Genomic DNA, 57671 nt, shown 5'->3' with positions numbered 1-57671 from the left:
CGCTGTAGGCGCCGGCTTCGGCATCGTGGCACAAGTCGCCCAGCACGGCGCCCGCTTCCACCGACGCCAGCTGGTCCTTGTCGCCCAGCAGGATCAATGTGGCCGTGGGCGGCAAGGCGTCCAGCAGTGCCGCCATCATCTCGAGGTGCACCATCGACGCTTCATCGACAATCAGCACATCCACATCGAGCGGGTTGCCCTTGTGGTGGGCGAAGCTGCGCGTGTCGGGACGCGCGCCCAATAAACTGTGCAAGGTGCGCGCGGCGCCGATGCGCTTGGTCAGTTCGCGCAGCGGCAGCTCGCCGGCTACCCGGTCGGCCAGGTCGCCCAGCGCCTTGTCGATCGACTGTTTCAGGCGCGCCGCCGCCTTGCCGGTGGGCGCGGCCAGGGCGATGCGCAGCTGCGCTGCATCCGGCGCGGTGGCGAACAGCAGCGCCAGCAGGCGCGCCACGGTATAGGTCTTGCCGGTGCCCGGGCCGCCCGTGATGATGGCGACGGCGCCGCGCAGGGCGACCGCGCAGGCGACTTTCTGCCAGTCCGGTGGCACACCCTGCGGCGCGCCGAACAGTTTGTTCAGCCAGCCGTGCACGGCGGCCACGTCGAGTTCGCGCACGCCCTGCGCGCGCGTGCGGATGGCCTGCGCCACGAGCGTCTCGTCGCGCCAGTAGCGGCGCAGGTACAGGCGCTCGCCGTCAAGTACCAGCGGCTGATCGAAATCGAGTTCGCCCACCTGCCACACCTGCTCGCACGACGCCAGCAACGTGTGCCACGCGCGCGCGGTTTTCGGCAGCGGCGTGGCGGCATGGGCGAGGTCGCGCCACTGCTGCTCGGTCCAGCCGAGCAGCGTCGCCGGGTCGCGCGCCAGGTCGGGCAACAGCAGGCAACTGTGGCCGCGCCCTTCCAGTTCGGACAGCAGCACGCACGCGAGCAGCGCGGGCAACGGTGCATGGCCCAGCGTGGCAATGAAGCGCGCGAAGACGGACGACAGGCGGCGCAACTGGCCATCCTCGGTCAGGCGCGTGGTTTCGTCCCACAGATCCTGTTCGGTCATGCCGCCTCCCCGTCCAGCAGGCCGTCGAGGCCATCGAGCAGGGCCCGATCCGGCGCCAGGTAATAGCAGCCATGCGTGGCGGGATTGGCGACGCCGCGCAGGAAGAAGAACACGGCGCCGCCCAGTTGCGCGGCCGGGTCGTAGTCGGCGCCGAGGCGACTGCGCAGCAAGCGATGCAGCGCAAGCATGTAGATCGCGCCCTGGATGTCGTAGCGGTGCGCCGCCATCGCCGCGCCCATCGCGCCGTGCGTGTAGGCGCCGTCGCCGGCACCGAGCGCATTCGATTTGTAGTCCAGCACCCAGTACTTCCCTTCATGTTCGAACACAAGATCGGCGAAACCTTTCAGCATGCCGTGCAGGCTGCGCGGCGGGAGTACGGGGCGCGGTATGCCGCCCAGCAGGTGCGCGCAGCACAGGCGGTCCAGCGCACCGACGTCGAGCCGCTCGGTGGGAAACCAGAATTCCATTTCCGGCAGCAGCTGGTCGATGTCCGTCAGCGCGGCGTCGATGTGCGCCAGCCGGGTGGTGGCCAGCGCGCGCAGCCATGCCAGCGCATCGTCCAGGCGATGGCCCCAGCCGGCGCGCACGATGCGCTGGGCCAGCCGCGTTTCGGTGGCGGGGTCGAGGATGCAATCAAAGCCCTCACCCGCCAGCCACTCGAGCTGGTCGTGCAGGAAGTTGCCGGGCACGGAGCCGCGCGGGAAGCGGTGCCACGGCGCGTCCTCGGTCTTGCCGGACAGCTGTTGCGGGTCTTCTTCGCGCGTGGTCTCTTCCTGCGCGCGCATCGGCGGCGCGCTGGCATGGCGGGCAATCGAGGTGAACGAGCCCACCGACCAGTCGCGTTCAAACTGGCCCTCGAAGCGCGCCGCGTCGTTCAGGTCGGCGCGCTGCTCAACGCGGCTGAGCATGGTGCAGCCGTCCGGCGCCGGCAAATCGTGCAGCGCAATCGCGTCGAGTCCGTCGCGCAGGCGCTCCCAGTGTGCGCGCATGTCGGCCGCTGCGATTGCCGTGCCGCCGGTGAGCAGGTAGCCCAGGGCGGAATGGTGCAAACGGTTTTCACCCTTTTTGCCGCTGGCCACGGCCGCCACGCCCAGCCACAGAAAATGGGCCGCGCGCGTGAGCGCCACGTACAGCAGGCGCAGGTCTTCCTCGATGCGGGCCTGGTCGACAGCGTCGCGCGCCACGTCCGTCAGGGCCAGGTCGATGTGGCGCTCGCCGTCGTCGTCGAGGTAGTCGAAAAAGATTTTTCCGCGTTTATCGGTCTTGCGCGCGGTGACGGCAAACGGCAGATACACCAGCGGGTATTCCAGCCCTTTCGATTTGTGCACGGTGACCACTTTCACCAGTTCGGCGTCGCTCTCCAGGCGCAGCACACGCTCGTCACCGCCCTCGCCGACACCCGCCACCTGCTCGGCAAACCAGCGGATCAGCGCCTGCTCGCCATCGAGTTCGCGGCTGGCCGTTTGCAGCAGTTCGGCCAGGTGCAGCAAATTGGTCAGGCGCCGCTCGCCACCCGCTTCGAGCAGCAGGCGGGCCGGCAATTTCAGTTCGTGGATCAGGCGGCGCAGCATGGCCAGCACGCCCTGGCGCTGCCACGTCAGGTGCAAGGCTTTCAGTTGTTCGACGATGGTTTCCCAGACCATTTCGTCGGACGACAGGCGCGCCAGTTCGGCCAGCGCCAGGCCGGCCGTGCGGGTGGCAAAGGCGGCCCGCGCGAGCGCGCCGTCGAGCGGGTTAGCCACCGCGTGCAGCCAGCGCAGCACGTCGGCCGCCTCATCGCTGTCGACCACCGAATCCTGGTCCGACAGGTACACGCTCGGCACCCGGCGCACTGCCAGGGCGGAGCGGATGGCCGCGGCCTCGCGCCGGTCGCGCACCAGGATGGCGATATCGGCCGGCACCAGGCGCTTGAATGTTGTACCGTCGGAGAAACCGACCCGCTCATCGTTGAGCAGCCCGACGATGTGCTCGGCGCAGTGGTGCGCGAAGAAGCTGCGGTAGTCGTCCGCTTTCATGTCGTCGCGGTCGGTCGCGGCGATTGCCAGCGCCTGGTAGGGACCGTCGACGCCGACCAGCTGCGCCGACTTGCCCTGCGCCGCCACTTCGGTGAACGGCAGCGGATTGAGGTCGCCTTTCTTGAAGCGGAAGGCAGCGCTGGCGTAACCGTTTTCCGCATGCATGAACAGGCGATTCACGGCCTGCACCAGCGCGGTCGTGGAACGGTAATTGGTGCCGAGCTGATAGTGGCGTCCGGTGGTGGCCGTGCGCGCGGCCAGGTAGCTGTTGATGTCGGCGCCGCGAAAGCCGTAGATCGATTGCTTCGGGTCGCCGATCAAAAACAGGCCGTGGCCCGGATCGTTGGCGCCGACCTCGTACAGCAGGTTGAAGATCTGGTACTGATCGGGCGAGGTGTCCTGGAATTCGTCGACCATCGCAATCGGATACTGGGTGGCGATGCGCGCGCGCAGGGCGGCGCCGTTGGCGCCTAACAAGGCAAATTTCAAGCGATTGAGCATATCGGCAAACCCGAACTGGTGCTTGCCGGCCTTGAGTGCCGCGATGCGCGCGCTGATCTGCACCGTGGCGTGGCGCACCAGTGCGTGCGCCAGCGGCTCGATTTGCGCCAGCGCCGCCTGCAAGCCGTCGGTATGTTCGAAGTATGCGGGAACGACGGCCGTAAAACCTTTTGCAAATGTGTCTTCCAGGCCGTCGGGTGTGAGTCTTTTCCAGGCGTTTTCAGGCAGGTCCGGCATGTGCAGCGCCGGGTCAAGCGCCCAGGCGCGCAGCGCGTCGAACCATTTGACGAGCGAATAAGCGCGCAGCTTGTTCCCGTTGAAGCACTTTGGATTGATGCCACGCTGGCCGGCGATCCACTGCTCCATGGCGTTGGCGCGTTCGAGCCAGCCGTCTTTCAGGCGGGTCAGCTCGGCGAGCTGGCTGCGCTGGACCCGGTAGATCAGCGCGGCCAGCGATTCGTCCGGCGCGACATCGAACCGTTCGACATGGCGCAACAGTGTGCGCACGCCGTCTTTCAGGACCTCGACATCGTTCCAGCACGCGAGCAACACGTCGAGCGCCGCGCGGTTCAGTGGATAGACTTGCTGGCGCCAGTAATCGTGGGCCGCGTCTTCGAACAGGCTGCGTTCGTCGCTGACCAGTTCTTCGTCGAACAGGCTGCCGGAATCGAAGGCGTGCTCGCGCAGCATGCGCTGGCACCAGGCGTCGATGGTGAAAATGGCCGCCTCGTCCATCGTTTCCGCCGCCAGTTGCAAACGGTGCGCGGCAGCGCTGCGGGCCTGCGGGTCGGTGTAACTGTCGGCCAGGTCCTGCAGGTAGGGGTCGTTGGACCCGCTCTCGGCGCGGAAGAAGGCAGCGGCCTGCACCAGCCGTTCGCGCACGCGGTTCGACAGCTCGCGCGTGGCCGCGCGCGTGAACGTCATGACCAGGATTTCGGACGGCAGCAACGGGCGCGCAAAGGCGTTCTCGGCGCCGTGGCCGAGCACCAGGCGCAGGTACAGCGCGGCGATGGTCCAGGTTTTGCCGGTACCGGCCGACGCTTCGATCAGGCGCGAGCCGAACAGAGGGAAAGTGCGGGCGTCGAGGTGCTGGCTCATGCTGCTTCCTCCAGCGGCGTCGCAACCACGAAATGTGCCATCCACTGCGCCAGAGGACCATAGCTTGCCTCGACCGTGGCGTCCCAGTTGCCTGCGCCCACCAGCGCCGCAAAGGTTGGCCACAGGCGCGCCAGGCACGGATCGGCCACTTCGCCGTCGATCTCATAGCCGCCGTCGTAGACTGTGCGCGGATCGCCCTGTGCAAGTTGGGCAAGTGCGGTTTTACAGGCGACGGCGAGGGGGGCGTCGAGGTTGGCGCGCCAGGCGCCGACCACCTGCTCCAGCGCCGCCTTCGCCATGGCCGGTTCGAGCGGGGCCATCGTCACGATCGCGTCGCGCGCCACCAGGAAGCCCTGTATGGGCGATCCGGCAGCCGCGGCGGCCAGTTGGCGCAGGAACGGCGCGATCAGCTTGTCGCCGCGCGGATTGCCCTCGCGGTCGAGTACTTTCGACGAGATCTGCGCCAGGCAGGCCACGCCGCCCGGCCCCTGGCGCACGTGGTCGATCCAGTCGTCCAGCTGCAGCGGCCCCACGGACAGGCTCAGCGCCAGCTTCGGCGCCGCCTGCGGAAAGCGCGCCACCAGCGTCAGCCAGGCTTGGCGCACCGGCACCAGCGCTTCGACCAGCTGGTGCTGCCACTGCTGGCCGATCAGGCCAATCGGCAGCGCGCCTTCGCGGCCCAGTTTTTCCGCGCGTGCGTGCAGCGTCGCGCGCACGTCATCGAGCGCCTCGGGCGTACCGGCATCGTCGAGCAGCGCGTCTTCCAGCTGGTAGCGCTCGAGCGCATTGATGGAAAATTTTTCCTCGTCGTCGCCGAGCGTATCCGGTTCTTCGAACGCGACACCCAGGCGGCGCCGGAAAAAGTAGCGCGCTGGCTGGCGCAGGAAACTGGCCAGCTCGTTCAGTTTCAGGCGGAAGTCCGGCTCCAGTTCGTAGGGCGGCAACACCTCGGCCACCGCTTGCGTCGCGCCGGCGTGGGCGGCACGCCATTCACCGGCGTAGGTCAGCAGGCCGCCCGCTTCGAAATAAATCCGGCTGAACGGCTGCAGCGCGTGTTCGGTCGTGCGTTGTGCGAGATCGAGGTCCCAGCCGGCGGCGAGATAGTCGCGCAGCTGCGAGACCAGCACCGACGCCGGCTGCTCGCTGTTGTCGCGCACATTGCGCCCGGTCCAGCTGACATACAGCCTGGCGCGCGCGGCCAGCAAGGCCTCGAGCATCAGGTAGCGGTCGTCGTCGCGGCGCGAACGGTCGCCCGGACGCGCCATGCCGGGCAGCGCCAGCAAATCAAAATCGGCTTTCGGCGCGCGGCGCGGGAAGTCGCCATCGTTCATGCCCAGCAGGCAGACCACCTTGAACGGCACCGCGCGCATCGGCATCAGGGTGCAGAAGGTCACGCCGCCGGAGACAAACTGGTGGTTCAGGGTCGGCTCGTCCAAGCCGCCCAGCCACGCTTCGCGCAGCACCGCCAGCGGCACCTTTTCGGTAAAATCGGCCGCCTCGCAAATCTCCAGCCAGGATTGAAGCGCCTCGGTCAACTGCGCCAGCGTGATGCGGTCTTCTTCCTCGTCAGCTTTGAACATTGCCGCCAGCAGCAGCCGCGCCTGCTCTCCCCATTCGGCCGGCGTGCGCTCGACGGCCAGCGCGGCGCGCCAGTGCAGCAGCGCCTCGACCAGCTGCGCCAGCGACCCCGCCAGCGCGGCATCGAGCCCGCCTACTTCAGCGTAGGGCTCGATGTCGCGGAAGTTCGCCCCCAGGCCGCTCGCGTAACCGAGCAGCATCCGGCGCACCCCGAAGATCCAGGCATTCTGTTCGCCGGCCGACCCGAGGCCCAGGCCGGCGCGGTGCGATTGATCGAGACCCCAGCGCACGCCGGCGCCGTCGATCCAGCGGCCCAGCGTGGGCAGGTCGTCCAGCGCAAGGCCGAAGCGCGCGGCCACGGCCGGCACGTCGAGCAGGTCGCGCACTTCGCTCTGGCGGCAGCGCTGCTGCGGCAGGCGCAACAGCCACTCCAGGGCCACCAGCAGCGGGTTGACGCTGCGGTCCTTGACGTCGCCGATCTCGAACGGAATGAAGCGGGCGTCATGCCGGCGGTGCTGGTCGAACACGGCGTGGATGGCGGCCGAAAAGGTATCGATGTCCGGCACCATAACAACGATGTCGCGCGGGCGCAGGTCCGGATCCTGGCCGAACCACGACAGCAGCTGGTCATGCAGCACCTCGACTTCGCGCTGGGTGCTGTGGGCGACGTGGAATTCGATGGAGCGGTCAAGCGGATCGGGCGCCACGTGCGGGTGATCGGCCAGCGGCAGCAGATCGCGTACGGCCGCCTGCACCTGCGACAGCAGCGTGTCACCTTCTTCGCTGGAAAACAAATCGATGCGCAGGCTGGTGACACCATCGGCCTCGGTATGGCTGGCGGCGGCCGCGTCGAATTCGTCGAGCATGCGGATGAAGTCGCGCCCTTGCCGGCCCCAGCTGGCCAGCAGCGGATGGCTGTGCGCGTGCAGGTCTTCGATCGGCATCTCGGAGAGGCTGGCGCCGTTCCTCGGCTGCTGGCGCCGGTGCACGGCTTTTAACAGCTCGCGGCCCTCGATGATGTCGCCCCAATAAAACTGGCAGGGATTCGGCACGGCCATCACCACCTGCGTGTAGCGCGCCAGCGCGGCCACCGCCTGCAAGGTCTGGTAGGGCAAGGCGGACATCCCGAACAGCACCACGCGGCGCGGCAAGCGGGCCTTGGGCGCGTCGCCACGCGCGACGGCGTCGAGGAACAGCTGGTGGATGCCAGCCCGGCTGGAAAAGCGTTTTTCGTCGGGCAGGCTGGCGTTCACCTCGCGCCAGAGCTGGGCCTGCCAGCACTGGTCCAGCGCCAGTTTCACCGGCTCGCCGCCGGGCCGGCGCAGGATGTTCTGGCCCGCCGCCCAGTCGAGCAGCCAGTCGGCGCGGTACACCTGGTACTGATCGAACAGGTCGGCCAGCCGCTCGGCCAGTTGCAGCCGGCGCTCCGGGCAGCCATCGCCCAGAAAATGGCGCAGCGGCGCGAACGTGTCCTGCGCCAGCAAGGCGGGCAGCATGCGCATCAGGCGCCACGTCAGTGGTCCCTTGTCGAACGGGGAGCGGGGCGGCACATGCTCGCGCCCCAGCATGCTGCGATAGGCTTGCCACAGGAAACGCGCGGGCAGCGCGACCTGGGTGGCGGCGCACACTGTCAACTCTTCGGCCAGCGCGATTTTCAGCCACTCGGCCACGCCATTCGATTGCACCAGGATGGTTTCCTGCTCCAGGGCCCCAAGCGGATGGCGGCCGAGCCAGTCGAACACGGCGGCGCGCAACAGTTCCATCTGGTTACCATGCAAAATCAGCAGGCCGGGCGTGACGGGAGATGGCATCGAAAGGGACAGTGGTGTGGGCGCCACAGCATACTATTTTTACCGCCAAAACGGTAGGGCCAACCCTTGTAGCCCGGGAAACCGAATGTTACATTTAACTAGCCAAAAAGTTACCGCTTGCCTTTTACCATCAATGTATGAAAATATGCAGAATGGGCGATTAAACAAGCTCGTATAGTTGACAGGTGCGCCGGCCACAGGCCGGTGGAATACTGTCTTTTCCACTAGTTCTTCAGGGAATAAATAATGCCAAACGATCTCAGCAGTGACATGTATGTCCAGGGCGCGAGTACCTCCAGTCACAGTATGCTTCATTCAGTCGCGCCATCTTTTGACTTGAAGGCTTTTCGCGTCCGCAAGCGCGAGAGCCAGGAAAAATTCTGGAGCCGGTTTGGTGTAACCCAGTCGAGCGGGAGCCGCTTCGAAACCGGCATGCTGATCCCGACGCCGGTGGCGATCCTGGTCAAGCTCTACGTCAAGGGAACGCTCAGCGACAGCGACCTGCTCGAATAATCCCGCGATCAAGGGGCGCAGCCTGCTGCGCCCCCTTCTTTTTTCCACTCTCCCCGCCTCCCGCCACCGCACCGAATCGTGCGTCTCAGCAAGATCTTTTCAGTTAATCTTCCGGTCTGATCGCGCCCGCGCTTCACGCCGCCGACTTGACTTGATTGTGGACAAGTGTATCGTTTCACACGACCCCGTTTTACCTTGGCTGTGACCGCGTGTCAGCGCCGGCGCACGCCCCTGCCCCCCAAAGGACCGATGCCATGAATACGATGACCGATATGCCCGACCAGCTCGACGCCAAGCTGCTGCTGGCGACGCTGATGGCGCTGAAAAAAGGCGACTTTTCGGCGCGCATGCCGTCCGACTGGACCGGCGTACCCGGCAAAATCGCCGATACCCTCAACGAGATCATCGAGACCAAGGAAAAAATGGTCACCGCGATCACCGACGTGTCGCGCGTGGTTGGCCGTGAAGGCCGCCTGACCCAGCGCGCGTCGGTGCCGGGCGTGGTGGGCGGCTGGGCCACCATCTTCAGCGCGGTGAACACCCTGATCGACGACCTGGTGCGCCCGACCACGGAGATGGCGCGCGTCATCGGCGCGGTGGCGAAGGGCGACCTGTCGCAAACCATGGCGCTCGAAGTCGACGGCCATCCTTTGAAAGGCCAGTACCTGCGCGCGGCCACCACCGCCAACACCATGGTCGAACAGCTGTCCTCGTTTTCGTCGGAAGTCACGCGCGTGGCGCGCGAGGTCGGCACCGAGGGCAAACTGGGCGGCCAGGCGCAGGTGAAAGGCGTGGCCGGCACCTGGAAGGATTTGACCGACTCGGTCAACTCGATGGCGGGCAACCTGACCTCGCAGGTGCGTAACATCGCCGAAGTGACCACTGCCGTGGCGAATGGCGACCTGTCCAAGAAAATCACGGTCGACGTGCGCGGCGAGATCCTCCAGTTGAAGGACACCATCAACGTGATGGTCGATCAGCTGCGCTCCTTCGCCTCCGAGGTGACGCGCGTGGCGCGCGAAGTGGGCACCGAAGGCAAGCTCGGTGGCCAGGCATACGTACCAGGCGTGGGCGGCACGTGGAAGGATTTGACTGATAACGTGAACTTCATGGCGTCGAACCTGACCGGCCAGGTGCGCAACATCGCCACCGTGACCACCGCGGTGGCCAACGGCGACCTGTCGAAAAAGATCACGGTGGACGTGAAGGGCGAGATTCTCGAATTGAAAAACACCATCAACGTGATGGTCGACCAGTTGTCGTCGTTTTCGTCGGAAGTGACGCGCGTGGCGCGCGAGGTCGGCACCGAGGGCAAACTGGGCGGCCAGGCCCAGGTGAAAGGCGTGGCCGGCACCTGGAAAGATTTGACCGACTCGGTCAACTCGATGGCGGGCAACCTGACCGGCCAGGTGCGCAACATCGCCGACGTCACCACCGCGGTGGCGAACGGCGACCTGTCCAAGAAAATCACGGTCGACGTGAAGGGCGAGATCCTGGAACTGAAAAACACCATCAACGTGATGGTCGACCAATTGAACTCGTTTGCCTCGGAAGTGACGCGCGTGGCGCGCGAGGTGGGCACCGAAGGCAAGCTCGGTGGTCAGGCCAACGTGCCCGGCGTCGCAGGTACCTGGAAAGATTTAACGGACGGCGTGAACTCGATGGCCGGCAACCTCACCGGCCAGGTGCGCAACATCGCCGACGTCACCACGGCGGTGGCCAACGGCGACCTGTCGAAAAAGATCACGGTCGACGTGAAGGGCGAGATTCTCGAGCTGAAAAACACCATCAACGTGATGGTCGACCAGTTGTCGTCGTTCGCGTCGGAAGTGACGCGGGTGGCGCGCGAGGTTGGCACCGAGGGCAAGCTCGGTGGCCAGGCCTACGTGCCGGGCGTGGGCGGCACCTGGAAGGATTTGACGGATAACGTCAACTTCATGGCGTCGAATTTGACGGGCCAGGTGCGTAACATCGCGGCGGTGACCACCGCCGTGGCGCGCGGCGACCTGTCGAAAAAGATCACGGTCGACGTCAAGGGCGAGATCCTGGAACTGAAGGACACCATCAACGTGATGGTCGACCAGCTGTCGTCGTTCGCGTCGGAAGTGACGCGGGTGGCGCGCGAGGTCGGCACCGAGGGCAAGCTCGGTGGCCAGGCCAACGTGTCCGGCGTGGCCGGCACCTGGAAGGATTTGACGGAGAACGTGAATCAGCTGGCCGCCAATCTTACCAACCAGATGCGCGCGATCGGTGAAGTGGCCACCGCCGTGACGCGCGGCGACTTGTCGCGGTCCATCCAGGTGGAGGCGCGCGGCGAAGTGTCCTACCTGAAGGACAACATCAACGAGATGATCCGCAACCTGAAGGAAACAACGCAGAAGAATGCGCAGCAGGACTGGCTGAAAACCAACCTCGCGCGCTTCACCCGCCTGCTGCAGGGCCAGCGCGACTTGCAGGCGGTAACCCGGCTGATTCTCTCCGAACTGGCGCCGCTGGTGTCAGCCCACCATGGCGTGTTCTACATGATGGACTCGCAGGACGACGAAGCGCGCCTGCGCATGATCGCCAGCTACGGCTACCGTTCCAGCCGCAAGCTGCCTACCTCGTTCCTGCCCGGCGAAGGCCTGGTGGGCCAGTGCGCGCTCGAAAAAAACCGCATCTGGCTGACCGACGTGCCGCGCGATTACATCGCCGTCTCGTCCGGCCTCGGTTCGGCACCGCCGACCAATATCGTGGTGCTGCCGATCCTGTTCGAGCAGCAAGTGAAAGCCGTGATTGAAATCGCCTCGCTCGATCGCTTCACCGAAACCCACCTCTCCTTCCTCGACCAGCTGATGGAATCGATCGGCGTCGTGCTCAACACCATCGAGGCGAACAGCCGCACCGAGTCGCTCCTGACGCAATCGCAATCGCTGGCGCAGGAACTGCAGCAAACCAACCAGGAGCTGGCCGAAAAAGCGCGCCTGCTGTCCGAGCAGAACATCGAGGTGGAACGCAAGAACCGCGAAGTGGAGCAGGCAAAATTAGCGCTGGAAGAAAAGGCGACCCAGCTGGCCCTGTCGTCCAAATACAAGTCCGAGTTTTTGGCGAACATGTCGCACGAACTGCGCACGCCCTTGAATTCGCTGCTGATCCTGGCGCAGCAGCTTTCCGATAACCCGGAAGGCAATTTGTCCGGCAAGCAGGTGGAGTTTGCAAAGACCATCCACGGCTCCGGCTCCGACCTGCTCACGCTGATCAACGATATTCTCGACCTGTCCAAAATCGAGTCCGGCACCGTCACGCTGGACGTGTCGGAATACCGCTTCTCGAACCTGCGCAACTACGTCGACCGCACCTTCCGCCACATGGCCGAAGCCAAGCACCTGGGCTTCACGGTGGATCTGTCGGAGAACCTGCCGACCGCCGTCATGACCGACACCACGCGCCTGCAGCAGGTGCTGAAAAACCTGCTGTCGAACGCGTTCAAATTCACCAGCCATGGCCAGGTGGCCCTGACGATCAGCCTGGTCACCAGCGGCTGGTCGAGCGACCACCCGAATCTGCTGCATGCGGACGCGGTGCTGGCCTTCTCTGTCAACGATACCGGCGTCGGCATCCCGGGCGACAAGCTGCAACTGATTTTCGAAGCATTCCAGCAGGCCGACGGCTCAACCGCGCGCAAGTACGGCGGCACCGGCCTGGGCCTGTCGATTTCGCGCGAACTGGCGCGTTTGCTGGGCGGCGAAATCCGCGTCGAGTCGGTCGTCAACAGCGGCTCCACCTTCACCCTGTTCCTGCCCTACAACCGGGCCGGTTTCGTGAACTATGAACAGGCGCGCCAGCCGCAGCCGGCGCGCCTGGCGCCGCCCATGCCGGTGCAGGTGCAATATGCGCAGGCGCCCTCTGCGCCGGAATCGTTCGATGCGGGCGGCCCCGGCATGGTTGAATACGGATCGATGTTGGACGACCGCAGCCTGGCCACACCAGGCGACCCGTCGGTGCTGATCGTCGAGGACGACGAGCGGTTTGCGCAAGTGCTGCTCGAATTCGCGCGCGAGAAAAACTTCAAGGCGATCGTCACTCACCGCGGCGACTCGGCCTTGTCGCTGGCGCGCGATTACCTGCCGTCGGCGATTTTGCTCGATATCGACCTGCCCGACATCGACGGTTTCACGGTACTCGATCGCCTGAAACGCGACCCGAGCACGCGCCATATCCCGGTGCACGTCATGTCCAGCCTGCGCGAGCGCGAACGCGCGCTGCGCCAGGGTGCGATTTCCTACATCAACAAGCCGGTCGACCAGGAAGCGCTGGAAGAAAACTTCACCCGCATCCAGAAATTCCTGTTGAAAGGCAAACGCAGCCTGCTGATCGTGGACGATGAAGCGGCCCAGCGCGACGCCATCGTGGCCCTGATCGGCGACGCCGACCTGCGCATCGTCGCGGTCGAAGACGGCAAATCGGCCCTGGCCGCGTTGCAGCAGGGCCATTTCGATTGCATGGTGCTGGACCTGACCCTGCCCGACATTTCCGGTTTCGACCTGCTCGACCAGATCGGCAAGGAGCCAGCCTTGCGCGACCTGCCGATCGTGATCTACACGGCGCAGGAACTGAGCAAGAAAGAAGTCACCAAACTCAAACGCTACGCGAAAACCATCGTCATCAAGGATGCCCGTTCGCCCGAGCGCCTGCTCGACGAGACAGCCCTGTTCCTGCACCGCTCACATGCATCGCTGCCGGAACTGCAGCGCAAGATGCTCGAGGAGATCCACGTCCTCGACGGCGGCCTGGCGGGCCGCAAAGTGCTGATCGTCGACGACGATTTGCGCAACATCTTCGCGCTGTCGTCGCTGCTCGAGCGCCAGCAGATGCAGGTGTCATTCGCCGAAAACGGCCGCGACGGCATCGAGGTACTTGAAAAGGATCCCGGCATCGAGATCGTCCTGATGGACATCATGATGCCGGAGATGGATGGCTACGACACCATGCGCGCGATCCGGCGCATCCCCAAATTCAAGTCGCTGCCGATCATCACCCTGACCGCAAAGGCGATGAAGGGCGACCGCGACAAGTGCATCGCCGCCGGCGCGTCGGACTACATCACCAAACCGGTCGACGTGGCGCAGTTGTTGTCGCTGATGCGGGTTTGGCTGAACTGATGGCGGCATTGATGCACGCACCCGCGGAGCAGGCCAATATCGCCGCGCTGGAAACGGCGTTGTTGCTGGAAGCCGTGTTCCAGCGCTTCGGGCACGACTACCGCGCCCACGACCAGGCGACGATCGCGCGCAAGCTGCGCGTGCTGATGGAAGCGCGCGCGCTGGGCACCGTGTCGGCGCTGCAGGAACAGGTGCTGCACAGCGACGGGGTAGCGCAGCAGCTGCTGCGCGCGCTCGCGGTCGAACCCGAGGGGCCGTTCGACGACCCCGCCTTCGTGCGCGAACTGCGCAGCGTGCTGGCGGCCAGCCTGCATGCCTCGCCCCTTCCCAAAATCTGGCTGGCCGAATGCGGGGCTGCCACGGAAGCGTGGGCGCTGGCCATCGTGCTGGCCGAGCAGCAGCTCGATGCGCGCGCCGAGATCTATGCCACCGTCGCCGACGAAGCACGGCTGCTGGAAATGCGCGAGGCGACCGTGCCGGAGCACGCGGTGGTGCAGTGGCACCACCTGTACCGGCAAGGTGGCGGCAGCGGCAACCTGGCGGAATTTTTCGAGTTCGCCGATGGCCGCGCGCGCCTGCGCGCCCAGCTGCGCGCCCAGCTGCGCGCGCGCATCGTCTGGTTTCACTACAGCCTGGTGACGGATGCGTCGTTCAATGAATTCCAGGCCATCGTCTGCAGCAGCATCCTGCCCACCCTCGGCCCTGCCATGCGCCAGCGCGCACTGGGCCTGTTCCACGACAGCCTGGCGCGCTTCGGCGTGCTGGCGATCGACGGCCAGCTGCTGCCTGGCGACGCGCATGCCCACTGCTACCAGGCCATCGGGGCCCAGCGGAACTGGTACAAGCGGGTGGCGTGACGACTTCACTCCGCCGCGCCTTGAACGCTTCGAGCGCGAAGCCAACGACGTGGAACAGGCACACCGCTTTGCGTTCATCCCACGTTTCCAGGCCGGCCCGGAGCATCCCAAACTGGATCGCCAGCGCGGCGACGAGCAGCAGGTCGTAGCGTGGCACGCCAAGGATACTAGGTTGAGCTGGTTGCTGGCCGCGATGCTGGCACAGAAGCGCTGAGCAATCAATGCGTTTCGCGCGGCGTGCCATTCAAGAGAGGATGACTTCCAGCAAAGTGAAATGCAGGGCGATGAATTCGACATCGTCATGCAGGTCCAGGTGCGGCAGGCAGTCGATGTGGCAGCGCTGGAACGCTGCGGCACTGGCGAACGTTTCACCCCGCCAGACCGCCTCCGGAATAGCGCCGAACCGGATGCGTTCGACTATCGTCGCCTTGATGATGCAGCGCAGGCGCTGCTGCAAATCGTAGACGGCGATTTGGTCGCCCGCGGCGTAGCTGCCGTCGCCGTACTGGCCGTATGGCTGGTAGTATGCGTCGACCGTGTCGGCCGTCACCGTCTTGTGCCCGGCGATGACGCTGCGCACCAGGCTGTCGTCGTGTTCGTCGGCGCCCCAGAACGTCAGGCGTTTGCGCAGATCGGCGCTCACGTCCTGCCGGCAGTCGGACGCTCGGCGATCCGGTCGCGCCAGGCCTGCAAATGCGGCATGCCTTCCGCACCCGGACGAAACTTCATCAGCCCGCGCCCGAACTCGAGGCCGCAGTAGGCCGTGATGTCAGCCACCGTGAAACGCTCGCCGGCAATGAACGGCTGCTGCGCCAGTTGCGCGTCGAGCCAGCGCGCGGTCTCGCGCATCTTGTCTGCCTGCGCTGCGCCATACTCGGGAAACTGCGGCTGCTCCAGCGCGGCCAGGCCCGGGTGGGTGTGACGCACCCAGTTGGCAACGCCGAGCAGCAGGTGCAACTCGATGCGGCGGTCGGCCATTTCGATGAAGGCGCGCTCCTCGAAATCGACGCCCATCAGATTCGGTTCCGGATACAGCCCCTCCAGGTAGGTGCAGATGGCGCGCGTTTCGGACAGCACGCGACCGTCGTCGAGTTCGAGCGCCGGCACGCGCCCCATCGGGTTCTTGGCCAGGTAGGCTGCACTGCGGTGCTCGCCAGTGTTCAGGTCGATCATGACCGGCTCGATGCCGGTGATGCCTTTTTCGGCGATGAACATGGTGACACGGCGTGGATTCGGTGCAAAGGTGCTGATGTAGAGCTTCATGGTGTCTCCTCCCGGCCTGGTTTTATTGGTAAACATGATATCCCGTTTCGCCGCTTGGACCGGCATTTGACACGCACGCGCGCAGCCCGTAGATTGGGCGGGTTTGCCTCACTCGAAAGATCGCCATGCAACGCCGCCTGATCGCCACCGCCGTCCTCGCCCTCGCCGCTGCCTGCGCCCTGCCCGTCCACGCGGCGCCCCGGCCAGTCGCGCCCATGGTCACCACCCAGCTGCCGCGCAGCGCCGTGCCGCGCCATTACGAGGTCGTGATCGCCCCCGATGCCGTCGCCGGCACCTTCGCCGGCAAGGTGACGATCACGCTCGATATCATTGCGCCGACCGACGCGATCACGCTCAATGCCGCCGACCTGGCGTTCACGCGCGCGACGCTGGCAGCGGCCGGCGGCAAGGCGCAGGACGCCCGCACCAGCGTCGACGCCGCGGCGCAAACCGCAAGCTTCACGTTCGCCCGCAGACTGGCGCCAGGCCGCTACAAGCTGGCTCTCGACTACACCGGCGTGATCGGCACGCAGGCCGCCGGCCTGTTCTCGCTCGACTACGCGACCAAGGACGGCAAAAAGCGGGCGCTGTACACGCAGTTCGAAAACTCCGACGCGCGCCGCATGATTCCGTCCTGGGACGAGCCGTTCTACAAGGCCACGTTCGCGTTGTCGGCCGACGTGCCCGCAAGCGATGCGGCGGTCAGCAACATGCCGATCGTGCGCCGGACGCTGCTGTCGGACGGGCGCACGCGCGTGGTGTTCGCGCAATCGCCGAAGATGTCGACCTACCTGCTGTTTTTTGGCCTGGGCGATTTCGAGCGCGTCACAAAAATGGCGGAAGGGACGGAGCTGGGCGTGGTCACGCGCCGCGGCGGCACCGGCCAGGCCGCGTTTGTGCTGAACGAATCGGCCGCCATCCTGAAGGAATACAACGATTACTTTGGCGTGCGCTACCCGCTGCCGAAACTGGACAACGTCGCCGCGCCCGGACGCAGCCAGTTCTTCGGCGCGATGGAAAACTGGGGTGCGATTTTCACGTTCGAATACGCGATGCTGCTCGACCCCGCCATCTCGACCCAGCAAGACCGCCAGGAAGCCTTTGCCACCGTGGCGCACGAAATGGCGCACCAGTGGTTCGGCGACCTGGTCACCATGGCGTGGTGGGACGACCTGTGGCTCAACGAGGGTTTCGCGTCGTGGATGGAAAACCGCATGATGACGCGCCTGCACCCGGAATGGAATACCGCCCTGAACGTGGTCTCGGTGCACGACCGCGCCATGCTGCGCGACGCGATGGTCACCACCCATCCGGTGGTTCAGCGTATCGATACGGTCGAACAGGCCAGCCAGGCCTTCGACGATATCACTTACCAGAAGGGCGAGTCGGTGATCCGCATGCTCGAAAACTACGTCGGTGAAACCGCCTGGCGCGACGGCGTGCGCGCCTACATGCGCAAGCATAAATACGGCAATACCGTCTCCGATGACCTGTGGGCGAGCATCGAAAAGGCCGCCGGCAAACCGGTCAAGGGCATCGCCCACGACTTTACGCTGCAACCGGGGGTGCCGCTGGTGCGCGTAGGTGCGCCCGTCTGCACCAACGGCGAGAGCGTGGTGTTGCTGACGCAGGGCGAATACAGCCGCGACCAGCCAAGCCGCAAACCCTTGACCTGGCAGGTGCCGGTGGTGGCGCAGACGCTGGGCAGCGCCAAACAGGCCCGCACCGTCGTCACCAAAGGCCAGGCCACGCTCAGCGTGCCCGGTTGTGGCGCGCTGGTGGTCAACGCCGGCCAGAACGGCTACTACCGCACGCTGTATTCACCGCAGGCCTTCGATGCGCTGTCGGTGCAATTCGGCGCCCTCGCGCCGGTCGATCAACTCGGTCTGCTGTCGGACAGCTGGGCGCTCGGCCTGGCCGGCCTGGCGCCGATCGACAACCTGCTCGACCTGGCCGCCGGCACGCCGGAGCGCGCCGACCCGCAAGTGCTGGCCAAACTGACCGACGTCTTCATGCAAATTCACGCGCTGTATGGCACGGACAGCCCGCGCCGCCAGCGCTTCGACAACTACGCCATCGCGCGCCTGGCGCCGGTGCTGGCGCGCATCGGCTGGGATGCCGACAGTGGCGAAGCGCAAACCGTGGCCTCGCTGCGCGCCGACCTGATCGAAGCGCTCGGCGCCTTCCAGCATGCGCCCACCCTGGGTGAAGCGCAGCGCCGTTACCTCGCGCTGCAGCGCGAACCGGGCTCGGTGCCGGCCGCCTTGCGCCAGCCGGTACTGGCGGTGGTCGCACGCAATAACGATGTCGCCGGCTGGGCCGCCCTGCGCGCCGCCGCCAAAGCCGAAAAAACGCCGATGGTGAAGGATCAGCTGTACATGCTGCTGGCATCGGTCGAGGACAAGGGCTTGTCGGAGCGTGCGCTGGAACTGGCGCTGACCGACGAGCCGGGCGCCACCAACAGCGCCGCGATGGTGCGGCAGGTAGCGCAACATGCGCCGGAACTGGCCTTCGATTTCGCGCTGGCCAATATCGCCAAGATGAACACGCGCATCGACGAAAGTTCGCGCTCGCGCTTTTTCCCGTCGCTGGCGACGTCGTCGGGCGATCCGGCCATGGTAGCGAAGGTGCAGCAGTACGCAGCAGCCAACCTGACCGAAGGTTCGCGCGGCGATGCGCAGACGGCGGTGGCGGAGATCAAGGACCGGATCAAGGTACGCCAGGAGCGCTTGCCGGAGATCGACGGGTGGCTGGCGCGGCACGCGCGGTAAGGACACGCTGGCCCCCGCTCGGCCAGGCGCGAATCAATCAACCGCTTGGAAAGGCCGGCGCTGTGTAAAATTGCCACATGACCCACATCGATTCCCCCGCATGAGCCAGGACGTCCGCGCCTGGGTCCGCATGCCTTCAGGCAAGCGCCTCGACTTGCTCAACCCGACCCCGTTCGACTGGGACGATGCCGACCTGGCGCTGGGCCTGGCGCGCACCTACCGCTGGGGCGGCCACTCCGCCTGGCCGCTGCCGTTGTCGGTCGCGCAGCATTCGATCAGCGTCATGTTGCTGCGCCGCGCCGCGGCCAAAGCGCCGCTGGCGCCGCTGGTGGAATTGCGCGAACTGCTGCACGACGCCGAAGAAGGCTTGCTCGGCTTCGATGCGCTGTCCGTCATCAAACCTTTCCTCGGCGACGGCTTCCGCGACCTGACCGCACGCCTGGAACAAGCCGTGTTCCTGCGCTATGCCCTGCCATCGTGGACCACGCGCGAACATGCGCTGCACAAGAAGGCCGACCGCCAGGCTGCCGCCAGCGAAGCGGTGCACGTGGCCGGCTGGTCGCGCGAGGAAGTGCGCAGAACCCTGAAAATCACGGCCCCCATCGTCGCCGAGGACCCGCTGGTGCCATTGTATGGCGGTACTGCGTGGGAACCGTGGACGCCGGGCGTGGCCGCCGAGCGCTTTCTGGCACAGCTGAATCGCCTCAGCAAAGCCGCCTGAACAGCAATATAGTGATCGTAAGTATCTGATTTCACGGACATTCCTAGTCTATCCACAGCATTTGTGGATAACTATGTGGATAAACCCCTCTTGACAAGCCGCCAAGGCAGACAGAATGCGGGTTTCAACACATTGCCCGTTCCAGAGGCAAATATTTACCTCAATAAAATCAATGACTTGGCGAGCACATGTTTGAACTTCCATCAGCGGTGAGGAAAATTCCTACAATTTCGTGACATGGGGGATAAGTCGGCAAAAAGCATCCATCTGCCGACATGTTACTTGTCGCCCCCGATCAACTTATTTCCAGGCATTGCGGGCCCGGTCGCGCACCAGCATGCGAACGCTGTCGGGCATCGGCTTGCGGCTGTGCGCCGTCTCGGCGTTGACCCAAACACATTCCTCGAAATGCTTCAGCATGGCCGGCGTGACGAAACGCGTTCGGGCTGCGTACACGTGGCGGTCGCCCATCTGGGCCTGCTGTTTGATGAAAAACCGGTTCGGCACGACCAGGTGCAAGTGTTCTTTGGCGCGCGTCATGGCCACATATAACAGGCGCCGCTCTTCTTCGATGTCGTCGGCGTGGCCGGTGGCCATATCGGAGGGAATGCAGCCGTCGACGACATTGAGCACGTGCACCGACTTCCACTCCTGCCCCTTGGACGAGTGAATGGTCGACAGGATCAGATAATCTTCGTCCAGCAACGGCGGGCCGGCCCGGTCGCTGGTCGCCTCGGGCGGGTCGAGCGTGATTTCAGCGAGGAAGGTTTCGCGCGAGCCATGGCCGCCAGCCAGTTGTACCAATTGTTCGATGTCGGCGATGCGCACCTGCGCGTCGTCGTGCATGCGTTCCAGGTGCGGCACATACCAGCTTTTGACCAGTTCGATATCGGCCGGCCAGCGCAGGCCCGGCGCCCGCAAGGCGCGGTACAGCGCCACGAAGGCCTGCCAGTCGGCCAGGCTTTTGGTGGGTGCGGTGAAGGCGGCCAGCGCCGCCACCGGCTCGGCACTCTGCCCGACCGCGTCCAGCAGGCGGCTTGCCGTGGCCGGACCGATGCCGGGAATCAGCTGTGCAACGCGAAAGCCAGCCAGGCGGCCGGCCGGATTCTGGGCGAAGCGCAGCACCGCCAGCACATCCTTGATATGCGATGCCTCGAGGAATTTCAGTCCGCCGAATTTGACGAACGGGATATTTCGGCGCATCAGCTCCAGCTCCAGCGCGGCACTGTGGCTGGCTGCCCGGAACAGCACCGCCTGCGACTTCAGGGTCATGCCGGCTTCGCGGTGTTCGAGGATGCGATTGCAGACCCAGCGCGCCTGTTCGGCTTCGTCGGGAATCAACACCAGCTGGGGCAAGGCATTCGATACCTTGTCGGTCCACAGGGTTTTGGCATGACGTTCGCGCGCGCCGGCAATCACCGCATTCGAGGCGTCCAGTATCGGTTGCGTAGAGCGGTAATTGCGGTCCAGCGTGATCTGGCACGCCGGCTGGCTGAACTGCCTGGGAAAATCGAGGATGTTGCGCACCGTGGCGCCGCGGAACGAGTAAATCGACTGGGCATCGTCGCCGACCACCATCACGCCCTGCCCGGTCGGCTTCATACCAATCAGGATGGCGGCCTGCAATTTATTCGTGTCCTGGTATTCGTCGACCAGCACATGGTCGAACAGATTGCCGAGCTCGGGCCCCAGTTCGGGATCGGATGCCATGTCAGACCAGAACAGCAGCAGGTCGTCGTAGTCGAGCACGTTCTGTTCCGCCTTGGCATCGACATACGCGCCAAACAGGGTTTTGAGTTGCGCCTCCCACTCGCTGCACCATGGGAAGGTACTCTGCAACACCAGGTCCAGGGGCTGCTGGCTGTTGACGACGCGTGAATAGATCGCGAGGCAGGTGCCTTTCAATGGAAACCGTTTTTCGGTCTGCGTCAGGCCAATGTCGTGGCGCACCATGCCCATCAAATCTTCCGAGTCGCCGCGGTCGTGGATGGTGAAGGCTTCGTCGAGCCCGATGCGCCCGGCGTACTCGCGCAACAGGCGCGCACCGATGCTATGGAAGGTGCCGGCCCACGGCAGGGTAATGGGCGCCTGCGCGCTGGAGCGGCCGAGGATGCGGTGCAACACATTCCCGGCACGTTGCGTCATTTCATTGGCAGCGCGGCGCGAAAAGGTCAGCAGCAACATGCGCTGGGGATCGGCGCCGTGCGTGATCAGGCGCGCCACGCGGTGTGCCAGCGTGTTGGTCTTGCCGGAACCGGCGCCGGCAATGACCAGCAGCGGTCGCGCCGCGCCGGGTGCGCAGTCAATATCGTGCTCGACGGCAGCGCGCTGCTCGGCGTTCAGGCCGGCGAACGGATCATCGCTGGTGGAAGGAAGGGCAATATCGGGCACAACGGCAGGCATGGCACACTTTGGACGGTGGAGACGAACAACTGTACATTTATCCAGTTGCGAACCGCAAGCTTAATTTGTATCGCCGGCGAAAGGACCACGGCAAGACGCCGGCGCGCCATCACATTCATGGCGAACTCGACTTGATATTGCTCAAGCTAAGTGCCGGTATTTAAAGGACTTTTTGAAATATCCACAGACCGTGTGGATAACTTTGTGGATAAAACCACCCTTGACAGCCCCAAACGCTGGCCTCAGGCGGGTTTCAACAAGATGCCCGTTGTGCAGGCAAAACACGAATCCTTTAAAATCAATGACTTGCAATCTGCCGAACCAAACCGAAAGAATTCTTTTTAAACTTTCCAAGTTAAAATTTCTGTGCATAACAAGACCTTCTGAACGCCGGGAAGTTCCTGAAATGATGTATTTTTTACACTGATATACAGGACCGTGTGGCAACGAACCGTCGAGCACTTCGCAGCGCGACGCCGTGACGCTGCCAGGGGCTGCGCGGCCGCCAGCAGACTCACATATCGTTGCTGCGGCGCCGCTCCGGCTCGAGCAAAACGCGCGCGATCACCTTGGCACCAACGTCACGCGACTTCAGGAATTCGACCGCACTCATGGTATTGCTCGATTGTTGCATCGAAATCCCGCGTTCGACGATGCTGCGCTGGGTTTCGTCATGGCGTGCTTCGGCATGGCCACTCCCGACGAAAACATGGGGATGCAGTTGTGGTTCGATCATTGCAGTTCCTCTCAGTAAAACACTGGGGTGCGTACGCGATGTTCAGGGAGTATCGATCAAGTCGGCGGGAAGTCAATGGCAAGATTCCATCGAAACGTGCAGTTGGCACGATTCACCCAACCCACTGTAACGCAAGCGGCGCGCCATGAGGCGCGCGCCTGACATAAAATTCTTTCCTTACCCACTCTCAAAAATACACAATTACCATGAGTAATTTTCCTGACCCCAAATTGAATCCCGGCGACGAAGCCGAACCCGGTACGCCAGGTGCTGCCGAAGACATCTGCGATGGCTGTTCCGGCAGCGGCAAACTGGCCGACGGCAGCGACTGCCCGGAATGCGGCGGCAGCGGGCGCGTGATGCGCGGCATCGGCGGGGGCTGAGCGCGCTGCTGCATGGACAAGGGCGAACCCGGCGCACATAATGCGAGCATGAGCTCATTGCCGTTCGCACACCTCGCCCCGACGCCTGCCCCCTGCCGTCCCGCTTCGCTGCGCGACCTGTTTTTCGCTTTTACCTGGCTGGCGCTGCAGGGGTTTGGCGGCGTGCTGGTGGTCGTGCAGCGCGAGCTGGTCGAACGCAAACGCTGGCTGAGCCAAGAAGAATTTGTCGAAGACTGGGCCGTTGCACAGGTGCTGCCGGGGCCGAACGTGGTGAACCTGGCGCTGATGTTCGGCGGGCGCATGTTTGGTTTGCCCGGCGCCTTGACGGCGCTGGCTGGCTTGCTGGCCGCGCCGCTGGTCATCGTGCTCCTGCTGGCCATGCTGCATACGCGCTTCGCTGGCTACCCGGCAGTGGAAGGTGCGCTGCGTGGCATGGCGGCGGTATCGGCCGGCCTGATCGGCGCGGTGGGCCTGAAATTGGCGGTGGCGCTGGCCAATAATCCGGTGCCGCTGGCCTGGTCCGTGGCGATCGCCCTGACCGGCTTCATCCTGGTGGCCCTGCTCCATGTACCACTCTGGTATGTCATGGCTGGCCTGGGTGGCCTCGGCTGCGTACTGGCCTGGCGCCGGCTACGCGCATGACGGCGCCCCTGATCGTGCTGGCGTGGGACGACTGGCTCACGCTGTTTTCGCATTTCCTGTTGCTGTCGCTGATGTCGATTGGCGGCGCAATTTCGACGACATCGGAAATGCACCGTTTCCTGGTCGAGCAGCATCATTGGCTCACGCAGGCGCAATTTAACGATTCCATCGCCATCGCCCAGGCCGCACCGGGGCCGAACGTGCTGTTCGTGGCCCTGATGGGCTGGAACGTGGGCATGAACGCCGGCAGCCCGGCCGCCGCCGCGTTGGGGGTGGCCGTGACGATGTGCGGCATCCTGCTCCCTTCCACTTTTCTCACCTATTTCGCCTCGCAGTGGGGCCATCGCAACCGCCACCTGCGCGCCGTGCGTGCATTCAAGCAAGGCATGGCGCCGGTGGTGATCGCGCTGTTGATGGCCACCGCCTGGATCCTCGCCAGTGCGGGTGGCCACGGTCTGGCCGACTGGCGCTTGTGGCTGCTCTCGCTGGTCAGCGGCCTCGTCATCTGGCGCACCAGGCTGCACCTGTTATGGGTGCTGGGCGCCGGCGCGCTGCTGGGCGCCTTGCAACTACTTTAATTTTCCAGGACTTACTATGCCCGAACTGTTGAACGAACACCGCTGCTTCGGCGGCACCCAGCGTTTTTATCGTCACGATGCGCGCGCGATCGGTTTGCCGATGCGCTATTCGGTCTTCATCCCGCCCGTCAAAGCCGGCGTGACCTTGCCGGTGGTCTTTTTCCTGGCCGGCTTGACGTGCACCGAAGAAACCTTCATGGCCAAGGCCGGCGCGCAGCGCATCGCAGCCGAGGAAGGCATCATCCTGGTCACGCCCGACACCAGCCCGCGTGGCGCCAATGTGCCCGGTGAAGACGACGACTGGGATTTTGGTAGTGGCGCCGGCTTTTATGTGGACGCGACCGAGGCGCCGTGGGCCGAGCATTACCGCATGTACAGCTACATCCTCGAATTGCGCGAACTGGTGCTGGCGACGCTGCCGGCCGACCCGGCCCGCTGCGGCATCTTCGGCCACTCGATGGGCGGCCACGGTGCACTGGTGCTGGCACTGCGCAATCCGACGCTGTTCCGCTCGGTCTCAGCACTGGCGCCGATTGCCGCACCAATCCTGAGTCCATGGGGCAAAAAAGCCTTCAGCGGCTACCTTGGCGTCGACCAGGACCGCTGGCGCGCCTATGACGCCAGCGTGCTGATGGCGGCGTCGCAGCAGCCGTTTTCAGAGATCCTGATCGACCAAGGCGAGGCCGACAAATTCCTGGCCGAGCAGCTTTTCCCCGATGTGTTTGCGGCAGCCTGTGAGCGGGTCGGACAGCCGCTGGACTTGCGCCGACATGAAGGTTATGACCACGGCTACTATTTTATTTCGACCTTCGTGGCCGATCACCTGCGGTTTCATCGGCGGCAACTGGGTTAAGTGCCTATCCCGGTAGGTAGGAGGAAGCGGATGCCGATGCATGGCGAGTGTGGGCAAGGCGAGAGGAGGACGCATGGCTAGCCATGCTACGACGAGCAACGCAGTCCGCGCTCGTCAGGCGCGGCAGCAGCGACTCCGCACTACTGGGATAGGCACTAAGTGCTGGAATGGATCGTTCAACGGCCCAGAAGTTGATGTCGATTTATGACTGCCTGAGAGCCAGGCAAGACCTGGCCCGTACTGATGAGGTACGGGCTTAACCCCTGGCGCACCAGCCCGGTTTAGTTGTTCCTACATTTTTACACTGCCTGGGCCGGACGCGGTACGCTGCAAGAGCGCCTCCTCCAGGCGCGGCATTGTCTCTGGCGCTGTCATGCGCGCACCTTTTGCGCCAACCAACAGGCAGGCTGCGGCGCCGAGGTACCAAACTCCCTGCAGCAGCAAGACGCCAACGACCAGGGCCTGCGTCAGGTTCGCTCCGGCGACGACGATCGCCACGCCAGGAAGCGCCCCGGTCACCGCCCCGACCATCCCGATTCTGCGCGCCAGCCCCGGATCGCGCAGCAGCGCCAGTGACCACGCGACCGCAGCCAGCGACTGGCAAACCCACGCCACCAGCGCGATATCCGTCAGGGCGACGCCCGCCAGCGCCTGGATCAGCCAGTAACCGGTACGCACGGCCTCGGGCGACTTCGTGACGAACAGTGCCGCCGTATCGGTGCTGATGAAACCATCGATGATCGTGGCCACGAACATCAGCATGCTGCCGGCGCTGTAGGCAATCAGGCCAACGAGGACGGGCGCACGGCGCAGGCCCAGGCGTTGCGACAGCACGGTGAAGCCGAACGTCAGAGCGCCGATGCAAGCCATCGCCACGACATGATTGATCCGGTGTGACGCCCGTATGTTCACCATGCTCTGCAGGATCGACAGCGGGTCGCGTCCTTGTGCTGCGGTGTCGAGCGCCACGGCGGCAATCGACGCCAGCGCGCTGATGATGATGACAGAGGCGGCGCTACGGGCGGAGGTACCGGCAGCATTGTCGTGATGGGCGTTCATGCACACATCCTTTCAGTTGGTGGGCGCACGGCGGTTTGCGTGCAGCACCCAGCATGCGGCCCGGGCTTGTCGCTTCCATGAACGCGCGGTAAAGATCTGTAAAGTTCAGCGCGCGCGCGGCAGCGTCACGCGCAGGCAGCAGCCCGCCTCACCTGGCATGCATTGCACGTCGCCGCCGTGGTGGCACGCGATCTGGCGCACCAGACCAAGGCCGAGGCCGACGCCGCCGGCCGCTTCGCTTGCGCCGGTGATCCGGTAGAACGGCTCGAAAATGCGTTCTCGTTCGGCGTCGGCAATCCCGGGGCCGCCGTCGCACACGTCGAGCTGTAATCTGGCCTCCCCTGCCTCGGCGAGCCGCACGGCGACCGGTGAGCCGGCACCGTAACGGATGGCGTTTTCGAGCAGGTTGCGCACCATGCGGCGCAGGAGCTTGGCCTCGCCCCTGACCATGTGCATGCCCGCGTCGAGCGAGGCGCCTGCGCGCGCGCATTCCTCGGCGAGGATGCCGGTAAGGTCGACCTCGTCAAGGCATGGCATCGCGGCGCCGACCGCGTCAAGGCGACTGGCAAGGAGTATCTCGTCGATCAGCTGGTCGAGTTCGGCGACATTGCGGCGCAGTTCGGCGCGCATCGATGGCGTGGCCGATCCTTCCATTAACTCGGCCGCCATGCGGATGCGCGCGAGCGGCGAACGCAATTCATGGGAAGCGTTCGCCAGCAGCGATTTCTGCGCGGTGATCAGCGCTTCGATGCGTGCGGCCGAATGGTTGAAGCTGGCCGCCAGGCGCGCCACTTCGTCCTCGCCTTCGACGGCCACGCGCAGCGCGAGCTGTCCATCCCCCCATGCGTCGACGCTGCGTTGAAGCCGTTCGAGGCGGCCGGTCAGCCGCCGCACGACAGGATAGGCACCGGCTGCGACGACCAGCGCGATCACGACCAGCAGCACGGTGAATCGCATCGCATGCATGTGTGCGCCGGTGATCGCCACGCGCGTACCCGACGGATCGAAGCGCAGGTGCGCAATACCGAACAGGACTGCGGCCGACAGCAAACTGGCCAGCAAGGCCAGGTAAAAGCGCAGGTACAAGCGCTTCCCAAGCATGCCTGACCAGCGCGCGCCATCACGCATCGTGTACCTTGGCGAAGACGTAGCCGGCCCCGCGCACGGTGATGATGCGGCGCGGCTGCTTCACGTCGTCCTCGATGGCGACGCGCAGGCGGCCAATGTGGACGTCGATCGAGCGGTCGAACGGATCGAAGGTGTCGCCCTTGACCGCATCGAGGAGCTGCTCGCGCGACAGCACGCGCCCGGCACGCTCGGCCAGCGTGACCAGCAAATCGAACTGGTAGGCGGTCAGCGCGCGTGGTTCACCGTCCAGGCACACGCTGCGCGCCCCCAAGTCGATGTCGAGGCGGCCGAACCGCAGCACTGTGGACGCCGGTTCTGGCGCCAGCGACGGGCGCCGCAACACGGCGCGCAGCCGCGCCAACAGTTCGCGCGGCTCGAACGGTTTGGGAAGGTAATCGTCTGCCCCGATCTCAAGGCCGACGACGCGCTCGAACGGGTCGCCTTTGGCGGTCAGCATGACGATCGGGATCGCGCACAGCGGCGCGGCGAGCGTGCGGATGCGACGGCAGACGTCAAGGCCATCCATGTCCGGCAACATCAGGTCCAGCAGGACCAGCTTGAAGACGTCCCGCTCCCGCTGCAGCATGGCGATCCCCGCGTGCGCCGTTGCGGCGTGCGCCACCTCGAAGCCCTGCGGCGCGAGGTAAGTCGCGACCATGCTTGCCAAGCGCTCGTCGTCTTCAATCATCAGGACATGCTGGACCATAAGACATCCTACCTCACTGCCTCGGCTCAGTGCATTCGATGTTTCAGATGTTCGGCGAAGGCTACCCTCTGCTCCGGCGTGAGCACCTCGGCGACATCCTCCAGCGCCGCCAACAGGCGGCGGCTGATGACATCCGCCTGCTGCATCTGCGTGGCGCGCAGCTGTTCCAGTGCGGCGCGGTCGATCACCGGCGCCATCAGCAAGGTATGCCCCTGGGCGTGCGCGCGGCGCAATTGCGCATGCGCCGGACGCAAGTCGGCCATGGCCGCCTTCGCAATCTCGGCCACCCGCGCTTTCTGGTCAGGGCTGGCGCCGGCGGGGAGGTGCTCAACCATCTTGTCGATATGCGACGCCATCGCCGCCGGGTCCATCGCCATGTGCCCTGCGTGGCCTGCATGGCTGAGCAGGCCTGCGCCGACGCCGGCGAAACTGGCGCCCGCGGCACTGACCGCCAAGGCGAGCGCAGCAGCGATGAGCCAGCGCCGTCCGGAACCAGGCGCGGGCGAAGCAGCGTGGCCGGTTTGCTTGTCGTTGTGAACGTTCATCTTTAACCTCATGTAAGTGGAATAGGTCCACAGTAAGGCGCCCGTGTGGCCGGAATATGTGTGGCAAGTAAAGATTTGTAAAGCAGATTCGTAAAGCATGGTCGTGTCGCTCGATACCAGGAATTCGTGACACTCGGTGAGATTTTTCGCCTTGGCAAGATGCTATGCTGGCCCGACCTGTTGAAATTGGGCCACAACAGGTCGTTCGATTGACGACACACGAGGGAGAAATGGGAGCAAAAACTTGGATGCTGGTGTACAGCAAAGGGGACATAAAGAAGATATTAGCCGGCGTTCCCGAGCTTGACCGGGACGCCACCACTGCCATGGTCAGGCAGCTTTTCCCGTCCGAGAAGCTGCAGCTCCTGGAAGACGGCGACTTGTCTTTGACGTGTCCGCCTGATGATGAGATCGTAGTCGGCTGTTATCCAGACCTTGTCATCGTGGCAGCGAAAGAATTCGGAATTGACTACCCATCAAAGCTCCCGTCCAATTTCATCAACGCTTTCTCTGATGGCGTTCTGTATCTTCACGCAATGCACAGCGTCGTGGATTGGTTCGGGTTTGGTGTGTGGACAAACGGGACACTTCAAAGGTCTCTGAGTCTTTCGCCCGACAGCGGAGTTTTGGAAGACATCGGTACCAGGCATGCCTTCGAGTCACCCTATTGGGCAGGCAGCCATCCGGCAATCGATCCAGGCGACGACGACATCGAATATCCGTTTGCTTTTCATCCCTTGGAGCTGGGCGAAGCCGCTCTGCAAGCGTTTTTCGGATACCAGCTGGAAGGAGCGTTCGATCCCTCGCAAATCGAACTTGAGCGTATACACCTCATGCTTTTCAAGCGAAAAAAGGTCTGGTGGAAATTTAGCTAGGCAAAAAATCTAAGAAAACACCGCCGAGGCCCACTTAGGGGGGATAATTTAACATTAAACTATCTTGCAATGCTCAATGCCCTTGACGTTCTTTGTGAGTATGTTTTGAAGGTCAATACGTGGATAGATTCGGACGCCAGAAGTCAAAATGCGGAGAAACTTGTCGTTACGATAATCAAAGCGCCGATTTTTAATATTGAAGAAATAATGAAAAAAATTTCAGAAACGGGGTACACAGCACAAAGCCGTTTCTCAACAAGGTTCAATGCTCATTTTTCCGGTTTGTATTTTTTGGATGCTTCTACGGAAATTGAGCAAGTGACCTTGGATAAATATTATGAGCTACAGAGAAATTTCTTAAACGAGCAAAAATAAGACGAATACCTAGCTGGAAATATCTATTCTGACGCTGTCTGGATATGGCTCATACACTCCGCCACTTCAGTTGCGCAGTAGGCTTTTCGTATTTTCTTTCAACTATTCGCAACCCTTTAAAAACGTAAATTATTTGCTCGATGGAACGCTTATTGTTTGGCAGCTCATTCTCGAAGTTTTTGGCCTTTTTCGGGCAGCGGAATCAGGTTCGCTTGCGAGCGATAAACAATGAAGTTCTGCACTTTGACAATTCGGCTTCGGCCTCTTCAACGTCTGCTTCGGTTCCACTCCGGCCCGTCGCGCCTGTATGCAAGTTTTCGTGTTATCAGCATGCTATGCTGGCCTGAACTGCCGAATTCGGCGAGAAGTGAACCTGACGGAATCGATAAAATGACAAATAGCTCGGCAAGCCGACGTCACCACGCGACACGTATTGCGATCAGTGCTCTTGCGGCTCTTACTGTTGTGCTGTGGGGCGCGGCTGTCGCATTTCCTCTGAGCGGGATCCCCTTAGTCTCCGCCGGGGGACTCGCTGCTTCGGCTGCGCTCATGTGCGCTGTCATTGTCAGCTATCGTGAAGAGGACGTGGTTTTTATAAGGGGCATAGGGGGTGGATTTGTTTACAAAAAAAATTCAAAGATCAGGTTTTTGGTTCAGTACTTTCTTGTTGGGGTAATCGTTTTTGGATTTTTTCTAATGTGCGCATTCCGAGTCTTTTCCGAACTAGTAAAGTGAATCGTGGGAGTATGTTGGATCTCGAAATTAGGTTCTCTAAAGTCATCAATAGGCCCATAGACATGTCCGCTTCGGGTCGAGAATTTCCGTACACTGAACGGCCGAGATCGGCCAAAACCGGCCAGTTAAAGTCAAACCAATCAAATATAAACCGGGGTCAGCTCTGCGGTTCCCCCTGCGCCGCATGTCGATTGACGCAGCAGCAGCAGCACCGGCGCTTCTCTCAGGCCGCCCCGCCCGTCACCGGCGCACCGGGGTCGCTGACCCCATAGCGCGCCATCAGCGCAATCGCGTACTGCGAATGCGTCGGCGAACCCGGCGCAATCATCAGCATGCAGTTGCCACGGTGAGCGACCGTGCCGAAGGTGGACGCATAATCGCTGCCCGGCGTGGCGTGGCAGGCATCGCCGACCGTGAAATTGCCCTGGACCGGGCCAGCTTCATCGTCGCTGACGCGCAGCTCGACCGCGTCGGTGCCGAAGCCGTACTGGATCAGTTCGCCACGGGCTTTCTGGGCCATGTCGAAGTCGTCAAATACATAAATCAGTGCTGGTTCCATCGCGTGCTTTCTAGCGTTTCCGTTAATTTAAAGGTAACAGAAAGCGCGCAATCACGGCGTTCAATCGGGGATCATGGCCGTCGCTTCGATCTCGACCCGCGCGCGCGCCTCCATCAAGCCCGCCACCTGCAGCGCGCTCATGGCCGGGTAATGGCGACCCATCACGGCCCGATACGCCACGCCCAGCGCTTTGCCCGCGGCCAGGTATTCGGCACGGTCGACCACGTACCAGGTCAGGCGCACGATGTGTTCCGGTCCGGCGCCTCCCTCGGCCAGCACGGCCACGATATTGAGCAGCGCCTGGTGCGCCTGGTCGGTGAAATCGTCGCTGTAGAACTGGCAGTCGGCATCCCAGCCCACCATGCCGCTGATGTGCAGGGTGCGCCCGCGCGCGGCCACGCCGTTCGAGTAGCCCTTGGCGCGCGGCCAGCCGGCCGGATGCAAAAAATCCATGAAGTTTCCAGGTAAGTTTAAGGGTTGTCCGCGCGCGCCGCGGCCAGCAGCGCGCGCGCGATGATCAGTTGCTGCACTTCGCTGGCGCCCTCGTAAATGCGCAGCGCCCGGATCTCGCGGTAAAGTTTTTCCAGCGGCGCCCCGCTGACCACGCCCTGCGCGCCGAACAACTGCAGCGCCGCGTCGATCACCTGCTGGGCGGTTTCGGTCGCGTGCAGCTTGGCCATCGCCGCTTCGCGCGTGGTGCGCGGCCCAGACGTGTCGCGCTGCCACGCGGCGCGGTACGTCAACAGCGCCGCCGCATCGATCCCGGTCGCCATCTGCGCCAATGCTGCCTGGGTCAGCTGGAAGTCGGCGAGCTGCTGCCCGAACAGCGTCCGTTGCAAGGCATGCTGCACGGCGCATTCCAGCGCCCGCCGTGCAAAGCCGAGCGCAGCCGCGGCGACCGAGGTACGAAACACATCCAGCGTCGCCATCGCTATTTTAAAGCCTTCACCCGCTGCGCCGATGCGCGCGCTGGCCGGGATGCGGCAACGGTCAAAAACCAGGCGCGCCATCGGGTGCGGCGCCATCAGCAGAATGCGCTCGGCGATGACTAGGCCGGGCGTGTCGGCGTCGACGATGAATGCGGAGATACCGCGGCTGCCGGGGGCCTCGCCGGTGCGCGCGAAAACCACATAGAAGTCGGCGATGCCGCCGTTCGAAATCCAGGTTTTTTCGCCATCAAGTACGTAGGTTTCGCCCGCCAAGGTGGCGGCGCACTGCAGCGCCGCCACGTCGGAACCAGCGCCTGGCTCGGACAGGGCGAAGGCCGCGATCGCACTGCCCTGCGCCACCGCCGGCAGATATCGCTCCCGCTGCGCCGCAGTGCCGAATAGCGCGATGGCGCCGCTGCCGAGGCCCTGCATGGCAAACGCGAAATCGGCCAGCCCCGCATGGCGCGCCAGCGTTTCGCGCACCAGGCAAATGGCGCGCGTGTCGATGACGTCGAACGCGCCGCCATACGCGCTGCCGCCGACGGCGTAGCGCAGCCAGCCCGCGGCGCCCAGTTGCGCGACCAGTGCGCGGCAGGCGAGATCGACGTCCGGGCCATGCTCGTCGTGCAGGTTCGCGCGCGCCCAGGTATCGAGCGCGCGCACCAGTTCGCCGTGGCGGCCATCGAAAAACGGCCAGTCGAGATGGTCGGCCATCTAGTTTCCTTCGAAATGCGGCTGTTCGCGCGCCATGAAGGCGCGGTAGGCGCGCTGGAAATCGTTGGTCGTCATGCAGATGGCCTGCGCCTGCGCTTCGGCGTCGATGGCTTCATCGACACCCATATTCCATTCCTGCTGCAGCATTTTTTTGGTCATGCCATGCGCGAACGTGGGGCCGGCCGCCAGTGTCGCGGCCAGCAGCAGCGCGTCGTCCAGCACCGTCTCGGGTTCGCACAGGCGATTCACAAACCCCCAGCGCTCGGCTTCCACGCCGTGCATGCTGCGGCCGGTGTACAGCAGCTCGGCCGCGCGGCCCTGGCCAATCACGCGCGGCAGCAGCGCGCATGCGCCCATGTCGCAACCGGCCAGACCCACGCGCGTGAACAGGAAGGCGGTCTTGCTGCGCGCGGTGGCGTAGCGGATGTCGGACGCCAGCGCCAGCATCGCGCCGGCGCCGGCGCACACGCCGTCAATCGCCGCGATGATCGGCTGCGGGCAGGCGCGCATGGCTTTCACGACGTCGCCCGTCATGCGCGTAAAGGCCAGCAGGCCCGGCATGTCGCGCTCGGTGAGCGGGCCAATGATGTCGACGACGTCGCCGCCGGAACAAAAATTGGCGCCGGCGCCGGTGATGACCACCACCTTCACATCCTGGGCCAGGGCAAGCGCGCGAAACAGGTCGCGCAGCTCGGCGTAGGAATCGAAGGTCAGCGGATTTTTACGCTCCGGCCGCATCAACGTCAGCGTCGCCACAAAGCCGTCGACATGGAAGCCGACATGCTGCGCGCGGTAGTGTGCCATCAAGTGCTCCATCGGTTCTCCTCCAGTCAGGTGCGCTCGCGCGCGAACTTGCGTTCGAGCTGCAGTTTGGCCGGCAAGTACTGCACCGGCCAGGGCTGCGCGTGATAGCCCAATTTTGCCGCTTCCATCAGCGTCCATGCCGGATTGGCCAGGTGTGGGCGCGCGACCGCGCACAGGTCGGCGCGCCCGGCGGCGATGATGCTGCTGGCCTGGTCGCCATCTTCGATCGCGCCCACCGCAATGGTGGCAATGCCCGCTTCATTGCGGATACGGTCGGCAAACGGCGCCTGGTACATGCGCCCGTACACCGGTTGCTCGCGTTTACTGACCTGGCCGGACGAACAATCAATCATGTCCGCACCTGCGTCCCGGAACAGGCGCGCGACCTGCACCGCGTCATCGGGCGTGATGCCGCCCTCGACCCAGTCATGCGCGGACAGGCGCACACTGATCGGTTTATCGGCCGGCCAGGCTGCGCGCACCGCCGCGAACACGGCCAGCGGATAGCGGCAGCGCGCCGCTAGGCTGCCGCCGTAGTCATCGTCGCGCTGGTTGGTCAGCGGCGAAATAAAACTCGACAGCAGGTAGCCATGCGCGCAATGCAGTTCCAGCCAGTCGAAGCCGGCGGCGTGCGCGGCCCGGGTGGCGGCGACGAAATCGGCCAGGATGCGCGCAAGGTCGGCGTGGCTGGCCGCGCGCGCGATCTGCGAAGTGCCGGCCAGGTATTGCTGGTTTGACGCAGACACCAGCGCCCAGTTCCCGTCGGCCAGCGGCTGGTCGATGCCTTCCCAGCCGCGCCGGGTCGATCCCTTGGCCCCGGCGTGGCCGAGCTGCACGCCGATCAGCGCATCGGTCGACCCGTGCACGAAGTCGACCACGCGGCGCCACGCCGCCGTCTGTTCGGTGCTGTACAGCCCCGGGCAGCCGGGTGTGATGCGGGCGTCGGCCGACACGCACGTCATCTCGGCCATCACCAGCGCCGCGCCGCCCATCGCGCGCGCGCCCAGGTGGACCAGGTGGTAGTCGCCAACGACGCCGTCCACGGCGCTGTATTGGGCCATGGGCGAGACCACGATGCGGTTTTTCAGCAGCGCCCCACGCACGCGCAGTGGCAGGAACATCGGTGCCACCGGCGCGCCGGGCAGCGCCAGGCCGGCGTCGGCAAACGCGCGTGCGGCCAACCAGCGTTCGTAGGCCGCGACATACGCCGGGTCGCGCAGGCGCAGGTTTTCGTGCGACAGGCGCTGGCTGCGCGTGAGCAGGGAATAGGCAAACTGCTCGGCTTCCATTGCGCTGTAGCGCTGCACGTTCTCGAACCACTCCATCGAATTTCTGGCCGCGCTTTGCAGGCGCGCCACCTCGACCGCCCGCTCGCCCTGCCATGCGTCCAGCGCCGCGCTGAGCGGCTGGCGGCCCGCCTCGCCGCCCAGCGCATGCGCCAGGTCGATGGCGTCTTCCAGCGCCAGCTTGGTGCCCGAGCCGATCGAAAAATGCGCGCTGTGCGCCGCGTCGCCGATCAGCACCACCGGGACGGCCTTGGCGCCGTCGGTGTCCCAGTGCACCCAGTTGCGGCACGCGACGCGGGGAAAGCCCGTCCACAAGGGCGCGCCGGCCTGGTGCAGCAACCTGTGGCCGTCCAGATGACGCGCAAAGAGCCGCTCGCAAAACGCCAGGGTTTCCAGCGCGTCCATGCGGTCCAGGCCTGCGGCCAGCCAGACCGCCTGCGCCACCTCGACAATGAAGGTCGACATGGCGCCGTCATATTGATAGGCGTGGGCCTGGAACCAGCCGTATGGCGTCTCCTCGAACAAAAAGGTAAATGCGGCGAACGGGCGCGTGGTGCCGAGCCACACGAAACGGCAATCGCGCTCCTCGGTAGTCGGCATGAAGGTTGCGGCGTAGCGCGACCGGATGCGGCTGTGGATGCCATCGGCGGCAATTACCAGGTCGGCCGGCTGGTCGGGGGCCTCGCTCGCGTCGACGCCGAAGCGCAGCTGCACCCCCACCTCGATGGCGCGCTGCTGCAGGATATGCAGCAGGCGCTGGCGCCCGATGCCGCTGAAACCATGGCCACCGGAGCGCACGCGCTGCCCCTTGAAGTGAATATCAATCGCGTCCCAGTGCTTGAAAGCCGCCTCGATCGCGCGCGCGCTGGGGCCGTCGGCCAGCGCGAGACGCCCCAGCGTCTGGTCGGAGAACACCACGCCCCAGCCATTGGCGGCATCGGCAGCGTTGCGCTCGACGACCGTCACGTCATGCCCACCTTGTTGCAGCAGCAGCGCGGCATACAGGCCGGCCGGGCCGCCTCCCACGCAGACGATTTTCATCGCGTCTCCTGTTTGTCCGCTGCCATCTTACAACGACCGAAACTTGAAACGTGAAGCATTTATACAGATGGGCCCCGCGGCCGTACCGCTGCCCCCTGTAATTTAGTACAATCGGGAAACTTTGAGCCTGCCTTCCCCTACCCCGATGAAGATTTCCAAGCGCATCGCCTTCGCTGGTCTGCCCCCCCACGCCGCCCGGCACGGCCGGATGCAAGCGCGGCGTGCGGCGGGCGTTGCGGGATTCATCCGCCTCGGTTACATTTCAGACAATGCTGCCACGTTGGTGGATGGCATCGGGAAAATTCTGGCGTTCGGCGATACGCCTGCGCGGGGGCTGCAATGAAGTTTACCTTGACCGGACGCTTGAATGGCCTGCGCAGCCGCCTGATGCTGCTGGTCGCGCTGGCGATCACGCCGATCGCCGTCATGACATTGCTGTCCGGGATCCGCGAGCGCGAACAAGCGGTCCACGAATCGGAGCAAAACCTGCGTCGCCTCACCGGCCTGGCCGCCGCCAACGAAGCGCAGTCGATCGACGGCGCGCGCCAGATCCTGGTCGACCTGTCGACCGTCCCGGACTTGTTGTCCACGCCCGAAAAATGCAGCCAGCTGCTGGCCGACGTCCTCGACCGCAATGAAGGCTTCGTCAATTTTGGCCTGGCCCAGCTCAATGGCGATGTCACGTGCAGCGCCGTGCCGATGCTGCACCCGGTCAACGTGGGCGACCGCGCGCATTTCAAGCGCGCGGTGCTGGAACGCCGCTTCATCGCCGGCGACTATATTTTTGGCCGCGTCATCAAGCGCCACACCATCAATCTGACCTACCCGGTAATCGACCGCGCCGGCCAGGTCACGGCGGTGGTGTTCGCGGCGATGGACCTGGCGGGCCTGGACACCTTCATCAACGACATCACGCTGCCGGCCGGCTCGGTGCTGGCCACGGCCGACGCGCGCGGCAACATCATTGCGCGCCGTCCCGATCCGGAGCGCTGGTTCGGCACGCGCCTGACCGGCCCCCTCGGGGAGGCCATGAAACGCATGGACGGCGGCGCCCGCCGTATCGTGGGCGACGACGGCATCGAGCGCTTGCACGCGTTCGCGCGGGTCGGCACGCCGTCGCTGTCCGACTACGCCATCACCATCGGCATTCCGCTGGCCGACATCCTGGCCGCGGCGCGCCACGACCAGATGACGTCGTTACTGGGTCTGGTTGCGACCACCCTGCTGGCGCTGCTGGCGGCCTGGCTGGTGGGCGATGTGCTGATCGTGCAGCGCGTGCGCAAGCTCACCAGCACGGCCGAGAACATCGCAGCCGGCAAGCTCGAAGCGCGCTCGGGGATTGGCTACGGCAGCGAGGAAATCGGCAGCCTGGCGCGCGCGCTCGACGAGATGGCGGCCACGCTGCAAAAAAAGGAAAGCGCGCGCAGCCTGGCCGAACGCGAACTGCGCGCAGCCGACCAGCGCAAGGACGAATTTCTCGCCATGCTGGCGCACGAGCTGCGCAACCCGCTCGCGCCGATCAGCACCGGCGCGCACCTGCTCAAATTGCTCCACTCCGATAACGCCCAGATCAGCCAGACCTGCGCCATCATCGCGCGCCAGGTGGACCACATGACCAGCCTGGTCGACGACCTGCTCGACGTGTCGCGCGTCACGCGCGGCCTGGTATCGCTCTCCTCGCAAGTGCTGGACCTGCGCTCGGTTGTCGACGACGCCGCCGAGCAAATCCGCCCGCTCATCACTGCACGCCGGCACCGCGTGGTCATCGACGTGCCGCCCGAGCCGGCGCCGGTGTCGGGCGACCACAAGCGCCTGGTGCAGGTGGTCGCCAACCTGCTCGGCAATGCCACCAAGTACACGCCCGAGGGCGGGCGCATCAACCTGCGCCTGGTGGCCGACGGCGCGGCCTATCTGCTGACCATCAGCGACGACGGCATCGGTATGGATGCGCAACTGGTCAAGCGTGTGTTCGACCTGTTCACGCAGGCCGAACGCACGCCCGACCGCTCACAGGGTGGCCTGGGGCTCGGTCTGGCGCTGGCCAAGAGCCTGGTCGAGCTGCACGGCGGGTCGGTCAATGCGCACAGCGATGGCCTCGGCCACGGCAGTACCTTCTCGGTGCGCCTGCCGCGCCATAGCCAAACCCTGAACGGCGCGCCGCCGCCCGGCGCCAGCGAGCAGGCCGCGCGCAGGTTCAGCCACAGCGCGACGCCGCTGCGCATCCTGGTGGTCGACGACAATGTCGATGCGGTGCACACGCTGCAGCTGTTCCTCAAGGCAGCCGGGCACAACGTCGAAATCGCCTACTGTGCGGGCGACGCGCTGGCACTGGCGGCAGTGTTCAAGCCCGATGCCTGCCTGCTCGACATCGGCCTGCCCGACTTCGACGGCAACGAACTGGCGCGGCGCCTGCGCCTGCTGCCGGAAACGGCCAGCGCCACGCTGGTGGCGATGACCGGCTACGGCCGTCAGCAGGACCGCGACATCGCCAGCGCGGCCGGGTTCGACCATTACCTGGTCAAGCCGGTCAGCACCACCCAGCTGTCGGCGGTATTGGCCGAGGCGAAGGCGCGCCCGGCGACGTCGAGCTGAGCCGGGCGGGCGTTTTCCTGACGGATTGTTATGATGGCGTTTTGTCAGGGAGACCCGCATGGCGTCGCTTGAGTTAGTCCTCGCCATGTTGCTGGCAGTTGTCGCCAGTGGTTACCTGGTGCGCATGCTGCCATTCGCGCTACCGCTGCCGCTGGCGCAAATCGCGCTCGGCGCCGTCATCGAAGGCGTGTTCCAGCACGGCGTCACGCTCGAGCCCGATATCTTTTTCCTGCTGTTCCTGCCGCCGCTGCTGTTCCTCGATGGCTGGCGCATTCCAAAACAGGGCCTGTTTCGCGACAAAGCCGTGATCCTCGAACTGGCATTCGGTCTGGTGCTGTTCACGGTGGTGGGCGCCGGCTTCATGATCCACTGGCTGCTGCCGATGCTACCCCTGCCTGTGGCGTTTGCGCTGGCCGCGATCGTCGCGCCCACTGACCCGGTGGCGCTGTCGTCGATCACCAAGCGCGTGCCCATGCCGCGCCGGCTGCTGCACATCCTGGAGGGCGAATCGCTGCTCAACGACGCCACCGGCCTGGTGTGCTTCCGGTTCGCGGTGGCCGCCGCGGTGACCGGCCAGTTCTCGCTGGCCACCGCCTCGCTGACCTTCATCTGGGTGGCGCTGGCCGGCATTGCCAGCGGCGCTGCGGTGACGGCGGCCATCGCCGGGATCCAGCGCTTCCTGGTGCGGCGCTTTGGTGAAGAGTCCAGTTCGCCCATCCTGATCAACCTGCTCACGCCGTTCGGCGCCTACCTGATGGCCGAAACCATCGGAGCGTCCGGCATCCTGGCGGCGGTGGCCGCCGGCGTCACCATGAGCTATGTCGAACTCAATGGCCGCGCGCTGGCCACCACCCGCGTGCAGCGCACCGCCGTCTGGGACACCGTCCAGTTCACCTTGAATGGCGTGATGTTCGTGCTGCTCGGCGAACAGTTGCCCGACATTGTCGAGGGCGCGATCGGCGAACCCGGTTCGGCCGCGGCCATCCACCCGTTCTGGCTGGTCACGAACGCGCTGGCCATCAGCCTTGGGCTGATCCTGCTGCGCTTCGTCTGGGTCTGGGTGTCGCTGCGGATTTCGCTGTTCAAATCGCGCGCGCTGGGGCAAGCCGAGACCCCGAAGCCGCGCGTCCGGCTGGTATTGGCCACCTCGCTGGCCGGCGTGCGCGGCGGGATCACCATGGCCGGTATCCTGACGCTCCCATTCGTGGTGGCCAGCGGCGCGCCCTTCCCGGGCCGCCACCTGGCCATTTTCATGGCGACGGCAGTCATCGTGGTGTCGTTGGTACTGGCCAGCGTGGCGTTGCCGCGCCTGCTGCGCGGGCTCGAGCTGCCCGACGCCAGCCCGCTCGATGCGGAGGAAGACCTGGGCCGCCGGGCAGCGACTCTGGCCGCCATCGCCCGGCTCGACAGCATCGAAGAGCGGCGCGACCACGGCCATGAATACGCCGCCATCCACCAGAATGCCCTGTCCCACATGCTGGCAAACTACCACCACCGCCTCGACGGCAGCGCCGCCAACAGCGGCGACCGCGACAAGACCCGCGTGGCCGATGACACCGAACAAACATTGCGCCTGATGGCACTGCAGGCCGAGCGCGATGCCCTCACGGCGCTGATCAGGGAAAGGAAAATCTCGGACGAAACCGGGCGCAAGCTGATTCGGGAAGTGGACCTGATCGAAGCCCGGTATCGCTGAGTTTGCCCGAAGGTTAAGCCCCGAACAGTAGCGGCGCGCCAGCCGCGTAGGATCTCCTGCAACTGAAGGAGAGACAATGCAGAACGATTCATTTGAAGCCACTAACGCCATCCCCAACGCCGATCCGCCGGCCGCCGCCAGGGCCGCCGGGCTGCGCTATGTAAACGACACCAGGCCGGGCATGCGCCGCGAAGGCAAGCAATTCTTCGATGCCGCCGGCGCCGCTGTCACGGATGGCGCGACGCTGGCGCGCATCAAGTCGCTGGTCATTCCGCCGGCCTGGACCGATGTCTGGATTTGCCCGCAAGCGAATGGCCACCTGCAAGCGACCGGCCGCGACGCGCGCGGCCGCAAACAGTACCGTTACCATGCGAAGTGGCGCACCGTGCGCGACGAGGTCAAGTACGAGCGCATGCTCAATTTCGGCAACGCCCTGCCCGCCATCCGCAAGGAAGTCGACCGCGCCCTGAAACTGCCAGGCCTGCCGCGTGAAAAAGTCCTGGCGACCATCGTCTATCTGCTGGAGGCGACGATGATGCGAATCGGAAACGAGGAATATGCTCGGACGAATAAATCGTTCGGGCTGACCACCCTGCATAACCGCCACGTCAAGGTCGACGGCAGCGCCATCGCTTTCCGTTTCCGCGGCAAGAGCGGGGTATTCCACGACATCGAACTGCATGACAAGCGGCTCGCGAAGATCATCGCGCGCACGCGCGAGCTGCCCGGCCAGGAACTGTTTCAGTACCTCGACAAGGAGGGCGAACGGCACAGCGTCGACTCGTCCGACGTCAACGACTACCTGCGCAGCATCACCGGCGAGGAGTACACGGCCAAGGATTTCCGTACCTGGTCGGGCACCGTGCTGGCTGCGCTGGCCTTGCAGGAATTCGAGAAGTTCGATTCCGAGACGCAAGCGAAGAAGAATATCGTGCGGGCCATCGAATCGGTGGCGGCCAGGCTGGGCAACACGCCGTCAATCTGCCGCAAGTGTTATGTCCATCCGGCCGTGCTGGAGGCCTATTTGGAAGGCAATGTACTCGATGCCCTGCGCGCCAGTTCCGAACACGCCATGGTGGCCGATTTGCACGCCTTGACCCCGGAGGAAGCAGCGGTGCTGGCGATGCTGCAGCAGCGCTTGCGTAATGCGGTGCAACCGGACAAACCGCGCAAAACGCGCCAGACCGGCACCGGAAGCCGGCATCGACAAGCTGCGTCACGCGCGACTTGACCCGCAAGAATCCGCGCAGCAATGTTGTCTTATTGCATATTATGTGAAAGATCTGTCGGATATTTTTACACGGGCAAATTGCCGTCTATTGCAACGATTCCAACTGATTGCTTTTAAAGCAAATTATTTTCTCTATGCCCCGGGATTCTTCCTGGAGAATCAAAAGCCTATCAATCTGGTCAACTCTGCATAGCAAATGAATCACACATTTCGCCAACTAGTTGGTGGACGTGAAAGATCCTGGGCGGCGCGCCGCGTCAGGCCCAGCGCAGCAGAGTTAAAAAAGCAACACCTTGCGTGATGGTCACACGCGCACACGCAGAGCGGCATGCTGGCGCATCGTAACGTTGGACCGATGACAGCAACTTTTTTTTGCTGAGGCATGTTCTGGGTCGTCAGATTGCGGCGAAAAATGTGACAATTGTCGAAATTTCTTACATAAAATTATGTTGAATTTCCACTAAACTTTATAAGTTCTTGATTTCAATATAGATTTCTCCTTGGAAATGCTTGGCACGCCGATTGCTCTTATCGCCGTATCGCCTCATTCACCCTGGATAAATCATGAACAACACCCTGCGCAGCCTTCTCCTCAAATCCGCCCTGGTTCTCTCGGCCTCGGCTGCCCTGTGCGCCAGCGCCACGGCAGGCGTGCTGACGACCAAGGTTTCGGTCGACAATGGTTTCTCGGCTTACCTGTCCACGACGAACAACACCCTCGGCACCACGTTCAGCAGCGCCAATGACTGGTACACCGTCACCCGCGGTTCGGTCACCCTTGGCACCCTCGCCCAGTATTACCTGCACATCGCCGCCTACGACCAGGGCGGCGTCGCTGGCATGCTCGGTGCGTTCTCGCTGGCTGACAGCGGCTACCATTTCGCCAACGGCACCACATCACTGCTGACGGGCTCGAACCTGATCACGGCCAACACCACCGGTTTCACCGGTGCCTATACCGCGACCACGAGCTATGGCGCGAATGGCGTTGCGCCATGGGGCAGCCTGGCCGGCATCAGCAGCAGCGCGCAGTGGATCTGGTCGGGTAACAACGATTTCAACGACAGGAGCTATTTCACGATCGCGATCCTGAAGGATGCCCCATCAAACGTGCCGGAGCCAGGTTCGCTGGGCTTGCTGGGCCTGGGGCTGCTGGCCTTGACGCGCGTGGCGAAGAAACCGGGCAAGGCAAAGTAAGCCAGTTACGACGTCGCCTCCATGACACCCGCCTTGCGCGGGTGTTTTCATTGCTGCCTACTTGAGCGGCACCGTCACCGTCTCCGCCGGCCGGTGAAACACCTGGCGCAGGTAGGCCAGGAAAGTCTCGTCGTGGCACATGGTCTTGCCCGGCGAATCGGACAGCTTGGCAACCGGCTGGCCATTACAGCGCACCAGCTTCATCACGATGTTCAGGGCCTGGTGCTGGGTGTCATTGGTCAGCTTGGTGCCAATGCCGAAGCCGCACACGACGCGGTCGGAGAAGTGGCGGTACAAGTCCATCGCGCTGTCCATCGTCAGGCCATCGGAGAACACCAGGCGCTTGGTGCGCGCATCGATGCGCAGTCTGGCGTAATGGCGCAGCGCCTTTTCACCCCATTCGACCGGGTCACCCGAATCGTGGCGCAAACCGTCGAACAATTTTGCAAAGTACAAATCGAAATCGTCGAGGAAGGCGTCCATGCCGACCACGTCGGTGAGTGCCGTGCCCAGGTCGCCGCGGTATTCCTGCACCCAGTCTTCCAGCGCCGCTTTCTGAAAATCGCGCAGGCGCACACCGAACGACTGGAACGCCTGCAGGTATTCGTGGGCCATTGTGCCGATCGGCACCAGATTGTATTTCTTGGCCAGCCAGACGTTGGACGTGCCCTTGAAATAGGCCGGCGCCTCGCGCGCGAGGGTCGCCACCACTTCATCCTGCCAGGCGCCGGAAAAACGGCGGCGCACGCCGAAGTCGAAGAATTCGAACGGCGAGCGGCGCATCGGCTCTTTGGCAAACGCGCGCAACTGCTCGAGTTTTTCGTTCAGCCGTTCGCGCGCCACTGCCAGCGCCGCGGCCTGGTCGACGCGGCGAAAGTACAGCTCGTTGACGATGTACAGCACGTAGATTTCGAAACCCATGACGTGCACCACCGGGCCGCTGACGCGGATCGTCAAGTGGGGTCCATCGGTGCCGACGGTGATGAATTTACGCTGGAAGCGAAACACCGTCAAAAAGTCGGCGAAATCGCTTTTAATGAAACGCAGGCCGCGCATGTACGCCACTTCGTCGTCAGCGAACGACAGGGAACACAGGTGGTCGAGTTCGCGCTCGACTTCGGCCTTCAGTTCGGCCAGCGGAAACGCCGGCGTGTTGCGGCAGTTGAACTCGTACTCACCGTGCGCGTTCGGATGGCGGTGCAGCAGCGCTTGCCACATGGTGAATTTATACAGGTCGGTTTCAAGCAGGCTGCGCACGACCGGCTGGTAGGCCACCGGGGCGCTCATGCCTTCCCCTTGCGTTTTTTCGGGGCCAGCATGGTGCCGCTGCAACTCGGGGCGCCGCAGCGGCAGGCGAACTGTTTTTTGACCGCGGCCGTATGGCGCGCGTCGTACACCAGGGCGTAGTTGTAATTGAGTTCGTCGCCGGCGTCGATGTTGTGCAGCGCGTGGATGTACACGCGGCCGGCATCTTCGTAGGCTTCGCAATTCGGTTCGCATGCGTGGTTGATCCAGCGCGCGTCGTTGCCGCGTCGCCCGCCATCGATGACGCGGCCGTCGGCAAGTGTGAAGAAGAAGGTGTGGCCAACCGGCCCGCCGCCATCGAGCGCGCGCTGGGTTGCCACGTCCCATTCGATGCGCTCGCCGCGGTATTCAATAATCTTTTCGCCCGCTGCAATCGGGCTGCGGGCGAATACGCCGTTGCCATGCACGGGTGACTTGCGCACTTCGTAAATGGGGAGCTTGCTGCTGGCGGGAAGTTTGGCTGGCGCGGACGGTGTGGACAAGGATGTCATCGGGAGGCGGTGGTGAGGGCTGGTTTTATCATCATACCCATATTGCAAGGGGCGCGTTGCATCACGCGCCCCGGCAACTGGCCGCGCATTCCCGTTCGTCAAGGCGTCACCGCTGCCTCCAGGGCCGCCAGGTCCAACTTCTGCATGCGCAACATGGCGCTCATGAGCCGCTCGCGGGCGCCAGGCACGGTGCTCATCATGAGGGCCCCCATGGCGCGCGGCACCACTTGCCACGACAGCCCGAAGCGGTCCTTGAGCCAGCCGCACTGGCGCGCCGCCGCATCGCCGCCGTCACCCAGCCTGTCCCAGTAGTAATCGATATCGGTCTGGTTGTCGCAACTGACCTGGAACGAGAGCGCCTCGGAAAAGGTAAATAGCGGCCCGCCGTTCAGGGCCGTGAAGGCCTGGCCATCAAGCTCGAACGCTGCCACCATCACACGCCCCGGCGGCTGGCCGTGGATTTCGCGCCCGGCGTCGCCATAGTGGGTGACGGAGGTCACCCGCGAATTCGGAAAGATGCCCACATAAAAATGGGCAGCTTCTTCGGCCTGGTCGTCGAACCACAGGCACGGGGTGATCGTCCTGACAGTCGGCATTGCTGCGCTCCTTTCGAATCGAACACTAGCTGCATTCTTCCTCGCGAAACTCCGTCGTGCTGGCGCCTGCGCGGCTCTCTTCCTGGCGGCGCAACTCGACCCGGCGGATCTTGCCGGAGATCGTCTTCGGCAAATCCGTGAATTCGATCCGACGGATGCGTTGATAAGGCGCCAGCCGCGCGCGTGCAAACGCAAAAATTGCTGCTGCCACGTCGCGCGACGGCGCCACGCCAGCGCGCAACGTGATGAACGCTTTCGGCACCGACAGGCGCAAGGCGTCCGGGCTCGGCACAATGGCGGCCTCCAGCACAGCGTCGTGCTCGATCAGCACGCTTTCCAGCTCGAACGGGCTGATGCGGTAGTCGGACGATTTGAACACGTCGTCGTTGCGCCCCACATAAAAATAGTAGCCATCGGCGTCGACCAGGGCCGTGTCGCCCGTATGGTAGTGGCCGTCGCGCATGACATCCGCTGTCTTTTCTTCATCCCCCTCGTAACACAACATCAGCCCCTGCGGCGCGGGGTCGAGCAGAACGCAAATTTCGCCCTCGACGGCCGGCGCATCGTAGGCGTCGAGCAAGGCGATGCGGTACCCCGGCAGCGGACGCCCCATCGAACCGGGTTTCAGCAATTGCCCCGGCGTGTTGCCAATTTGCGCCGTGGTTTCGGACTGGCCGAAGCCGTCGCGGATGCGAATGCCCCACGCCCGTTCTACCTGTTCGATGACTTCCGGGTTCAAAGGTTCCCCGGCACCGACCAGTTCACGCAGCGGCAGCTTCCAGCCGGTTAAATCTTCCTTGATCATCATGCGCCAGACGGTCGGTGGGGCGCACAGCGAGGTCACGCCGCAGCGCGCGATCATGCCCAGCGCGCCGGCCGCGCTGAAGCGTTCGTAGTTATAAACAAACACGGTGGCGCCCGCATTCCACGGCGCGAAAAAGCAGCTCCACGCGTGCTTGGCCCAGCCGGGCGAGCTGATGTTCCAGTGCACGTCGCCCGGCTGCAGGCCGATCCAGTACATGGTGGATAAATGGCCCACAGGATAACTCTGGTGGCTGTGCAGCACCAGCTTGGGCTGCGCGGTGGTGCCGGACGTGAAATACAGCAGCAGCGGGTCGCTGGCCAGCGTGGCGCCGTCAGGTTGAAATGCCGCGCCTGCATCGCCCGACGCCGCAAAATCGTGCCAGCCGGCCACAGGTGCTCCCACCGCAATGCGCGTGTAATCGCCCGCGACGCCAATGAACTTGGCGGTCTCCGATGATTGCACGATCACGTGGCGCACCTTGCCGCGCGCCATGCGGTCGACCAGGTCGGCGCTCGCCACCAGCATGGTAGTCGGCACCAGCACCGCACCGAGTTTGATACCCGCCAGCATGGTCTCCCACAGCTCTACGCGGTTCGGCAACATCAGCATGACGCGGTCGCCGCGCCGCACGCCCAGCGCCCGCAAATGGTTCGCGACCTGGTTCGAGCGCGCCGCCATGGCGGCGTAGCTGATTTTTTGCTCGCTGCCATCGTCGGCCACCACCCACAGCGCGGCGGCGTTGTTGCCGTGTGCCTGCACGTCGAAATAATCGAGCGCCCAGTTGAATTCATCGAGTTCGGGCGCATGGTAATCGCGATAAGCCGTGTCGTAGTCGAGCCGGTGCTGCTGCAAAAAATCGCGCGCCGCGACGAAACGCTGGGTGGGTGTCATTGCATGATCTCCTTGTTTGTTTTTTTGTCTAGCATACGCCGCTTGCGCGCTGTGAGGCGCTGCGCACACCCAGGAATATATCTGGTGTGCGCCCTTATTACCCAAGGAAATGTTGTACGCTGTCGTCCATGTATCAAACTCAATTTCCCCTTAGTTATTTCCTCTGCCGTCGATGAACGATCTCTCCCCAGAAGTACGGCACGCCGACATCCTGTACGGTCCGCAATGCCCGTCATTGCTGCGTGAAGAGATCCTCGCCGATTTGCTTGAAGCGAGCGCGCAGCGCACGCCGTCACAAATCGCTCTGGTCAGCGGCACGCGCCGCATCAGCTACGCCGAACTCGACCAGCTGGCCAGCGTCGCGGCCTCGCGCCTGATCGCGGGCGGCGTGCAACCGGGCGCGATGGTGGGCCTGTGGATGCCACGCGGGATCGACCTGCTGGTGATGCAGGCGGCCATCGCCAAGGCTGGCGCGGCGTGGTTGCCAATCGATGAAGACACGCCGGTCGAGCGCCTGGCCGTGTGCATGGACGATGCCGCCGCAGTCGGCGTGGTCACCAGTGCGGCTTTCGCGCCGCGCCTGGCCACACCGTGCTGGCAGGCGGAAACCCTGCTGGCGCCGCTGGCGCCGGGCGAAGTCGTGCAGGTGCGCGGCGCCGTTTCGCCCGACCTGCCCGCCTACGTCATTTATACGTCCGGCTCGACCGGCAAGCCGAAAGGCATCCTGATCAGCCAGCGCAGCATTTGTCACTTCTTGCGCAGCGAAAACCAGGTGCTCGGCGTGCAGGCCAGCGACACCGTCTACCAGGGCTTTTCGGTGGCCTTCGACATGTCGTTCGAAGAAATCTGGATCGCCTACCTGGTCGGCGCCACGCTCTGGCTGGGACCAAAAGAAAGCGCCGGCGACCCGGAAGCGCTGCCGCGTTTGTTGCAAGAAAACGGCGTCACCGTGCTGCATGCGGTACCGACCCTGCTCGCCCTGTTCAGCACCGACGTCGACTCGCTGCGCCTGATTAACCTGGGCGGCGAAATGTGCCCGGAGTCGCTGGTCGAACGGTTCTCGCGTCCCGGCCGGCAGATGTTCAATACCTACGGTCCGACCGAAACGACGGTGTCGGCCAGCCTGGCGACGCTGGTGCCGGGCCAGCCGATCACGATCGGCACGCCGCTGCCGAACTACGGGCTATTGGTCATCAGCGCCGAAGGTGAGAATAACGTCGATCCGGCCAGCGGGCTGGTCCTGCTGCCGCGCGGCCAGACGGGCGAGCTGTGCATCACCGGTCCCGGTCTGTCCGCCGGCTACCTGGGACGTCCCGACCTGACCAGCGAGAAATTCCTGGTCAACCCGTGGGCCTCTGGCATGCACGACGCGCGCCTGTACCGCACCGGCGACCTGGCGCGCATCGAAGACGACGGGCAAGTCAATTGCCTCGGCCGCACCGATGACCAGGTCAAGATCCGCGGTTTTCGGGTCGAACTGGGCGAGATCGAAACCCTGCTGGCGCAGCAGGAAGGCGTCGGCACCGTCGCCGTGCTGTTGCGCAAGGACGATGGCATCGACCGCCTGGTGGCGTATCTGGTCGCATCGAACTCGGCTGGCCCGAGCGCGCTGGCCCCCGCCACCTTGCGCGCCGCGCTGGCCACGCGCCTGCCGCCGTACATGGTGCCGAGCCGCTTCGAGCCGATGACGGTCATGCCACGCCTGACCTCCGGCAAGATCGACCGGAAAGCGCTCAAAGCGCTGCCGCTGTCGGTCCCGCTAGCCGCCGACGCGGCCGCCTCGGACCTGCCCGACACCCCGTTCGAGGAAGCCCTGTTTGCCGCCCTGGCGCACTTGTTCCCGGGCCAGGGCATCCGGCGCGAACTCGATTTCTTCAGCGACCTGGGCGGCCACTCGTTCTTTGCCGCGCGCCTGGCCAGCGCCCTGCGCGCTGACCCGCGCTTCGCCCACGTCACCGTGCGCGACATCTATCAGCAGCGCACCATTGGCAAGATCGCCGAGGTGCTCGGTGCGTCGTTCACGGCGGCGCCCCTTGAAGCAGACTGGACCCCGCCGCCAGGCTGGCAACGCTGGACCTGCGGCGTGGCCCAGCTGGCCGTGGTGCCGGCGCTGGTCACCCTGCGCATGGCCCAGTGGCTGGCGCCGTTCTTCACCTACCACTTCCTGACCGGTTCGCCGGGCGACTCGGTCGCGCTGGCCATCGGCGTCTCGATCCTCACTTTCCTGATCAGCACCATCGCGGAGTTTGCCGTGGCCATCGTCGGCAAGCGGCTCATTTCCGGCAATCTGCAAGCCGGTTCCTATCCGCTGTGGGGTCTCACCTACTACCGCTGGTGGCTGGGCGACCGCCTGATCGAATCGGCGCCATCGTATTTGCTGTCCGGTTCCTCGCTGTACAACTGGTGGCTGCGCGCACTCGGCGCACAGGTCGGCCACGACGTCGTGATCGGCTCGATCACGGTGCGGGCGCCGGAACTGGTCACGATCGGCAACAACGTCAGCATCGGCAACGCCGTCAATTTTGAAAATGCCCGCGTCGAAAGGGGCCGTTTGATCCTGGGGCCGATCGTGCTGGGGGACGACGCCAGCGTCAGTTCGTATGCTGTGCTGGAAGGCAATGTGGCGGTCGGGCTACTCGGTCACGTCGAGGGCCAGTGCGCGCTGGCCGATGGCACGCGCGTGCCCGATGGCCGCGTCTGGGCCGGTTCGCCCGGGCGCGACGCCGGTGCCTACACCAGCACCCTGCCGCCGCGGCCGGTCCCAAGCCGCCTGCGCCTGAGCGGCGAAGCGGTGTATTTCGTGTTCGGCATCATCCTGATCGCCACGCTGTTCTTCATGCCGGTGTTCCCGACCTTCGTCCTGATCGACTGGCTCGACGACGCCGACACCCTGCCCTTCCTGCTGGGCACGGATATCGCGTCGCAGCTGGCGCGCTATTTCCTGCTGGCCTTCCCGGCCAGCGCCGTGCTGATCGTCCTGACGGCGCTGGTCTCGGCCGGCATCCGCTGGGGCGTGCTGCCACGCCTGGAACCGGGTCGCTCGGCCGTGCACAGCAATACCTACTGCGCCAAGTGGCTGGTCAGCCACATCCAGGAATCGAGCCTGAACGTGTTGCACGGCATTTACGCGACCGTGTATGCGCCGTTCTGGTACCGCCTGCTGGGCGCGAAAGTCGGCAAGGATGCGGAAATTTCCACGGCGCTGGGCGTGGTGCCGGACATGCTGACGCTGGGCGACGAAACCTTCATCGCCGACGCCGTCATGCTGGGCGACGAACAGATCGATGGCGGCTGGATGACGATGCAGCCCACCGTGGTGTCGAACCGCAGTTTCGTCGGCAATGGCAGTTACGTCCCGGATGGCACCATCCTGCCCGAAGGCGTCTTGGTCGGCGTACACACCCATGCGCCTGCCAACGGCAAGATGCAAGCCGGCGACACCTGGCTGGGCTCGCCGCCGATTCACCTGCCGGCGCGCGAAACGGTGGCCGGCTATCCGGAGCATTTAACGTACCACCCGTCCCCGCTGCGCCGCCTGGGCCGCGCGCTGGTCGAAGCGTTCCGCATCACGGCGCCGCACGCGGTGGTCATCGCGGTCGGCTACACCGTGGTGCTGGACCTGATGCCGCTGGCCGGCTCCGGCATGTGGGGACAAGTGGTCTGGTACCTGGCGATTGTCGGCCTGGCCTATGGCGTGGGCAATTTCGTGGTGGTGCTGCTGCTCAAATGGCTGCTGCTGGGCCGCTATCGCAAGCGCGCCGAGCCGATGTGGACGCCGTTCGTCTGGCTGTCTGAAGGCGTGACCAATCTGTACGAAGGCATTGCGGTGCCGAACTTCATGCGCTACCTGCGCGGCACGCCGTGGTTGCCGCTGGCATTCAATTTAATGGGCTGCAAAATCGGCAAAGGGGTGTACCTGGATACCACCGACATCACCGAGTTCGACTGCGTGCGCATCGGCGACTACAGCGAACTCAATGCCCTGGCCTGCCCGCAAACCCACCTGTTCGAGGACCGCGTCATGAAGATCGACACCGTCGAGATCGGCAGCCGCGTCTACCTGGGCCCGCGCAGCGCCGTGCTGTACAGCGCGAAGGTGGGCGACAATGCCCGCCTGGGTCCGCTGACACTGGTCATGAAGGGCGAAAACATCCCCGCCGCCACCCGCTGGGAAGGCTGCCCTGCGGCGCCTGCGACAGCATGAGGACGCCAGTCCACTGGTGGCCCTTCACGGCACTGATCGCCCCTGAGGGGGTGCTCGTCATCGGTATCGAGGGCGACGGCGACCGCGCGCGCGCGCGCGTGCGCATCCGCGAAGCCATCCACGACGCCTTGCTGGCTCTCACGGGCAACGCCGTCACGCTGCATGGTGACAGCGGTGAAGCGCCGTGGGCGCTGGGCGCCGATGGCCAGCGCATCGGCTTGTCGATCAGCCACGAAGCGGCGCTGTCGATTGCCGCCATCAACCTGCACGGGCCGATCGGCGTCGACATGCTGGACACCCAATTGCCCGCCGATGCGCTGGCCGTCGCGCTCGACTATCTCGGGCCGGAGGCGGCGCAAGCCCTGACAGTGGCCGAACCGCAGGCCCGCCCTGCCGTCTTCACCGCGGCCTGGACCGACCACGAAGCGCGCCTGAAATGCCTGGGCATCGAACTGGGCGAATGGGACGCCAATCCCCTCCTGGCGCAATGCCAGGTGTTTGCGCTGGATTTGCCGGAAGGGCTGACCGGCACACTCGCCTTGAAAGTGTCATGGATAACCTGACCCATTCGATCATCGGCCTGGCCGCCGGTGAGCTGATTGATCGCGCCCTTCCCGCCGAACCCACCCCGGAACGCGCCCGGGCGCGCCATCGCCTGCTGCTGGTCACGGGCGCGCTGGCGAGTAACTTCCCCGACATCGACCTGGTGTTCATGCCGTTTTTGTCGCGCCCGCTCGGCTACCTGCTGGAGCACCGCGGCCACACCCACACCGTGCTTTTCGCAATCCCGCAAATGCTGCTGCTGGTCGCCCTGCTGTGGCTGCTGTGGCCGGCCGCGCGCAATCTGCTGCGGGTCAGCGCGGCTGCGCGCAAGGGCGTCGCCATCGCGGCAGGCCTGGGCTTGCTGCTGCACCTCGGCATGGATTATCTGAATTCCTACGGCCTGCATCCGTTCGCGCCGGTCGACGCCCGCTGGCTGTATGGCGACGTCCTGTACATCATCGAACCGGTGTTCTGGGTGTTGCTGGGCGTGCCCTTGATCCTGCAAATCCAGCGCCCGGCCGTGCGCATCGGCCTGCTTGCCTTGCTGGCAGCAATCCTGATCGGCTGCACGGCCGCCGGTTTCCTGTTATGGCCATCGCTGGCCCTGCTGGCCGTGGCGGCGCTGGCCGTGGCCAGGGGCCGCCGTGCGCTGCTGACCGGCAGCGTGCTGGCGCTGGCCTGGATCGGCCTGCAGGCGAGCATGAGCCAAGCAGCCAGAAACACGGTGGCAGCGCACCTGGCGCAGCAGGATGGCGCCAGCACGCTGCTCGATGCAGCCATGACGCCGTTTCCCGCCAACCCGGTCTGCTGGTCGTTTGTCAGCGTCGAGAGCGACGCTGCGCACGGCACTTACCGCCTGCGGCGCGGCGTGCTCAGCCTGGACGAATCCGTGCTGCCCACCAGCAGTTGCCCGCCCAAACTGGCCGGCGGCGCCGCGCCGGCCGGCGTGCCCGGCGTCGCCTTGTTCAGCAGCGTCCAGGCCAGCCTGGCTGATTTAAAACACCTGCGCCAGACCAATTGCCACGTCGACGCCTGGCTGCGCTTTGCGCGCATGCCCCTGGTCGACCCGGACAGCGCCACCGACCTGCGCTTCGGCAACCTGGGCGCGACGAATTTTTCCAGCATCGACTACGCGGCCCGCGCCGGCACACCCTGCCCGGCCTGGCTGCCACGCTGGGACCCGCCGCGCGCCGACCTGCTCGGACGTGTTACGCTGGAATCTTCACCTGCAAGGAGCCTGGCCCCATGAACCCGATCGCCCTGACCCCGGCCGACGCCCTGATCATCGTCGACCTGCAAAACGATTTCCTGCCCGGCGGCGCGCTGGGCGTGCCGCAAGGCGATGAAGTCGTCGCGCCGATCCAACAGCTCATTGATCTATATCAAAGCCACGGCTTGCCGATCTACGCCTCGCGCGACTGGCATCCGGTAGGACATTGTTCGTTCACGCAGCAGGGTGGCCCGTGGCCGATCCACTGCATTGCCGGCTCGGGCGGGGCGGCGTTTGCGGCGGCCATTCCCATTGAACAGTTCGCGCTGGTGATATCGAAAGCGACCACCGTGGAAAAGGATGCGTATTCCGCCTTCAACGGCACCGGCCTGGGCGAGCAGATGCGCGCGCGCGGCATCGCGCGCGTGGCCGTCTGCGGCCTGGCCACCGATTACTGCGTCCTCAATACCGCCCGCGACGCGCTGGCAGAGGGGTTTGCGGCGCTGCTGGTCGTCGACGCCATCCGCGCGGTCGAGGTCCACCCCGGCGACGGGGAACGCGCGATTGCCGCCATGCTGGCCGCCGGCGCGCAGCCGGTCCACGTCGATCAGGTCGGCCTGTGCGCGGAAACAGCTGAGCTGTAGGAATATTCTGAACCGGCCTTGCCGGTCACGATCTGGATCAAAGCGCGGGTTTAACGGTGCTACACTGGAGCGACTTTGCGTAGAAGAAAAAGCCCTACGTAAATTCGCTTCGTGGGGACCTGTGCGATGAGTGACGGCCGGCAAAACGCAGTGAGCGATGGCGCGCAGGCCGCGATCTCGCTCGACCTTCTGCTGCGCAATTTACCCGGCGCCGTGTACCGCTGCAATGGCGCTGACCGGTCGCGCTTTGCGTTTGTCAGCGACGGCGTGCACAAGCTCACCGGCTACGGCGCCAGCGCCTTCACCGGCTCCCCTGCCCGCAGATATGCCAGCATCGTCCATCCCGAAGACCGCGCCGCGGCCGACCAACAGCTCGCGGCGGCCCTGCGCGACCAGCGCCCGTTCCAGCTAAGCTACCGCATCCTCGCGGCCGGCGGCGAGGCGCGCTGGGTATGGGAACAGGGTGACGCGCTACGCGACGCGGCCGGCGAGGTGATTGCGCTGGAAGGCTTCATCGCCGACATTACGCGCCTGAAACTGGCCGACAGCCGCATGCTCGAGCAGGCCTCGCTGCTGGACAAGGCGCACGACGCGATCGTCGTGATCGACATGGATTGCCGCATCACCTACTGGAACAAGGGCGCCGAGCGCTTGTTCGGCTGGTCCGCACTGGAAGCGATCAACCGGCGCGCCGATGCGCTGCTGTCGCCCGAACTGAACACAGACCACGCCGCCTACCTGGCGTGCCTGACCGACGGCGAGTGGATCGGTGAACTCACACACGCGCGGCGCGATGGCACGCCGCTCGACACGGAAATGCGCTGGACGCTGCTCACGCCCGAGGCCGGCAGTACCAGCACGCAAAAAATCCTCCTTTCCAGCATCGACATCGGCGAGCGCAAACATAACGAAGCGAAGATGCACAGGCTGGCCTTCCTCGATGCGCTGACCGAGTTGCCAAACCGCTCCAACCTGCTCGATCACCTGCGCCAGGTACTGCTGGCAAGCACGCGCAGCGGCAAGATCGGCGCCCTGCTGTTCTGTGACCTCGACAATTTCAAGCAACTGAACGACACCCGTGGCCACGCCGCCGGCGACGAACTGCTGCGCGCCGTGGCCCAGCGCCTGCTGCACGCGGTGCGCGCGGTGGACCAGGTGGCGCGCCTGGGTGGCGACGAATTCATCGTGCTCATCGAGCCGGGCAACGAAACGTTCGAGGCGGCCGCGCACCAGGCCGAAGCGGTGGCGCGCAAAATTCTGCTGGCCCTGACGCCGTCCTTCCGCCTGGCCAACTGCGTGCACGATCTGTCGGCCAGCATCGGCATCAGCTTGTACAGCGGCGCCCAGAACACGGTCGAGTCGACCTTGCAGCAAGCCGATGTGGCAATGTACGAAGCGAAAAAATCGGGTGGCAGCGCCTTCCGTTTTTTCGACCCAGGCATGCACACCGCCCTGAACGAACGGATCGAACTGGAGAACGCGCTGCGCGAAGCGATCGCCAGGCAGCAGTTCGTGCTGCATTACCAGCCCCAGCTCGACGCCACCGGCCAGGTCACCGGCGCCGAGGCGCTGCTGCGCTGGCGCCGCGACGGCGTCAACCTCACCCTGCCCGACAGCTTCATCAAGACCGCCGAAGAAACCGGCCTGATCGTCGACATCGGCAACTGGGTGCTGGGCACCGCCTGCGCCCAGCTGGCGCAGTGGCAGCACCATGCCGAAACGCGCCGGCTGACGGTCTCGGTGAACGTCAGCGCACGCCAGTTCTTTGAAACCAATTACGTCGCGCGGGCGCGCCAGATCATTCGCGCCAGCGGCGCCGACCCGACCAAACTCAAACTCGAGCTGACTGAAAGTTTATTGGTGGCCGACATCGGCAACACCGCCGCCAAGATGCTCGACCTGAAAACGCTGGGCCTGCAGTTTTCGCTGGACGATTTCGGCACCGGCTACTCGTCGCTGACTTATCTGCGCAAGCTGCCACTCGACCAGCTGAAAATCGACCACAGCTTCATGAAGGACGTGCTCACCAATAACAACGACGCCTCGGTGGTGAAATCGATCATCGCGCTCGGCGGCAGCCTGGGTTTCCAGGTGGTGGCCGAAGGCGTCGAAACGCTGGGCCAGCGCGATTTTTTATCGGCGGCCGGCTGCTTCATGTACCAGGGTTTCTTGTACCAGCGCGCCATTCCGGGCGATGAGGTGGCCAGTTATGCGCAGGTGCGGCACTAGCGCACCTGCGTTTGCCTGCTTTAGTTGAAGCTCAAGCCATTGCTGTTAGCGTTACTGATCTTCTTGCCCTTCAGGTCGATCGTGAAATGGTCGCTCGGCTTGGCCGACCCAAGGCCCTTCATGATCGAAAACACCTGCTTGAACTGGTTCTGGAAGGCCACGTGCACCGCATTCTGGTCCGACGGCAGGTCGCCGATACGGACGATGGGTGCGGGATTGGCCGGGAACGCCGCCATCAGCACCTTGTACTGGTTCACGCGCGCCAGACCCATGTCGCGCAGGGCCAGTTCGCCCGCATACACGGTGCGGTGGAAGTCGCCGTGGAACTCGTAGGCCGTGATCTTCGCGAAATCATCCAGCTTCAGCCCGGCGGCGTTGGCCAGCAATTCGGCACGCACGGTTGCTGCCGCCCAGTCGCTGGCCAGGGTGGCCGCCGGGACCGCGGTGCCGGATGCGACGCCCGCTGCCGCGCAGTTGGCGGTCAAGGGCAGCACGCCAGGCGCATCCTTCAACTGGGCCAGCGTGACGCTGGTTTGCAGTTGCGACAGAATCAGCATCTGGCGCGCATTCAGGCTGGTGGCCGCTTCCTTCATCTCGCACGGCCAGTACTCGTCCATGAAGCGCAGGCGCGACAGCTCGCCGAAGTAATGGCGGGTGAATTCGCCGTACGACAGCGTATCGAGAATCGCGCGGTCCCAGCGCTTGGCCACATCGGCAGGCAGCGTGCTGCCGGTCAGGTAGCCATGTTCGACCTGGTAGTACGGAAACAGCTCGTTATAGCGCGGCACAGCCGTCAGCGGCACGGTCTGGACGTCGACCGTATCGATGTCCTTGTAGGTGACGATCTTGTACGCCGCGCCATACACGGCCAGCGACGGCGACTGGACGTTGGCCAGGTAATTGCCCGCAGCATCCGTGTAATCGTTGGTGCCGTTGAAGTGCATGTGGCCTCCGACGTGCAGGCGCAGGCCGGTGGCGGCGACGGCGGCGCTGGTGGCGCTGTCCGGCACGCGCGCGGTCTGGAACGCGCCCGACTTGAACACGGCTTTCATGGCGCCGGTCTGGTTGGCGTAAAAATCCATGGTCGGGTAATGCGAGAAGGCCATCAACTGCTTGCCCTCGGCCTTGGCGCGCGCCGAGACGGCCTTGATCCATGCCATCAGGTGCATCTTGTGCGTCTGGACCTTGTTCCAGCCTGCGTTGCCGGCGCCGTCGTAGCCCGAAAAGACGGTCGGATTGGCCGGGTCGAATTTCGCGTTCGGAACATACACGTTGGCGTCGATCGACAGCAGCCAGACACCCTTGACCGGTTCGACCAGGTAGCTGGTATCGAACATCTGCGCGCAACGGCTATACGCCTTGCCGAGCGCTGCTTCGCCGGCAGCCTTGTACGCGCCGCCCGAACCCTCGGCGCAAATTTCATAGCGACGGCCCGGCAGGGCCGACTGGGCGGCCGCCTGCGCATACGTGTAGGCGCCGCTGTAATTGCTGAACGGCGTTTCCCACAGCAAGTCGGCCTGGTTCGGCATGAAGCCGAAGTCGGCCAGTTTGGCCACCAGTTTTTCGTAGCCCTGCTCCATCAGCTGGTCGGTGCAGACCACCGCCGGGTCCTTGGCCTTGCAGGCGGCATTATTGGTGGCGAACACCTTCTGCTCCTTGCCGTCTTTCGTCAGAAAGTCGCTCTTGCCCGCTTCCATGTCGTCGAATGGCTCGTTCGGGTCGTGGTTGCCCGGGGCCAGGAAGAAGCGCATGCCCTTGGCCTGGTATTCCTTGAGGATGGCGGCGATGCCGTCGATGTTGATCGGCTGGGCGTCGTCCGAGTAATCGCCCGGCAGCGCGACCAGGCGAATGCCCTTGCCGTAGGCGTCGTCGAGCGCGGCGCGGAAGGCGAAATAGTTTTCGTTGAACAGGCGCGTGGACGTCAGCTGCGCGTACATCGTGCGAATGGTCGCGTTGTTGCCATCCTTGGTCGGGATACCGGCAAACGCCGCACTTTTGAAGTCGCCGTAGACGTTTTCGAAGTGGACGTCGGTCATGAAGGCGACGCTGGGATTGGCCGCCACGACGGGCGGCGCGACCACCACCGGGGGCGCCACCGCCGGCTCGGCGTCGTGGTCGCTGCTGCAGGCGCACAGCAGCGCCAGCACGGCCACGCAGGCAACAGAAAGGGAACGGGTCATGCACAACTCCAGTTGTAAATTTAATCAATTTTTACACTGGTCGATGACACGGTCATGACACCGTAACATCCCTTGTCAGGTGATCTCCTGCGCGAGCGTGCTATTTTTTTGGCGCTGTACCCGCTAGCTGTGGAAGACCCCGATAGCGGCTTTGAGCAAGGTCTCCGGAGAACGAATACGTTCTTG

Annotated in this window: 43 protein-coding genes (1 of these 43 running past the window's edge); 22 read left to right on the top strand and 21 right to left on the bottom strand. The window is 64.4% G+C overall.

From position 1 onward, the window contains the following. The 3 genes in view from recD to recC are tightly spaced (each overlapping or abutting the next) and all read right to left on the bottom strand, a layout consistent with a single transcriptional unit that may run on beyond the window. Positions 1-1051, bottom strand: the 5' portion of a protein-coding gene (recD, locus tag V6M87_RS12630; protein ID WP_332876987.1) for an exodeoxyribonuclease V subunit alpha. The gene continues 860 nt to the left of window position 1, outside the view; the window shows 1051 of its 1911 coding nt (coding positions 1-1051); it begins with the start codon at positions 1049-1051; its stop codon lies beyond the left edge, outside the window. Continuing rightward, positions 1048-4665, bottom strand: a complete 3618-nt coding sequence (recB, locus tag V6M87_RS12625) for an exodeoxyribonuclease V subunit beta (protein WP_332876986.1) — start codon at positions 4663-4665, stop codon at positions 1048-1050. The genes recD and recB overlap by 4 nt, the downstream gene beginning before the upstream one ends. Then, positions 4662-8054, bottom strand: a complete 3393-nt coding sequence (recC, locus tag V6M87_RS12620) for an exodeoxyribonuclease V subunit gamma (protein ID WP_332876985.1) — start codon at positions 8052-8054, stop codon at positions 4662-4664. The genes recB and recC overlap by 4 nt, the downstream gene beginning before the upstream one ends. Positions 8055-8360: 306 nt before the next feature. On the opposite strand from recC, the gene V6M87_RS12615 reads away from it, so the two are divergent. The 3 genes from V6M87_RS12615 (at position 8361) to V6M87_RS12605 (ending at position 14565) form a co-directional block, all read left to right on the top strand. Continuing rightward, positions 8361-8567, top strand: coding sequence for a helix-turn-helix transcriptional regulator (locus V6M87_RS12615; RefSeq protein ID WP_332877125.1), 207 nt, complete (start codon positions 8361-8363; stop codon positions 8565-8567). A 254-nt stretch (positions 8568-8821) separates the two neighbouring features. After that, on the top strand, positions 8822-13708 hold the full coding sequence (locus V6M87_RS12610; protein ID WP_332876984.1) for a response regulator: 4887 nt from the start codon (positions 8822-8824) through the stop codon (positions 13706-13708). A gap of 11 nt (positions 13709-13719) precedes the next feature. Then, positions 13720-14565: a CheR family methyltransferase gene (locus V6M87_RS12605; RefSeq protein WP_332876983.1), complete on the top strand. Its 846-nt coding sequence runs from the start codon at positions 13720-13722 to the stop codon at positions 14563-14565. Between the two features lie 244 nt (positions 14566-14809). On the opposite strand, the gene V6M87_RS12600 is transcribed toward V6M87_RS12605, so the two are convergent. Next, positions 14810-15208, bottom strand: coding sequence for an ASCH domain-containing protein (locus V6M87_RS12600; protein WP_332876982.1), 399 nt, complete (start codon positions 15206-15208; stop codon positions 14810-14812). Next, a complete protein-coding gene (locus V6M87_RS12595; RefSeq protein ID WP_332876981.1) occupies positions 15205-15828 on the bottom strand; it encodes a glutathione S-transferase family protein in 624 nt (207 codons plus the stop codon). Before V6M87_RS12595 ends, V6M87_RS12600 begins: the two co-directional genes overlap by 4 nt. A 125-nt stretch (positions 15829-15953) precedes the next feature. Between V6M87_RS12595 and V6M87_RS12590 the strand changes: the two genes are divergently transcribed. Both V6M87_RS12590 and V6M87_RS12585 read left to right on the top strand, forming a co-directional pair. After that, positions 15954-18599, top strand: a complete 2646-nt coding sequence (locus tag V6M87_RS12590) for a M1 family metallopeptidase (RefSeq protein ID WP_332876980.1) — start codon at positions 15954-15956, stop codon at positions 18597-18599. A gap of 100 nt (positions 18600-18699) precedes the next feature. Next, a complete protein-coding gene (locus V6M87_RS12585) occupies positions 18700-19320 on the top strand; it encodes a phosphohydrolase (protein ID WP_332876979.1) in 621 nt (206 codons plus the stop codon). A gap of 300 nt (positions 19321-19620) precedes the next feature. On the opposite strand, the gene V6M87_RS12580 is transcribed toward V6M87_RS12585, so the two are convergent. Beyond that, positions 19621-21723 carry an ATP-dependent helicase gene (locus V6M87_RS12580; protein ID WP_332876978.1) on the bottom strand — a complete coding sequence of 701 codons (2103 nt, stop codon included), beginning with the start codon at positions 21721-21723 and terminating at the stop codon, positions 19621-19623. Positions 21724-21927: 204 nt separating this feature from the next. Here V6M87_RS12580 and V6M87_RS12575 point away from each other — a divergent pair, with 204 nt between their 5' ends. Beyond that, a complete protein-coding gene (locus tag V6M87_RS12575) occupies positions 21928-22068 on the top strand; it encodes a hypothetical protein (protein ID WP_332876977.1) in 141 nt (46 codons plus the stop codon). Between the two features lie 169 nt (positions 22069-22237). Here V6M87_RS12575 and V6M87_RS12570 read toward each other — a convergent pair whose 3' ends face one another. Then, a complete protein-coding gene (locus V6M87_RS12570) occupies positions 22238-22459 on the bottom strand; it encodes a hypothetical protein (protein ID WP_332876976.1) in 222 nt (73 codons plus the stop codon). Between the two features lie 206 nt (positions 22460-22665). On the opposite strand from V6M87_RS12570, the gene V6M87_RS12565 reads away from it, so the two are divergent. The 4 genes from V6M87_RS12565 to fghA are packed head-to-tail and all read left to right on the top strand — an operon-like array spanning position 22666 to position 24915. Continuing rightward, positions 22666-22842, top strand: coding sequence for a hypothetical protein (locus V6M87_RS12565; RefSeq protein ID WP_332876975.1), 177 nt, complete (start codon positions 22666-22668; stop codon positions 22840-22842). A 48-nt stretch (positions 22843-22890) separates the two neighbouring features. Further along, positions 22891-23484, top strand: coding sequence for a chromate transporter (locus tag V6M87_RS12560; protein WP_332876974.1), 594 nt, complete (start codon positions 22891-22893; stop codon positions 23482-23484). Continuing rightward, positions 23481-24062 (top strand): chromate transporter, encoded by a 582-nt coding sequence (locus tag V6M87_RS12555; protein ID WP_332876973.1) that lies wholly within the window; start codon positions 23481-23483, stop codon positions 24060-24062. The genes V6M87_RS12560 and V6M87_RS12555 overlap by 4 nt, the downstream gene beginning before the upstream one ends. 16 nt (positions 24063-24078) lie before the next feature. After that, positions 24079-24915, top strand: coding sequence for an S-formylglutathione hydrolase (gene fghA, locus V6M87_RS12550; protein ID WP_332876972.1), 837 nt, complete (start codon positions 24079-24081; stop codon positions 24913-24915). Positions 24916-25206: 291 nt separating this feature from the next. Here fghA and V6M87_RS12545 read toward each other — a convergent pair whose 3' ends face one another. The 4 genes from V6M87_RS12545 to V6M87_RS12530 form a co-directional block, all read right to left on the bottom strand. Beyond that, a complete protein-coding gene (locus V6M87_RS12545; protein WP_332876971.1) occupies positions 25207-25974 on the bottom strand; it encodes a hypothetical protein in 768 nt (255 codons plus the stop codon). A gap of 105 nt (positions 25975-26079) precedes the next feature. After that, positions 26080-27075, bottom strand: coding sequence for a sensor histidine kinase (locus tag V6M87_RS12540; protein ID WP_332876970.1), 996 nt, complete (start codon positions 27073-27075; stop codon positions 26080-26082). Between the two features lie 19 nt (positions 27076-27094). Beyond that, positions 27095-27808 (bottom strand): response regulator transcription factor, encoded by a 714-nt coding sequence (locus tag V6M87_RS12535; RefSeq protein WP_332876969.1) that lies wholly within the window; start codon positions 27806-27808, stop codon positions 27095-27097. 26 nt (positions 27809-27834) lie between these two features. Continuing rightward, a complete protein-coding gene (locus V6M87_RS12530) occupies positions 27835-28353 on the bottom strand; it encodes a Spy/CpxP family protein refolding chaperone (protein ID WP_332876968.1) in 519 nt (172 codons plus the stop codon). A 230-nt stretch (positions 28354-28583) separates the two neighbouring features. Between V6M87_RS12530 and V6M87_RS12525 the strand changes: the two genes are divergently transcribed. Further along, positions 28584-29228 (top strand): DUF6928 family protein, encoded by a 645-nt coding sequence (locus tag V6M87_RS12525; protein WP_332876967.1) that lies wholly within the window; start codon positions 28584-28586, stop codon positions 29226-29228. Between the two features lie 69 nt (positions 29229-29297). Then, the gene (locus tag V6M87_RS12520; RefSeq protein WP_332876966.1) at positions 29298-29603 is read left to right on the top strand and encodes a hypothetical protein; all 306 of its coding nucleotides are present in this window, start codon (positions 29298-29300) and stop codon (positions 29601-29603) included. Positions 29604-30561: 958 nt separating this feature from the next. On the opposite strand, the gene V6M87_RS12515 is transcribed toward V6M87_RS12520, so the two are convergent. The 5 genes from V6M87_RS12515 to V6M87_RS12495 are packed head-to-tail and all read right to left on the bottom strand — an operon-like array spanning position 30562 to position 35671. Further along, entirely contained in the window at positions 30562-30897 is a 336-nt protein-coding gene (locus tag V6M87_RS12515; RefSeq protein ID WP_332876965.1) for a hypothetical protein, read from the bottom strand. A 60-nt stretch (positions 30898-30957) separates the two neighbouring features. Beyond that, positions 30958-31350 carry a RidA family protein gene (locus tag V6M87_RS12510; RefSeq protein WP_332876964.1) on the bottom strand — a complete coding sequence of 131 codons (393 nt, stop codon included), beginning with the start codon at positions 31348-31350 and terminating at the stop codon, positions 30958-30960. Positions 31351-31367: 17 nt separating this feature from the next. Then, entirely contained in the window at positions 31368-32540 is a 1173-nt protein-coding gene (locus tag V6M87_RS12505) for an acyl-CoA dehydrogenase family protein (RefSeq protein WP_332876963.1), read from the bottom strand. Continuing rightward, positions 32541-33344 (bottom strand): enoyl-CoA hydratase family protein, encoded by an 804-nt coding sequence (locus V6M87_RS12500; RefSeq protein ID WP_332876962.1) that lies wholly within the window; start codon positions 33342-33344, stop codon positions 32541-32543. Positions 33345-33370: 26 nt separating this feature from the next. Then, a complete protein-coding gene (locus V6M87_RS12495; RefSeq protein ID WP_332876961.1) occupies positions 33371-35671 on the bottom strand; it encodes a bifunctional salicylyl-CoA 5-hydroxylase/oxidoreductase in 2301 nt (766 codons plus the stop codon). A 121-nt stretch (positions 35672-35792) separates the two neighbouring features. On the opposite strand from V6M87_RS12495, the gene V6M87_RS12490 reads away from it, so the two are divergent. The 5 genes from V6M87_RS12490 (at position 35793) to V6M87_RS12470 (ending at position 42387) form a co-directional block, all read left to right on the top strand. Beyond that, a complete protein-coding gene (locus tag V6M87_RS12490; RefSeq protein ID WP_332876960.1) occupies positions 35793-36014 on the top strand; it encodes a hypothetical protein in 222 nt (73 codons plus the stop codon). Then, on the top strand, positions 36011-38263 hold the full coding sequence (locus V6M87_RS12485; protein WP_332876959.1) for a hybrid sensor histidine kinase/response regulator: 2253 nt from the start codon (positions 36011-36013) through the stop codon (positions 38261-38263). The genes V6M87_RS12490 and V6M87_RS12485 overlap by 4 nt, the downstream gene beginning before the upstream one ends. A 58-nt stretch (positions 38264-38321) precedes the next feature. Beyond that, entirely contained in the window at positions 38322-39959 is a 1638-nt protein-coding gene (locus V6M87_RS12480; RefSeq protein ID WP_332876958.1) for a Na+/H+ antiporter, read from the top strand. A gap of 76 nt (positions 39960-40035) precedes the next feature. After that, positions 40036-41190, top strand: coding sequence for a DNA topoisomerase IB (locus tag V6M87_RS12475; protein WP_332876957.1), 1155 nt, complete (start codon positions 40036-40038; stop codon positions 41188-41190). A gap of 564 nt (positions 41191-41754) precedes the next feature. Next, positions 41755-42387, top strand: a complete 633-nt coding sequence (locus V6M87_RS12470; RefSeq protein WP_332876956.1) for a PEP-CTERM sorting domain-containing protein — start codon at positions 41755-41757, stop codon at positions 42385-42387. Between the two features lie 57 nt (positions 42388-42444). Here the strand turns inward: V6M87_RS12470 and pncB are convergent, their stop codons facing one another. From pncB to V6M87_RS12450, 4 genes are all read right to left on the bottom strand, one after another. Beyond that, positions 42445-43674 carry a nicotinate phosphoribosyltransferase gene (gene pncB / locus V6M87_RS12465; RefSeq protein WP_332876955.1) on the bottom strand — a complete coding sequence of 410 codons (1230 nt, stop codon included), beginning with the start codon at positions 43672-43674 and terminating at the stop codon, positions 42445-42447. Beyond that, complete coding sequence (locus V6M87_RS12460) at positions 43671-44183, bottom strand: SET domain-containing protein (RefSeq protein ID WP_332876954.1); 513 nt, start codon at positions 44181-44183, stop codon at positions 43671-43673. The genes pncB and V6M87_RS12460 overlap by 4 nt, the downstream gene beginning before the upstream one ends. Before the next feature lie 98 nt (positions 44184-44281). Next, positions 44282-44779 carry a VOC family protein gene (locus V6M87_RS12455; RefSeq protein WP_332876953.1) on the bottom strand — a complete coding sequence of 166 codons (498 nt, stop codon included), beginning with the start codon at positions 44777-44779 and terminating at the stop codon, positions 44282-44284. 25 nt (positions 44780-44804) lie between these two features. Continuing rightward, positions 44805-46475, bottom strand: coding sequence for an AMP-binding protein (locus tag V6M87_RS12450; RefSeq protein WP_332876952.1), 1671 nt, complete (start codon positions 46473-46475; stop codon positions 44805-44807). Between the two features lie 172 nt (positions 46476-46647). Between V6M87_RS12450 and V6M87_RS12445 the strand changes: the two genes are divergently transcribed. The 5 genes from V6M87_RS12445 to V6M87_RS12425 all read left to right on the top strand — a co-directional run bounded on the left by V6M87_RS12445 (position 46648) and on the right by V6M87_RS12425 (position 55305). After that, complete coding sequence (locus V6M87_RS12445) at positions 46648-50679, top strand: Pls/PosA family non-ribosomal peptide synthetase (protein ID WP_332876951.1); 4032 nt, start codon at positions 46648-46650, stop codon at positions 50677-50679. Continuing rightward, a complete protein-coding gene (locus tag V6M87_RS12440; RefSeq protein WP_332876950.1) occupies positions 50676-51242 on the top strand; it encodes a 4-phosphopantetheinyl transferase in 567 nt (188 codons plus the stop codon). Before V6M87_RS12445 ends, V6M87_RS12440 begins: the two co-directional genes overlap by 4 nt. After that, entirely contained in the window at positions 51230-52471 is a 1242-nt protein-coding gene (locus tag V6M87_RS12435) for a metal-dependent hydrolase (protein WP_332876949.1), read from the top strand. The genes V6M87_RS12440 and V6M87_RS12435 overlap by 13 nt, the downstream gene beginning before the upstream one ends. Continuing rightward, positions 52468-53076: an isochorismatase family protein gene (locus tag V6M87_RS12430; RefSeq protein ID WP_332876948.1), complete on the top strand. Its 609-nt coding sequence runs from the start codon at positions 52468-52470 to the stop codon at positions 53074-53076. The genes V6M87_RS12435 and V6M87_RS12430 overlap by 4 nt, the downstream gene beginning before the upstream one ends. Positions 53077-53202: 126 nt before the next feature. Then, the gene (locus V6M87_RS12425) at positions 53203-55305 is read left to right on the top strand and encodes a putative bifunctional diguanylate cyclase/phosphodiesterase (protein ID WP_332876947.1); all 2103 of its coding nucleotides are present in this window, start codon (positions 53203-53205) and stop codon (positions 55303-55305) included. Between the two features lie 20 nt (positions 55306-55325). On the opposite strand, the gene V6M87_RS12420 is transcribed toward V6M87_RS12425, so the two are convergent. Beyond that, the gene (locus V6M87_RS12420) at positions 55326-57485 is read right to left on the bottom strand and encodes a metallophosphoesterase (RefSeq protein WP_332876946.1); all 2160 of its coding nucleotides are present in this window, start codon (positions 57483-57485) and stop codon (positions 55326-55328) included. Positions 57486-57671 lie beyond the last annotated feature (186 nt).

This window comes from Massilia sp. S19_KUP03_FR1, assembly GCF_036688685.1.
GTDB lineage: Bacteria > Pseudomonadota > Gammaproteobacteria > Burkholderiales > Burkholderiaceae_D > JALYUM01.
This window is presented reverse-complemented; position numbering and strand designations above follow the sequence as displayed.

What these genes read in the sequence shown, in the direction of transcription:
- V6M87_RS12605 (WP_332876983.1), top strand. Translation starts at nt 13,720, where the DNA reads ATGCACGCACCCGCGGAGCAGGCCAATATCGCCGCGCTGGAAACGGCG.
- V6M87_RS12570 (WP_332876976.1), bottom strand. Translation starts at nt 22,459, where the DNA reads ATGATCGAACCACAACTGCATCCCCATGTTTTCGTCGGGAGTGGCCAT.
- V6M87_RS12500 (WP_332876962.1), bottom strand. Translation starts at nt 33,344, where the DNA reads ATGGCACACTACCGCGCGCAGCATGTCGGCTTCCATGTCGACGGCTTT.
- V6M87_RS12520 (WP_332876966.1), top strand. Translation starts at nt 29,298, where the DNA reads ATGCTCAATGCCCTTGACGTTCTTTGTGAGTATGTTTTGAAGGTCAAT.
- V6M87_RS12470 (WP_332876956.1), top strand. Translation starts at nt 41,755, where the DNA reads ATGAACAACACCCTGCGCAGCCTTCTCCTCAAATCCGCCCTGGTTCTC.
- V6M87_RS12450 (WP_332876952.1), bottom strand. Translation starts at nt 46,475, where the DNA reads ATGACACCCACCCAGCGTTTCGTCGCGGCGCGCGATTTTTTGCAGCAG.
- pncB (WP_332876955.1), bottom strand. Translation starts at nt 43,674, where the DNA reads ATGAGCGCCCCGGTGGCCTACCAGCCGGTCGTGCGCAGCCTGCTTGAA.
- V6M87_RS12560 (WP_332876974.1), top strand. Translation starts at nt 22,891, where the DNA reads ATGAGCTCATTGCCGTTCGCACACCTCGCCCCGACGCCTGCCCCCTGC.
- fghA (WP_332876972.1), top strand. Translation starts at nt 24,079, where the DNA reads ATGCCCGAACTGTTGAACGAACACCGCTGCTTCGGCGGCACCCAGCGT.
- V6M87_RS12510 (WP_332876964.1), bottom strand. Translation starts at nt 31,350, where the DNA reads ATGGATTTTTTGCATCCGGCCGGCTGGCCGCGCGCCAAGGGCTACTCG.
- V6M87_RS12615 (WP_332877125.1), top strand. Translation starts at nt 8,361, where the DNA reads ATGCTTCATTCAGTCGCGCCATCTTTTGACTTGAAGGCTTTTCGCGTC.
- V6M87_RS12430 (WP_332876948.1), top strand. Translation starts at nt 52,468, where the DNA reads ATGAACCCGATCGCCCTGACCCCGGCCGACGCCCTGATCATCGTCGAC.
- V6M87_RS12590 (WP_332876980.1), top strand. Translation starts at nt 15,954, where the DNA reads ATGCAACGCCGCCTGATCGCCACCGCCGTCCTCGCCCTCGCCGCTGCC.
- V6M87_RS12425 (WP_332876947.1), top strand. Translation starts at nt 53,203, where the DNA reads ATGAGTGACGGCCGGCAAAACGCAGTGAGCGATGGCGCGCAGGCCGCG.
- V6M87_RS12455 (WP_332876953.1), bottom strand. Translation starts at nt 44,779, where the DNA reads ATGCCGACTGTCAGGACGATCACCCCGTGCCTGTGGTTCGACGACCAG.
- V6M87_RS12420 (WP_332876946.1), bottom strand. Translation starts at nt 57,485, where the DNA reads ATGACCCGTTCCCTTTCTGTTGCCTGCGTGGCCGTGCTGGCGCTGCTG.
- V6M87_RS12505 (WP_332876963.1), bottom strand. Translation starts at nt 32,540, where the DNA reads ATGGCCGACCATCTCGACTGGCCGTTTTTCGATGGCCGCCACGGCGAA.
- V6M87_RS12545 (WP_332876971.1), bottom strand. Translation starts at nt 25,974, where the DNA reads ATGAACGCCCATCACGACAATGCTGCCGGTACCTCCGCCCGTAGCGCC.
- V6M87_RS12485 (WP_332876959.1), top strand. Translation starts at nt 36,011, where the DNA reads ATGAAGTTTACCTTGACCGGACGCTTGAATGGCCTGCGCAGCCGCCTG.
- V6M87_RS12530 (WP_332876968.1), bottom strand. Translation starts at nt 28,353, where the DNA reads ATGAACGTTCACAACGACAAGCAAACCGGCCACGCTGCTTCGCCCGCG.
- V6M87_RS12610 (WP_332876984.1), top strand. Translation starts at nt 8,822, where the DNA reads ATGAATACGATGACCGATATGCCCGACCAGCTCGACGCCAAGCTGCTG.
- V6M87_RS12595 (WP_332876981.1), bottom strand. Translation starts at nt 15,828, where the DNA reads ATGAAGCTCTACATCAGCACCTTTGCACCGAATCCACGCCGTGTCACC.
- V6M87_RS12585 (WP_332876979.1), top strand. Translation starts at nt 18,700, where the DNA reads ATGAGCCAGGACGTCCGCGCCTGGGTCCGCATGCCTTCAGGCAAGCGC.
- V6M87_RS12495 (WP_332876961.1), bottom strand. Translation starts at nt 35,671, where the DNA reads ATGAAAATCGTCTGCGTGGGAGGCGGCCCGGCCGGCCTGTATGCCGCG.
- V6M87_RS12435 (WP_332876949.1), top strand. Translation starts at nt 51,230, where the DNA reads ATGGATAACCTGACCCATTCGATCATCGGCCTGGCCGCCGGTGAGCTG.
- recC (WP_332876985.1), bottom strand. Translation starts at nt 8,054, where the DNA reads ATGCCATCTCCCGTCACGCCCGGCCTGCTGATTTTGCATGGTAACCAG.
- V6M87_RS12555 (WP_332876973.1), top strand. Translation starts at nt 23,481, where the DNA reads ATGACGGCGCCCCTGATCGTGCTGGCGTGGGACGACTGGCTCACGCTG.
- V6M87_RS12445 (WP_332876951.1), top strand. Translation starts at nt 46,648, where the DNA reads ATGAACGATCTCTCCCCAGAAGTACGGCACGCCGACATCCTGTACGGT.
- V6M87_RS12525 (WP_332876967.1), top strand. Translation starts at nt 28,584, where the DNA reads ATGGGAGCAAAAACTTGGATGCTGGTGTACAGCAAAGGGGACATAAAG.
- V6M87_RS12540 (WP_332876970.1), bottom strand. Translation starts at nt 27,075, where the DNA reads ATGCTTGGGAAGCGCTTGTACCTGCGCTTTTACCTGGCCTTGCTGGCC.
- recB (WP_332876986.1), bottom strand. Translation starts at nt 4,665, where the DNA reads ATGAGCCAGCACCTCGACGCCCGCACTTTCCCTCTGTTCGGCTCGCGC.
- V6M87_RS12565 (WP_332876975.1), top strand. Translation starts at nt 22,666, where the DNA reads ATGAGTAATTTTCCTGACCCCAAATTGAATCCCGGCGACGAAGCCGAA.
- V6M87_RS12580 (WP_332876978.1), bottom strand. Translation starts at nt 21,723, where the DNA reads ATGCCTGCCGTTGTGCCCGATATTGCCCTTCCTTCCACCAGCGATGAT.
- V6M87_RS12475 (WP_332876957.1), top strand. Translation starts at nt 40,036, where the DNA reads ATGCAGAACGATTCATTTGAAGCCACTAACGCCATCCCCAACGCCGAT.
- V6M87_RS12515 (WP_332876965.1), bottom strand. Translation starts at nt 30,897, where the DNA reads ATGGAACCAGCACTGATTTATGTATTTGACGACTTCGACATGGCCCAG.
- V6M87_RS12440 (WP_332876950.1), top strand. Translation starts at nt 50,676, where the DNA reads ATGAGGACGCCAGTCCACTGGTGGCCCTTCACGGCACTGATCGCCCCT.
- V6M87_RS12460 (WP_332876954.1), bottom strand. Translation starts at nt 44,183, where the DNA reads ATGACATCCTTGTCCACACCGTCCGCGCCAGCCAAACTTCCCGCCAGC.
- V6M87_RS12535 (WP_332876969.1), bottom strand. Translation starts at nt 27,808, where the DNA reads ATGGTCCAGCATGTCCTGATGATTGAAGACGACGAGCGCTTGGCAAGC.
- V6M87_RS12480 (WP_332876958.1), top strand. Translation starts at nt 38,322, where the DNA reads ATGGCGTCGCTTGAGTTAGTCCTCGCCATGTTGCTGGCAGTTGTCGCC.